Here is a 56945-nt window from a genome sequence, read left to right as displayed (position 1 = left end):
CCTTATTTCTGTTGAAGTACAGCATCTACTTAGCATCAAATAAAACAATCAAACAGTAAATCACACATATATCATGGAACAGATTAATATCAGCCACATTGCAAACCTTAATAACGATTATTTAAGGGGAATTGAATTTTACAAACAGGAGTTAAGTATTATGCAAGGCCGTTTGGAAGAAATTGCTGCAGACAATACCAGCAAAGAAGTATCTCAACAGGTTGAACACTTCCAAAACCAATTTTTAATACATAGCAATTATTTAGACGAAATAAAACATCGTATCAAAAGTGACCTTAAAAGCATTGAATCGCAGTTACACAAAACGCGTGTTTTTGTAAGCGAAGATACAGCCGTTGAATACGATAATGTAAATGAACAATATATAACTGAAGAAAAATTATTCAACGAAATGAGGCATGAGTTTAACCGCTTTGCTGCAAAATGGATGTGATTTTTTTATTATTATTTAGATAAGCACAGGCTAACAACCTGTGCTTGCTTTTCCATTAGTGCACGATATCCCGTTTTGAATATCTTATCAGCATGTTTCAAGTCAAACATATTGTAGTTGCGCAATGGTGCTTCAATAAATATATCACACAATGCTGCATTCAGTGTTACTTGATCTGAAATAGCCAGGTGAAAGCACCTGTCGAGCACGTTTAACCTGTCTAACTGTTTAAACTGGTTATCAACCTTATTTACATTTGCCCCAATAATAATATCACATTTATCCCTGATACATTTTACCGGAAGGTTATTAAGTACTCCACCATCTACAAGATATAATTTACCATGCTTTTTGGGCGCAAATATTAACGGAATAGATGAAGATCCGATTAACACATCGTATAATGGTCCTTTAGAAAATGTTACAGCGGTTCCACTGCAAATGTCAGTAGCAGTAACAAACAATTTAAGATTAAGGCTCTCAAATTTATCTTTTGAAATAGTAGACTTTAATATGAGTTTTAACCCTGGGGCAGTGAACAATCCACCGGAGAATAAAACCATTTTAGCAAGGCTGGCCGAAGAGTGTTCTTTAATTAGATCTAATATTTGCTTTGGAGAATATCCGGCTGCATATAAAGCGCCAATAATTGCACCGGCACTTACTCCCGATATCACATTAGGTTTGATGCCTAATTCATCCAGCCCCTGCAACACACCCAGATGCGCTATCGCCCTGGCTCCGCCGCCCGAAAGTACCAGTCCTATGGTTGGCATAATTATTTTTTTTGTGCTTTCTCTTTTTCCTGCTGTTTTTCTAATTTTTTAAAGTACCCCCTAAATAAAAAATTATGCTTTAGCGCCTCCATATTTTGATTGAAGCCATCGGTTCCTTTTTGTATATTTTCCAACGTCAGGGTAATATTTTTGGCTGCGGCCGAGTCTCTTAATATCGTATTTAATGGCCCTTTGCTATGGGTTAAATCTTGTTTCATATTAGCTGCTATGCTATTTAATTGAATGGTGAGGTTATTAGCGTTGTCGCTGGCCGATTTAATTTTAGCCATTGCACTTTTTAAATTACCGGCAAAGGCGGTATCTGTCAATAAAATACCTGCACCGCCTTTGCCTTCCTTTATTTGTGCTACTATAGTATTTAGACTATTGGTTATTTGCTTAGCATTCGCAGTTGTTTTATTGATGTTGGTTAATGATGATTTCAAACTCGTGCTTATGCCTTTATCATTTAACATTTCCATCATAGCGCTATTATTAATTTGTAAAACGGTGACTTTTAAAGCTTCAGATATAGAGGCTATATTATCATTGGTTTTAGATAAAGTTTGAAGCATTTCATCCGTATTGATCATTTTTTGACTGGCCAGTAGATCACCTTCTTCTACTTTTGAGCTGGCACCCTTCATGGGCAAAATATTTACAATTTTATTGCCCATAAGGCCTTCGGTACCGATAGATGTGATGGCATTTTTATGGATGTAGGAACGAACTTTATTATTAATTAATAAGGTCACCTCAATAGTTGTATCATTGATTAATTTGATGTCTTTTACAGTGCCCGCCTGTATCCCCGAAAACAACACATTGTTACCTTCTACCAATCCGTTTAAGTTAGCGAAGTGTGCTTTGATCACAAAGTTGCTTCCAAACAGGTTGTGGTTTTTACCCATCATATAAAAGGATAATATAAGTACAAACAAACCTGTTAATACAAAAACTCCTAGTTTAATATTATTTTTTTCTTGATTTGCCATAATGTTATTCAAAAAATTGCCTGATGTTTTTATCTGTTGAATGCTCAAACTCCTGGTAAGTGCCTTCTGCGTAACATTTGCCATCAAGCAGTAATGCCACCCTATCGGCAGTGTTTTTAACGCAATTCATATCATGTGTAATTATGATGGAAGATGTATGATACTTTTGCTGTAGTTTTAATATTAAATTATCTATTTCCCTGGCTGTAACCGGGTCAAGCCCTGTAGTGGGCTCATCATATAAAATGATCTCAGGTTTAAGAATCATTGTGCGCGCCAGGGCCACACGTTTGAGCATTCCGCCCGATAACTCTGCAGGCATCATTTCAATGGTATGTGTCAAACCAACATTTTCAAGGGCTTCAATTACTAAATTATCTACTTCCTTTTGCGACAAATCCATACGGTGCCTGCGTAACGAAAATTCAAGATTTTCCCTTACCGTCATAGAGTCATAAAGTGCATTACCCTGAAATAAGAATCCTATTTTTGTACGCATCTTATCAAGAGCCTCATAACTTAAATCAGGAATGTTATCGCCAAATACGAGTATATTCCCACTATCAGGTTTTAATAAGCCTATAATACATTTTATCAACACTGATTTACCCGAACCTGACTTTCCTAATACTACTACATTTTCTTCTTTCCGGATGGTGAGACTGAAATCATTTAGCACCACATTTTTACCAAATTTTTTAAATACGTGGTCAATTATAATAACCGGTGCATTATTGGTTTCATGTTTCGCATCGGTAATGATTTCTTTTGTTTTCATATTAATTAAGGCCAAATAGATCTGTTATTTGAACTGCCAGCAAATCAATAATGAAAATGAGTACAGAAGACAAAACCACAGCAGAGTTTGCAGAATTACCCACTCCACGGGTGCCTTTACTGGAGTTATATCCTTTATAGCAGCCAATTATACCAATTGCAAAGCCAAAGAAAAATGTTTTTACAATAGCAGGTATGACATCATCGAAATTGAGACCGTGAAATACTTGTGTAAAGAATAAGTTGAAACTGGTAACCGCCCGAATATTTACGCCTATATAAGCTCCAAATAATGATACTGCATCACCCATTACAGTTAAAACCGGCAGCATTAAAGTAGTTGCCAACACGCGTGTAGCTACCAGGTATTTAAATGGATTGGTGCCGCTCACCTCCATAGCATCAATTTGTTCGGTTACTTTCATTGAGCCTAATTCTGCACCAATGCTACTGGCTATCTTCCCTGCAAAAATTAAAGCCGTAATTACCGGGCCAATCTCTCTAACTATCGCTATTCCTACCATAACTGGTAGTTGCGATTCCACTCCATAATCCACCAAAGGGGGACGCAACTGCATAGTTAAAACTAATCCCATAATAAAGCCGGTTAGGGCTATTAATGGCAGAGACTTATAGCCAATTGTATAGCATTGGTTTAATAATTCTTTGAACTCGAATCGGGGTTTAATACCCATCGAAAAAAAACGCCCGGTAAACCTTGCTATATTGCCCGTTTCATCAAAAAAATTAATTGTGTCTGGAAGTAATGCCATAGCTAACAAAGAATTTTAATAAAGATAGGGCGACACTTTTTTTATTTTAATGATGCAACTCATCAAGTATTGTGACAAATATCATCTGCATTAATCAGATAGCTGTTGTAACTAATTTTAAATCAAATCGTATACAACTATTGCGAATATTATTAATTAATATTTTATACTTATACGGGATTTCCTGTATTCACCTATCTTAATTTTATCACAATAGGCCTATGGTCACTATATTGCATATTGAGGATAATAAAGATATCAGTGACAACACCGCTGAATTGCTTGAACTGGAGGGTTACAAAGTGATCAGTGTGGATAATGGAACTGATGGGATCTGCCTTGCTAAAAGCCATCGCCCGGATTTGATCATTTGTGATATTGTTATGCGAGGAACTGACGGGTATACCGTTTTTAAAACTTTGCTGCAGGACATGAATATCCAAAACATCCCTTTTATTTTTTCGACAGCGAATGCAGAAAATGCCGATAAAGATAGAGCAAAGCAAATTGGTTATTGCGAGTACCTCATTAAACCGTTTGATGGAAAGGAATTATTAGATTGCGTTAGCCGGGTGCTGGTAAAATATAAGTTAATGTGATCTTTATAGCTCTCTCAACTCCTTTATTTTTTTGAACTTAAATGACAGGTAAATGCGAAACAGCCCCGATAAAATAAATGCTATACCTGTCCAAAATATTAATGCTTTAATTCCATATATAGGGTAAAGTAATATTAGTAGGGCAATTAGAATAATAGTTACAGCAGTTAATGCCAGCCATCTCCAACTTTTGGATCCGTAAGACCGAATTTGCAGCGCGTTGCCCAGGGCTATCATTCCCCGGAAAGCAATCCAGACACTTACAACTAAGGGTAATAATACCATGGTAATCAAGGGATAATTAAACAGGTAACACCCAATGATCAGGTCAATGATACCGGCTCCAAAAAGCCACCCCCATCCTTTGATCAATTTATGATTTTTAATAGAGAAAAGAATTTCAAAGCAGCCAGATGCTATCATACCTATTGCAACTGCCAGGCAAAGGGATAAGAAAGATTGAAACGGGGATATAATGATCCAAATACCTATACCAGTTAGCAATATACCGGCTATCAATATCAACCACCAATGGTTAATAATATTACGAACAACATTGCCGGCTGAAGTTTCCATTATAATAATTTTAGTAAAGTGTCATTGTGCTTTTGCGAAGGTATTACTGCCGGCTTTAGTAGCGCTTCGTTAATATTTTCAATACCCTTTATCAGTGCGTCGGGGTTAAATGAAATACTATCAATACCAGCCTCAACCAATATTCGGGTAAACTCTTTTGAGTCGCTTGGTGCCTGTCCGCATAAGCCAACTTTTTTATGAAGTTGGTTGGCTTTATTGATCATGGTAACAATTAATTGTTTGCTTGCAGCATTTTGCTCATCAAACAAATCGGCTATCATTGCAGAATCACGGTCAATACCCAGGGTTAATTGAGTAAGGTCATTTGAACCTATAGAAAAGCCGTCGAATATTTCTGCAAATTGCTCGGCTAATAATACGTTGCTTGGTATTTCGGCCATAACAAAAATTTGTAACCCATTTGTGCCACGTTTAAGTCCGTATTCTTCCATCAGGCTTACCACTTTTTTACCTTCGGTAACGGTCCGGCAAAATGGAATCATTAATTTCACATTTGTTAATCCCATTTCATTTCGTACCACTTTCATAGCCTCACATTCCAATTTAAAGCCTTCCTGATAGCGCTTGTTGTAATACCTTGATGCACCCCTGAAACCTATCATCGGGTTCTCTTCTTCGGGCTCAAAGTATTTACCGCCTATTAACCCCGCATATTCATTTGTTTTAAAATCGCTCATCCTCACGATAACCTCTTTGGGGTAAAAAGCTGCGGCAATGGTCGCAACGCCCTGCGATAGCTTGTCTATAAAGTATTGTTTTTTATCCGGGTAGTTATGGGTTAGATTTTCAATTTTTACACGGTCAATTTCGTCGGTAACCTGGTCAAATTTTACCAATGCCATAGGGTGTATCTGTACATAGTTATTGATAATAAATTCCAGACGCATTAAACCAACTCCATCATTTGGGAAAAATGATAACTGAAAAGCTTTTTCGGGCTCGCCAATTATCAATTGGGCCTTAATTGTTTTGGGCAAACGCACATTGCTGATTTTGGTAGTTGTTTCTTTCCAGTTTAATTTGCCCCGGTACACATATCCTATTTTACTCTCGGCACAGCTCAATGTAATTTGTTCACCTTCTTTTATAACAGAGGTGGCGTTTTCTGTCCCAACTATGGCAACCACTCCCAGTTCGCGGGCAATAATCGCGGCATGGCTTGTTCTGCCACCTTTATTGGTAACAATACCTGCTACCTTTTTCAAAATTGGATCCCAATCGGGGCTGGTAGCATCTGTGACCAATATGTCGCCTGCATTTAATTTATGGGCTTCTTGGGGAGAGGATAATATTTTGGCAACGCCGCTGGTTATCATGTTGCCCACAGCTTCGCCGATTGTCAGCTCTTCTCCTTTTTCAATTATCTTGCAGGTTTTAACCTGTAAGGTTTTTGCCTGGCTATGCACGGTTTCGGGCCGCGCCTGTATGATATATAATTGGTGGTTAATGCCATCTTTCGCCCACTCAAAGTCCATCGGTTTTTGGTAATGATCTTCAATTATAAGCGCCCATTTTGCTAATTGTTCAATTTCAACATCACTCAAAACAAACCTTTCCCGCATCTCCCAAGGGGTATCTTTATTGATGGTTGCGTTTACATAATCGTCCGAGTCGGCATACACCATCATTATACTTTTGCTGCCCAGGTTTTTTTGAATAATTGCTTTTAAATTCTTTTTTAGTGATGGTTTAAAAACCAAATACTCGTCAGGAGTAACTGCACCCTGAACGATATTTTCACCAAGGCCCCAGGTTCCGGCAAGATGTATCACATCTTTAAACCCTGATTCCGGTTCAATAGTAAAACCAATGCCGGAACACCCGATGTCTGAACGTATCATTTGCTGAACCCCTACAGAAAGGAATACTTTACTATGGTCAAATCCCTTATCCTCGCGATATTTTATAGCGCGGTCTGTATACAACGAGGCAAAGCACTTTATTACAGCATTTATTAAAGCGTGGTGCCCCTGTATGTTCAGATACGATTCGTGCTGCCCGGCAAAGCTGGCTTCCGGCAGGTCCTCGGCAGTGGCGCTGCTACGCACTGCAACTTCCTGTTCCATATTATCAAAAAGATAATCGTAAGCATCAATTACGGCCATCTTTAAATCGGCAGGCATTAAACCATTCATTATATGTGCACGTGCCATTGTGCCTGTTTTAGTAAGGTTGGAAAAATCTTTTCTGTCCAATCCGTCCATCAAGTTTTGCAATTTATCTTCAAGCTTATTAAAGCTGATAAAATATTTATATGCAGTAGAAGTAATGGAAAAGCCATCAGGTATTAGCAATCCCTTATTGGTTAAATGATTATACATTTCGCCTAATGATGCATTTTTACCGCCTACTTCAGCTATATCATTTATACTTATTTCGCTGAATTTTTTTATGAACTTTTCCATTTCCTTGATTTATTAAAATAATAATGCCACCTGTACCAGGTGTACAGGTGGCTTGCTTAGCTTAGTTTACTTTCACTTCTTTTTTTGTCGCTGTTTTTTTATCAGCTTTTTTAAGCTCTATCTTAAGTAACCCGTCCTGGTAATTAGCGGTAATGTTATCTTCCACAACGTTATCCGGCAGGTTAAATGTGCGGGTGAAAGAAGAACTTGAAAATTCCTTCCTTGTATAGTTTTCTTTTTCCTCATTTTTCTCTGCACTGGTTTCGGCACTTATGGTAAGCAGCCCATCTTCTGTAGTGATCTTAAACTCATCCTTTTTAAAGCCCGGAGCTGATACATCCACCTTATACAGGTTTTTAGTTTCACGGATGTTAACTGCCGGTAGTGTTTCGGTGCTAAAAAGTGTTTTGTCAAAAAAACGTTCTGTGTTCCAGAAATCTTCCATCATTGACCTTAATGACGGAAAGCCATTTGATTTTACTAAAGTTGACATAATGATTTGTGTTTAATGATTTAATAAAAGATATATATGACAAATCTGCGATCATAAATTTAGTGTTGCCATGACGCTAATCAATTGGAATAGTGATGTATATCACACCCTGAAATTTTATTAAAGGCTCATAAAAAGATACAGCCGCAATACTCCCTAATATCTAAGCAGGGTGCAACACGCCTGCTTTTCACAAACACACTAAGAATTGATTATTCAAATGCGGCTAAGAACCTACCGGAAAGGTTAATGTAAAAGTAGTGCCTGATTTGGTACTACTTTTAAAGTCTATTGTGCCATTCATCAAATTGGTATAACGCTTTACTATATTTAACCCTAAGCCTGTTCCCTGGATATCATTAGCATTCCCTGCTCTAAAAAATGCTTCAAATAAATGTTCCTGGTCTTGATCAGGAATACCTATTCCATTGTCTTTTATCAGAATATTGAACATGTTTCCATTAATATCAGATATCATTTCAATAATCCCGTTATCACCGGAGTATTTAATTGAATTTGATAAAAGATTAAGCAGGCAATGTTGCAGTAAATTATTATCCGATTTTATCTTATAAGCATTTCCTTTGTGTATGTAGCTAAGATGTTGCCCATGCTTTAACTGCATCTTCATGCCTTCAGCAATGTCCTCGCAAAACGTAACAAGATCAAACTCACTAAATACAGCGTTAACCTTGCCTGATTCTATTTTCTCAACCGATAAAAAATCGTTTATAATAGTAGTCAGGTTATTTACACCGGTTTTTATCTTATCGAGGTGAAAAAAAATCTTGCTCTTTTCCAGCCGGTCAAAATAATACTCTATTAATGACGCCGATAAAAGGATACTGCTCAAAGGCGTACGAAATTCGTGCGAGGCCATTGAAACAAACCGTGTTTTGAGTTTATTGATCTCCTGTTCTTTTGCAAGCGACGTATTTACTTCTTCTTTCGCCTGCTCCAGCGTGTTAACAATGTTTTTTAAAAAGTTTGTTCGTTCCTCAACTATATTTTCCAGGTTATTGTTATGCTGTTTTAATCTCTCCTCGGCATCTTTTTCTTTACTCAGATCATGTATAATGCCGATATAAACAGGTTCATCATCGCAAACGGTTTCGCTTACAGCCAACCGTGCCGGAAAAATGTTGCCGGATTTGGTAAGTCCGTTTACTTCGCGCCCTATACCTATAATGTGTGCTTGCCCGGTCAGCTTGTATTTTTTTAGGTATTTATCATGGTTTTTATTTTCAGGTGGTGGCATCAGCAAACTAATATTTTTGCCATGTAATTCATCTTTAGTATACCCAAATAACGCACATGCCGAAGGATTTACCAACAAGATATTGCCTTTTTGGTCGATAACCAATATGCCATCAATCACATTTTCGAAAATAGATTTCAATAACTGAATATTATTATACATGCTTATAAAGTAATCAGGTAAGTCTTGCTGTTGGCATAGCAAATATTCACCTTCTGTTGTGTGTAATCAATGACGATGGTCACATTTTTTATATTGACAATCAATATTATAAGTGATGGCAATCATTTATTTATCAAGCAGGTAAGTCCAATTTTGAGTATTAACAATCAAAATAAATTCTTATGAAAACAGATTCAAAAATTCAACAAGACGTTATTGATGAGCTTCAGTGGGAGCCCATTCTTAACGCAGCAGAAATTGGAGTAACAGTGCATAATGGTGTTGTTACTTTAAGCGGGTATGTAAGTAATTATGGTAAAAAGTTTGCTGCTGAAAAAGCAACCTGGCGGGTTAAAGGCGTAAAGGCAGTTGCAGAAGAATTGGAAGTAAGACTTGCAAAAAGTGACAAATTAACCGATAGCGAAATAGCCGAGAGTATTGTGCGCACACTTAAATCTCACACATCTATTCCAGATGAAAGAATTAAGATTAAAGTAACTGACGGGTCTGTTACTGTAGAAGGTGAAGTAGATTGGAACTATCAAAAAGAATCTGCAATTAATTCTATCAGGCATCTGAAAGGGGTAAAGTGGATTAACAATTTTATTACGGTTAAACCCCTAATTAACACCACGATAGTAAAAGATAATATACGCAAGGCTCTTGAAAGAAGAGCCGATTTTGAAGCTGCCAAAATTAAAGTAGAAACCATTGGCAATAAAGTTATACTAAATGGTACCGCTAAATCGTGGGTAGAAAGATGTGCCGTTGAAAATGCGGTGTGGGGCTCGCCCGGAGTAACCACGGTAGACGATCAATTAGTTATAGTATAATATTACACTTAAACTTTACGATAATGAAAACCATACTTGTATTGACTGATTTTTCTGAAAATGCAAAACACGCCGCAAAATCAGCCATGGCACTGAGCGAAAATCTTCATGCCAACATTTTATTATTTAACTCATTTGTTATGGCCCCGGCAACACCTTATTATGCCGGTGGACCTATAGTTACAGAAGGTATTATGTGGTATAGCGAAGAGAGCAAAGATCAACTTAAAAAACTGGCAGAATACCTGGAAGCCGGTTATGATGAGTTAGCTGAAGGACAGTTTAAACCTAAAATTACTTGCGCAAACGGGGAAGGTAATTTAGGAAAAGATGTTGAGGATATCATAAAACATAAAGACATTGAGTTGGTAGTAATGGGAGCCAGGTCTGGCGGAACTATAGAACATATTTTGATAGGAAGCGATACCAATTCGGTTATAAACCATACTACCCGCCCCGTTCTTGTCATTCCTCCTCAATCAGACCTTAAAGGGATAAAAAAAGTTGTTTTTGCTACTGACTTTAACGAAGAAGATATAAAAGCACTTGATTATCTGGAAGAATTACAGAACATATTCCACTTTGAGATAGAAGTTGTTCATGTAAGCCTTAACAATGAAGATGATTTAAAAGATTTTGGGCAGGAAGTGGTATTTGCATCGATGATTAACAGTTTAAGAGACGCTAACATCACTCATAAAACTATCAGAGGGAAAGATGTAATAAACAGGCTCAATCGTCTTTGTCACGAAACCAAAGCTGATGTTCTTGCTCTGGTTCATTATAAAGATTCGTTTTTAAGCCGAATTCTCGAAGCGAGCAAAACCAAAGATGCCTTAACTCATCAAAAAACACCACTATTAATAATACCTTCAAAATTAGCATAGCAAATAGCATCAGGGTTAATATTGGATTAAATTATTCCTGATGCTATTTTAATATTTACGACACCGAGTTTTTTGAATTTGAAACATTAATTTTTTTTCAATTGCTCATAAGTTTGAGCCCTGGGTTTATATCGGTAATTTGGTATGAGATAATAAAGTGAAAAAGAGATCAAGCCTTCAACTTCAATAATGTGACTACTATCAATTGAAATGTTGATAGTGAGCATTGAAATAAGATTTAAAATGTAGTTGTTTTGATGTAATTATTAATAACTGCACAAATTATAATATAATCATCTCATGAAAAAAATAAGTGCGGCCTTTGATGGCTTAAAATTCTCAGAAGGTACTTTGGCTTATGCAATTAAAGTTGCCGAAAGTAGTAAGGCGTTATTGTCAGGTGTTTTTTTGGAATCTTTTTTATATCATGGTTATAAGCTATTTGATATGGTTGGGGCCCAGGGTATTTCGGAAGTAAAAATGAGACACTTGCTTGAAAAAGATGAGGCTACAAGGCGGGAATCAACGGCTATTTTTGAACAAGCCTGTAAAAATGCCGATATCGACTACATTACCCATCATGACAAAAGCTTTGCCTTGCAGGAATTGCTTAAGGAAAGTATTTACAGTGACTTGGTATTAATTGGCGCTGATGAAACGCTAAGCCATTTTTCAGAGGAAAATCCTACACAATTTATTCGTGATTTTTTAGCTGAAATGCAAAGCCCGGTTTTAATAGTTCCCCGTGAGTATAAAGAAATAGAAAAAGTAGTGCTTTTATATGATGGTAGGCCTTCATCAGTTTATGCTATCAAGATGTTTAATTATATGATGCCATGGTTAAAAAGTAAGGAAACTGAGGTGATATCAGTTACTGATCCAAAAGATACGCAAGAGTTGCCGGACGGAGAATTGATAAAAGAATTTATTACCTGTCATTACCCGGATGCAAGTTACACCCTACTAAAAGGCGACCCTGAAGAAGAGATCATAACCTATCTTAAAAACATTAATAAAAATGTTTTAGTAGTATCAGGCGCGTACAAACGCGGCCAGGTTTCCAGATGGTTTAAAACCAGCATGGCCGATCTGTTAATGAAAGAGATTGACATGCCTTTGTTTATTGCGCATAATAAATAATAGTTAGCCTATAAGCCGGTTGGTTATTGGTAATTTTAAGGGGTGTAATTAAATAATTAATAATGGCAATTAAATATCCGTTTAACGCTCCCTACACCTTAACAACAGAAGAAGTTATAGCAATAACTCAAACGGATAAAAATGTCGGGCTAAGCCAAGCAGAAGCAAAAAAGCGTACCAAAACATGGGGACTTAATAGTTATGAAGCCCAGCAGCAAAAAAGTGCGTGGGTTATTTTGTTGCAGCAATTTAAAAGTCCCATTGTTTTTTTGTTAGCAGTAGGAGTAATTGTCTCCATATTTTTTAAAGATTTTTTAGATGCAGTTGCAATTGCAGCCGTTATATTAATCAACGCGCTAATTGGTTTTTTAATGGAAATGCAGGCTCGTAGTTCCATGGTTGCGTTGCAAAAAATGGATGTGATTTTGGCTAAGGTAATAAGGGATGGATCAGCAATAGCTATCCCGGCCGAACAATTAACACCCGGTGACGTGGTCCCTTTTGAGGCCGGCGATATTATCCCTGCTGATGGGCGTTTAATAGAAGCACATCAATTACAATGCGACGAATCTTCACTCACCGGCGAATCATTTCCTGCAGACAAACTTTTAGAGAATGTTGCGCATGATACCCCCGTTAGCGACCAACGGAACATGGTATTTAAGGGTACATCAGTTATTAATGGTAACGGAAAGGCAGTTATAACGGGTATTGCCAATCATACACAATTAGGTGTAATAACTTCATTGGTAGATAGCTCGGTCGAAACTGCCACACCGTTAGATAAAAAGCTAAGCGGGCTAAGCAAAAAACTGATATGGATAACCCTCGCTATGACTGCCATATTTTCAATAACCAGCATTATACAAGGTAAAACAGCATTGCTTATTATTGAAACTTCTATTGCTTTGGCGGTTGCTGCTATTCCCGAAGGGTTACCTATAGTAGCAACTGTGGCATTATCATACGGGATGTTATTAATGGGGAGGAGAAATGCTATTGTTAAAAAACTATCTGCAGTAGAAACATTAGGAAGCACCGGGGTTATTTTAACAGATAAAACCGGCACGCTCACTGAAAATAAAATATACGCCGACACGCTTGGTTTCCCTGCCGAAAGTATCAAAGTACATACAGAAAATAATGCTTTAAAATTTCCGCACGGGCCTATTAAAGCAAGCAACGAAAATTTTGAAAAGTTAGTATTAACGGGTGCCTTATGTAATAACGCTAGTAAAGATACTGGCGACCCAGTAGAAATTGCACTTGTTAATTTGGCTAACTCGACCGGGTTAAATACCGGTAGTTTAAATAAGCAATACTTGCGCATAGCCGAACTACCGTTTAACTCCGATATTATGATGATGGGGACGTTGCATAAAACGCCATCAGGCTTTTTTGCGGCCGCAAAAGGATCGGTCGAACATTTGCTTAAGCGATGTACTAAAATGCAATTAGGGCCGATTATTGAGGCGTTAAACCAAGAGGGTAGGGAGGCTATCCTGAAAAAATCAGAAAAAATGGCTGCCAACGGATTGCGTGTGTTAGGTTTTGCTTATAAAGAAGGAGTTCAACTAAATGATGAAAACTATCTGGACGAATTGATCTATACCGGTATAGTTGGTTTTATTGATCCGCCCAGGATGGACATTAAAGGTGCGATATTTTCGTGCAGAAACGCAGGTATAAAAGTAGTAATGATTACCGGCGATCATCCGCAAACGGCGCTTAATATTGCCAAAAAAGTGGGTTTGGTAGATGAGACCGAGAAAGCAGTGATAACTGGTAAAGAACTCTCGACAATAGAGACACTAACAGCCCAATGGAAGGAGAGAATTTTAAACACGGCTGTATTTGCACGCATAACACCTAAACAGAAATTGGATATTGCAGGTATATACCAGGAGGCTGGCAATATTGTGGCTATGACGGGCGATGGGGTAAATGACGCGCCTGCATTGAAAAAGGCCGACGTAAGCATCGCGATGGGAATACGGGGCACACAGGTAGCTAAAGAAACAGCCAGCATTATATTAAAAGACGATTCCTTTACATCAATAGCCGACGCGGTAGCCCACGGCCGGGAGATATTTAAAAATATCCAAAAATTTGTGATTTACCTGGTGTCTTGCAATTTGAGCGAGATATTTATAGTAACGCTGTTAGGTATTATTGCGCCTGCAGCCACTTTATTGCCTCTGCAAATACTTTTTTTAAATATGGTAACTGATATATTCCCGGCGCTGGCGCTTGGGTTGGGTACCGGCGATAAAACAGTAATGCACACGCCCCCGCGCGAGCCTAAAAAGCCAATAATTACCAATAACAACTGGTTGGTTATTGCCCTGTATGCGGCACTCATAACGCTGTGCGTAACTGCTGCAGTTATCTATTGCAATTACCTTAACCTCAGTGATGCACGCTCAATAAATAGTGTGGCGTTTGTTACCCTCACTTTTGCACAACTATTTCACGTATTTAATATGGCATCTTTGCGCAGTGGGATATTGGTAAATGAAATTACCCGCAATAAATTTGTATGGCTGGCATTGGTTATTTGTGCCGGAGCAATATTCGTTGTTTTTTCTGTGCCGAAAATGCGGATGGTATTAGGCCTAACGCCATTACCTGTTAAACTATGGGTTACTGCCATAATAGCAAGTTTATTACCGCTTTGTATTATACAGGCGTATAAAGTGTTAAAGAAAGGTCAGGTAGTTAATCCTTAACTGTTATTGGGCTATTTAAAGGCCGTTCATCGCCAAGTAATAACCCCCATTTTTTATAATTTAGCGAGCTATCAAAAATAATTTTTAGTATGGATAGTACGGGCAGGGCAAGAAACATACCCGAAAGGCCTGCCATGTATCCCGCCGTAATAATACCAACTATTGCTGCAAGCGGGTTGATCTTAACTTGTGAACCAACTATGCGCGGCATTAATATATTATTATCTAAAAACTGAACAACCGTAATTGCAACTAATACGATCAGGATATCAGCCAGGTTTTCTGACGATGATAAGGTTAACAACACCCCTAATATATTACCTATTAATGCTCCCAAATAGGGTATCAAGTTTAAAAAGGCGAAAATAATACCAATAAGCAAAGCATTTTTTATTCCCAATAGCATTAATGAACCGCCTAATAAAACGGTGATATAGGTAATTTGGATCAGCAGGCCTATCAGGTAGCTTTTTACCATTTTTTCTGTCTGCCGTATATTATGCTCAACATTTGGGTGTTCATCAGTTTTAAACCACATCAAAACAAACTTTAAAAACAGGTTTCTGTATAGCATAACCAGGTAAATGTAAATTGGCAACAGCCCCAAAAACACAACAGCGTCCGACAGTGAGCCAACCACACCTTGAAAAATGCCTCCTATAGCGTTAAGCAATTTATTGCTTTGAACATGAATGAACTTTATTTGTTCGGCCGGCGAAAACCCAAATGAATTACTGATCCAACTGCTTAAGTTTTCGAGGTGCAAACCAACAATTCGCTTAATTTCTGCAAAGTCAGCTATCAGGGCCGACACTTGGTTGGAAAATAGCCAAATAAGTAATACTACAATTATTGTAAATAACAGAATCGGTAAAAATATGGATATAGATTCGGGTATGTTTAACTTTCTAAAAAAACGGAACACAGGCATTAACATAATGCTGAAGAAAAATGCCATTAGCAAAGGCATAATTACCATGTTACCAATAACAATTATTGTCCCAAGTAAAAATATCCCAAGTAATTCAATTGATCGTTTAACAGTTACAGGTAGTTTGTTCACTTACATTAATAATATTTAATAAAGTTACCTATTTTCAAACCGTCCGGTTTTTTTAGTTACAGCTATTTTATACACAATAAGTTCAACAGAGATGCCAATATCACTCTCATTTGCTGTAATTCCGTGAGATGGATGATCGGTAGGGTTATTTGCTAAAGGCATAATACGATGAATAATGCCCTGCATAGCCTGTTGCTTTTCATCCACGTCAGTTAATTCTTCAAACCGGCCCCAAACAATAGCGCTTTTCCATTTAAATACATCTTGTATCTCATCTACTTCAAAGCATACTTCCGGGTTTTTACGCATCATGTCTATTTTCTGCCCCTCAGTAGCATGGCTATAAATGTATTTACCGTCATAAACATAATTTATGGGTACTATATAGGTAATACCATCGGCATGGCAAGCTAATCTACCTATTACTTGATGCTTTAATAAGCTTTCAATTTGTGCTTCATTTAATTCACCCAACATAACTTCTCTTTTATATTCAAAAATACCTTTTGGTTTAAGCGAAAAAATGACTTGCATCAGCAATTACTATATCAGTGCTCACCTTTAAGGTGGTATCACAAAGACTTTTCCATTTCGGGAGCATAAGTTCCGCCGCATGCTGCATGATTGCAGGCGGCACGATGTAGTAGTGATTGTTGAGCCGTGATTTTGTTTGTATCGTCGCCTTTCCATATTTCCAGTGCAGGTTGCTGTAGCGCCCTTGAAAAAGAAAATGTTAATGCCCAAGGCAACCGTGCATCAAATAATTGGTGCATGGTATTTAATCTTTCAGTAGCCAATAAAGCAGATTGTCCACCTGATAAAAAGGCTATTCCGGGTACACTTGCTGGAACACAATTAAGCATACACGCAATTGTTGCCCGAGCTATTTCTTCTGTAGTATTTTGTATTGGATTATTGATACCCGGTAATACCATATTTGGTTTAAGTATAATTCCCTCAAAAGCAACCCTGTGCTGATGCAAAGAATTAAATACAGCATGTAAGGCTTCGGTAGTTATCTCCGCACATTTTTTCATTGAATGGTTGCCATCCATAAGTACTTCAGGTTCTACCACTGGCACCAAACCTGCTTCCTGACAAAGAGCTGCATACCGTGCTAATATATCTGCGTTGGTTTTAATACAAGTTGTTGTTGGGATATTTGGGGCTATGTTAATAACAGCTCTCCACTTTGCAAAGCGTGCTCCCAACTTTTCATATATTTCTAAACGTTCACGTAAACCGTCAAGCCCCTCGGTTATTTTCTCTCCGGCAAATCCGGCCATTGGCACCGTGCCGGTATCAACCTTAATACCTGGTATAATACCCTTGTCTATAAGTACATCTATAAACAGATCACCACCTGCTGTACGCTGTTTAATGGTTTCATCAAAAAGTATGGCCCCGCTAATATATTCCTCTAATCCCGGGGTTGTAACTATTAATTCACGATATCTTCTGCGGTATTCTTCTGTTTCCGGGATGCCTTCTGCTTTAAAACGCTTATTACAGGTTGCAGTGCTTTCATCCATAGCCAAAAGACCTTTTTTATCGGCCATTAATTGGCTGGCGATGGTTGATAAGTGTTGATTGGCTTTCATAATATGGAGTTACTATAGATACACATCAAATGTAATACCACTAAAAAAGTAAAAAGTAACCAAGGTCATATTATGCGGTGTTATTCATCACCGGGTAAGTTGCTGTTGTACACTAAGTTTGATTTTAATAATCGAAATTATAAAAATGTAGTAAAAATATTGCTGATGCAGTAAAATATGGCGTTGAATGTTGATCAGCGATTACTATTAATTACGGTACGCATTTGTGTTCAAAGCAAGATGCAGATAGAATATATAATAATATAGTTTTAAAAGATGATAAGTTTTTAAAATTGAGTGAATATGAAAGCATTAAATGACAAAGTTACACTGATAACTGGCGCCGGTTCGGGTATAGGAAAAGCAATTGCCCTCCTTTTTGCTAAACAGGGTGCAAAAGTTGTGTTGGCCGATATCAATCAGCCAAATCTGGAAGCAGTAGAAAAAGAAATTAGCGGGGCCGGAGGTAAAGCATCAATATTTGCAGCAGATATATCACGAGCTGCCGACGTTGACCTTCTATTAGCTTATACAATAAAAACGTTTGGCACCCTTGACATACTAATAAACAATGCCGGGGTTATGGATAGTTTTACACCCGCAGACATGGTTAGTGATGATCTGTGGAAACACATAATAGGTGTCAATTTAGATGGGCCATTTTATACCTGTCGCGGTGCTATCAGGTTATTCCTTAAAAAAGGCGAAGGTCGAATTATTAATATATCATCTATCAGCGGCTTGTTTGGCGGACGCGCGGGTGCTGCCTATACAGCATCTAAACATGGGCTTATCGGGTTAACAAAAAGCATTGGGTATCAATATGCCAATAAAGGTATCCGTTGTAATGCAATAGCGCCTGGCGGGGTGAATACAAACATTATACATGGGATGGAACCAAATCCATTTGGCTATGATCGTATGATTGCCGGCGCTGGTAATATGCCACAGAGTGCACAGCCCGAAGCCATAGCCGAACTTTCGTTATATCTTGCAAATGAACCATCAGGATTTATTAACGGCGCTGTAATGGTAGCCGATGGTGGCTGGACTGCTTATTAAAACTACTTCAAAAATTAAATTTATGCTGTCAGCAAAACAATTAATTGTTATAAGAACTATGTTAATATGTGGCATAGTATCGTCGTTATGGTATGTTTTATTGAATATTTTTGTTCCGCTGCAATGGCCTGCCTATAATTCTGCGTCCCAAACCGTAAGTGAACTTTCGGCAATTGATGCGCCAACCAGAAGTCTTTGGATATGGTTATGCTTTCCTTATACCGTTATGATTATACTTTTTGCCTGGGGCGTGTGGAAGTCGTCAGGCTCAAACCCTAACCTCCATATTGCGGGTGGTTTAATGATAGTTTACGCAACTCTCGGAATTATTTGGCCTTTTGCCCCAATGCACCTTCGTAAAGAATTGGCGGTAGGTGGGGCAACACTTTCTGATACGGTTCATATTGGTTTGGGTGTAGTTACTGAGGTTATTTATTTATTGGCATTGGGTTTTGCTGCTATGGCATTTGGTAGGTGGTTTCGCCTATATTCTATTGTAACTTTTATTGCCCTTTTAATATTTGGGGCTCTCACCTTTATAGATGCACCAGGGGTTGCATCTAATAAACCTACTCCATGGATCGGGGTTTGGGAACGTATAAACATAGGTGTTTTCTTGCTATGGGTAATTGTGCTGGCCGTTATCCTGATGCGAAAAAACAGACTAAGTAATTATTACAATAACGCTAATACTCTATCATTATAAACCTTAAATGAAATTACACTTCATAAAGAAAGCCGGTTATCTAATGATCATATCATTTTTGATTGCCTCCTGCTCAAACAAACAGGAGCATACTAAACCTGTGATTAGCAATATAACCGTGTCTTTATATGCTTCGGCAGTAGTTAAAGCGCAAAATCAATATGTGGTTTACTCAACCGTTCCTGGTATTATAAATCAGATTGTAGTACACCCCGGCGACCTAATAAAAAAAGGCGCCCCGATGTTTATACTCGATAACCGTGAGGCAAGTCTAAATACAGAAACCTCGCGTCAGGTATTAAATTATAATCAATTAAATGCGCAGGCAGGCTCTGACAAACTTCAGGCAGCATTATCTCAGGTACAAATGGCTAAAGACAAGTATAATCTTGATTCTTCGTTTTTTTACAGGCAAAGAAACCTTTGGGATCAAAACATCGGTACCAGGGCTGAGTTTGACCAACGCCTATTAAATTTTAATACGTCTAAAATAAATTATGAGTCGGCAGTTAAAAATTTAAGGTTGTTAAAAGCTCAGCTTAATAATGAAATGGAGATTTCAAAAATAAATTACCGCGTTAATCAAAAAAGGCAAACGGATTATATAGTGAAAAGTGAGATTGACGGGCAGGTGTTTGATGTAGCAAAAAACAAAGGTGAACTGATAACACCGCAAACCGCGTTGGCCACTATTGGCAAACCTGATCTTTATTATGTAGAGATGGAAGTTGATGAAAATGATATAACACAGGTAAGATTAAATCAGCCTGTTGAAATAACAATGGATAGTTATAAAGGTAGAGTATTTGAAGGGAGGGTAAGTAAAATTTATCCTATTATGGATCAACGTTCACGGACATTTAAAGTTGAAGCAACTTTTTTACATCCCCCCAAGCCTCTTTACCCAAATTTATCAGCCGAGGTTAATATCATCGTAATAGTTAAAAAGAAGGTCATACTCATACCGCGTAATTACTTGGATAATAAAGGTCAGGTATGGTTATCAGATGGTGTAAAAAGTAGGGTTACTACCGGTGTGCAGGACTATCATAATATTGAAATATTAAGCGGATTAAGGGCGTCACAAACTATATACAAACCAACCGAATGAAACCTGGCCTGTTGTTAGATATATCCATAACACTTATTAAAGCTCGCTTAAAGCAATCAATTGTGGCCGCGGCCGGCGTAACTTTTGGAATAGCCATGTTTATAGCCCTGATAAGTTTTATGACGGGCTTAAATAAAATGCTGGATGGCTTGGTTATTAATCATACCCCGCACATAAGGTTGTACAAAGCCATTGGCCCGTCAAAGCAGCAGCCTGTTAATTTAGAGGGACAGTTTTCGACCTTTAAAAATTTTATACTATCGATAAAACCAAAGGATAACGGAAAAGAGATATACAATGTGAACCGGATACTACAGATGCTCAGGAAGGACGACAGAATAATAGGCGCGGTACCAAAAGTAAGCACACCGGTTTTTTTTAATAGCGGTACCATCCAGCTATCCGGTATTGTTGATGGCATTGAAGTTAAAGAGGGAGAAAAGTTGTTTCCGATGGGGGGTAATATGATAAAGGGAAAAATAGAGGACCTGGGCATTGTTAGCAACAGCGTGGTAATTGGCAAGGGCCTTGCCGATAAGCTATTACTTGATGTTGCCGATGTGGTACAGGTTACCACTGCAGATGGTGACAGGACCATGCTTAAAATTGTCGGGATTATTCAATACGGTTTGGCACAGGTTGATGATGTACAAAGTTACACATCGGTTGCTACTACCCAAAAACTGTTGGGTAAGCCAACCAACTACGTAACAGATGTACAGATAAAATTAAAGGACATCGAAATTGCACCGTCAGTAGCAAAAGAATACGCCCGGTTATTTGATGTGGATGCAATTGATATACAAAACGCTAATGCGGAGTTTGAAACGGGCACTACCGTAAGAAATACCATTGCCTACAGCGTTAGTGTTACCTTATTGATTGTTGCCGGTTTTGGCATCTACAATATTTTAAACATGCTTATTTACGAAAAAATGGATGCTATTGCTATACTTAAAGCCGTAGGTTTTTCTGGCAAAGATGTTAAACGAATATTTATTCAGTTATCCATGTTATTAGGGGTAATCGGAGGCGTGGTGGGTTTAATACTCGGGTATACTTTATCAGTAATAATAAGCCATATACCATTTGAAACTACCGCTTTGCCAACACTTAAAACATACCCGGTTAATTTTGAGGCGCTGTATTATTTAATAGGGATAAGTTTCGCGCTTACTACAACCTATTTTGCAGGGTTGTTTCCTGCACGTAAGGCGGCAGGTATTGATCCGGTTGTTATAATAAGGGGGAAATAAAATGGGCACAAAAGTTCTTGAAGCAAAAGCTATTAACAAATATTTTTTTGATCCGGTACGTTTCCGGGTGTTAAGCGATATTAATTTTAGCATAGATAAGGGTAGCTTTGTTTCGGTTACAGGCAAATCGGGCTGTGGTAAATCAACACTTTTGTACGTGCTGTCAACAATGGATACCGATTATGACGGGCAGCTTTGGCTGGATGGTAAACCGCTCCATGGCTTAAACAACGCCGATCTGGCTGCAGTGCGAAATGAAAAAATAGGCTTTGTGTTTCAGTTTCATTACCTTATAGATGAGTTTAATGTATTAAAAAACGTAATGCTGCCGGCATTAAAACTGGGTAAATATGCTGAAGATGAAATTGAGCATAGGGCACTTGCGCACTTGCACACGCTGGGTATTGCAGACCAGGCTTTGAAAAGAAGTTCGCAGCTTAGTGGGGGGCAAAAGCAAAGGGTAGCTATTGCCCGTGCATTAATAAACGATCCGCTTATTATTATGGGCGATGAGCCAACCGGCAACCTGGACAAAAGAAACAGCGATGTTGTATTTGATATATTTAAAGAAATTTCCAGCCAAAATAACCAAACCATATTAGTAGTTACCCATGACCCTGATTTTGCCAAACGGGCAGATCGTACAATTGTGATGGAAGACGGTAAGATTGTTGATACCAGCTTTTTTTAAAAAATAACTACACCTTGGCCCGCACGGATGAATCTACTTCGCTCATACCCGATACAAGAAATATATTTCATAAGGGGAAGGAATTTTAAATAGTCAGTTTATAAAATAATATTATGCCATACTTGATAGCATCTATCTAATATGTCTCTTCCTCGATTATTGATAATGTATACAGCAGGTTTATTTTTTGCCCCAGCATTTAAGCGTTCAATATCAACCAATCTTTTAATGCTAATTCTGACCTGTTGTAAGTTCATTTGCTTGAACCTTTTTCGTGCCTCGTATGGATTGAAACTAATAACCTGATCCGCAAAGGGTAATATTTCCAAATGAGAACGGTTATTGTGTTTCGTCACCATCTGTTTTTTTAACTATATACCGTTAGAAATGATCATAGGACTCCACATACGGTTCATATCTTAAAGCTAATCTTTTAAAAGATGCCTCAGTGTAATATATAGGTTTCTTTATTAGAGCTATTTTCGGACTTTGTCATGATAACTTTTCAATTGAGTAAAGATATCCTTTGAAAATATAATTAGCAACCGACCACAAATTTGACAATATAAATCGAAAAAGCCCCTCTAATAATATAGAGAGGCTTTTTTGTGATCCCGCTGGGATTCGAACCCAGGACCCCAACATTAAAAGTGTTATGCTCTACCAGCTGAGCTACGGAATCATCCTTTATTCGTTTCCGTTTAAAGTGGTGCAAATATAGGACTATTCACGTATGCCTGCAAGGGTTATTTCAATTAATTTAATACTTGACAATAATAGCTTCATTGCCAGTTTACTAAACATTCGATAGAATAAAAATTTGTAATCTTGTTAGAGGAATAAAGCTATATTAACTGAAAAAATTATATTTGCTTTACCATTATATGTCAATATATTAACTGCCCGGATGGCGAAATTGGTAAACGTTGCGGTCTCAGAAGCCGTTGAGAATTGTCTCTTGAGAGTTCGAGTCTCTCTTCGGGCACATCGTTGATAGAGGTGGGTATAAGCCTTTGGCTTGCACTCACCTTTTAAATTAATAGCCCGGGTGGCGAAATTGGTAGACGCACCATCTTGAGGGGGTGGCATTCGTAAGGATGTACGAGTTCGAATCTCGTTCCGGGCACACCTTTTAAATGAACTAAAGTTTAAAAAAACTTGCTATTAGTGTAAAAATATTGAACTTTTTTAAAATATAAACTGTTATTAGGATATAGACAGTAGCAATTATCCACCATGTTAAAGGTGTGGAAGTTTTACTTTCAGAACTTAACCTGTTTTTTTCTTTTATATTTATTTTTTGTGTTTGCTTATAAATTCCGTCATAACTAGCACCTGAATCTATTTTTGATTTGATATTATTTTGTCGGGCTAGCAGTTGGCTGTTAGACTTCTGTTGTATGCGATTGATATGGATTTTTACTTTTTGTGATTTATCTAGAATCTGTTCAAAAAGGGTAACATTGTTTTTATACGGTATTAATATTGATTTTTCTTTGGTTGGTATTAAATCAAACTCCATATTAACCGATTCTGAGTAATCCAAATTGTCAATACTTGATTTGACAATTTTTGAACTGTCTATTCGAATGACTTTTAAATTTGTTTGGGTTCTAACACCCTCTGTAGTATTCAAAACTGTTTGTCGATCTATTGTATTAATTTTAGAGGTTTTCTTTTTTAAATGGCAACTCGTGAATAATGCAACTAATATAATTGGTAATAGGTAATTCTTCATTTTATAAATCTTGTTACTGCATAAATTTGCCTTGTTAATCTGATTTTTCTGTATACTCCGTCGCCTTCTCTGCTACCAGCTTTGTTCGTATTCCCTTCTACGGTTGTAACAGTTTTCGTTGTCCAATTTTCAATGAACCCAACGTGAGCAATCCTGTTTTTTTCGGGAAAGAATAAACCAAAGATGTCTGAGGATAATGGGGTCTGATTAGCTTTTCGATCGCGTTTCCAAACAGTGTTTTTTTGAAAGAAAAGGTCAGGACAATATCCACTACGTGGATTTTGAATTTTATTTTGACCTAATGCCCAACATACAAATGCTGCACACCAGGGGGTACCCTTTGAAAGGTTACAATATTTCAGATAAGCTTCTACTGACTTGCCATCATTATTTCCGGTCAATTCTCTTACTCCAATTTGGGATATGTAAGTAATTTGAACTTTTAACCGGATATTGTTTTGCTGAGCAGCACTTGACAAAAAATTAAGAAGCAATAAAGTAGCAAGGAAGTAAGTATTTTTTGCCATGGTAAAAGTTTGTTAAAGTCGGCTGTAAAGTTTTCTTCGAAATAAATTCTGATTGATGGCCAAATAAAACATAAGATATTCCAGGCGATAAATTGAAACACTAACAGGCTTATTATTGCTGTTATGTTGTTTTGTAAAACACCTATGTCGTAAACGCCGGCTGTTGGATCAATCATGCGGAAAATTGGTGCCGATCCAAGGAAGAGTAATATCGCAACAACGATAAATAAGTATTCTCTCTTTTTAATAATCCATTTTTTTAATTTATTCATTTTATTGAATTTGGAATTTGATCTGAAGTTCCTTTAACATATCCTCAGTTTCTTTTAATGCTTTCTCTAATGATTTTATTTTAATGATATATTCCCGCTCACGTACCTGGTTGTTTTTGATGATTTTTACATATTCACTTTCTTTTTTTTGAAGATTTAGAATCTGTTCGGCCTGATTTTTTAGCTGATCTCCCTGCATATTGATTTGCGCGCGAAGGTCTCCGAGCATTGTACTGTATATCTCTGTATTAAAAAGCTGTGTTTCTGCTGTTATTTTTTTTCTATTGATTATGACTGTCACAATAGAACCAAAGCTTACAGAGCAAAGAATAGTTACAATAGTATTTATGGTGTAAGTTTGTAACTGCATAAGTTAGTTTATTATTAACCCTAAAAGGTTAAAGTAAGCATCACGATAACTGAATTTTTTGATGTCACCGCTTTGTTGGGGTACTTCCTTATCACCTGTTATGTCTAACTCTAAAAAGCTGTTCTCTGATAATTCAGGTATTTCAATTTCAAACTGTTTATTAAACAACTCCATCATATCTTTTTCAGACTGATCTGGTGCTTCAGTTTTTCGTTCTTCAATTAATTCAAATTCTGATTTATATTCTTCTATTGCAGTATCAGCTGCGACTTTACATCTATTGATATTGTTAGCCAATTGAAATGGCTGAATACCTGAACAAGCCCGCAAAATTGACCCACAATGGCTAATTGTTTGTAGTTGAATAATGTTAAGTGATAGTTTTACTTTTTTCATATTTTTTATGTTATTTATTTTTTATACAGCCACCCATGTTGCTGCGCCGCCACCATTAGGAGGGGTTAATTTGTAAATTGTTCCATCGGGTGATTTAGCTATAAATGATGTAGATGCTGTTATATTACCAGAAAAAGCGGCATTTTTGTTTTTGTCAAACTTTAGCACGTCAGCAAAGGTAGGAGGTAAGGCTTGACTTGTCGCTTGTTGTAAAGCAAATGAACCATACTCATTTGCAGGGTCAATAAGAATCCTCCACATCCTACTATCTTCTTTACCTATTCCGCTATCACGACTAAAGTAAAGAGGGTGTATGCCTAAGTACGCACCTTGTGTCTCATAACCACTTCTTATAGATATTGAACCTGAAGAACTTCCACCCATATCATAAGAGTACAAGTTTATAGAGCCATTCTCTGTGTTACCGGGAACAAGTATATCAATAGTAGAATCACTACCACCAATATATTTACCTCCAGCAGCACCATAATCCCCTGTAGGTATAAATACTTTAGCTTCTACCTGATTGATAAATTTAGCACGATGCCCATATGGAGTAAATGTTAGTATATCACCAAAAACAGTACTACCATAGTTAGCCATCTGTAATGAAAAATATCCATAGTTAGGCTGATCATTCCTAAATCTCCAGTTATTACTAAAGTGCCATTCTTCATCTTCTACATCTTCACTTTGAGCAAAGGTTAACATGGGGCTTATTCTATCTGCGTTGGTGGTTATATCCGCACCACCTATAACAACCCCTTTATCTGAGGATAAAGACATAGTAGATTGTGCTTCTAAAAATCCACCTACAGCACTTAGATATATTGTTCCAACCGCTTCATATTCGTTACCAGCTGAAATAGTTATAGCATTACCATTGGTATGACCACCAATATATGTACCACCCGCACTTCCTATATTACCTGTAGGTATAAAGTAACTGGAAACAACACGGAATGCTGATATCTGACCCGAGGATGCATCGATTCCTCCTGCTAAGTTAATGTTTGTTCCAAATAATGTGTCTGTTAGTGGATTACCACTTCCTGCCGTTAAAGGTAAATATCCCGAAAGGGCAGATGGCTCTAAATAATCCACCCCCACAAGTGCTTGACTTACCATTCCCGAGCCATTTGCTTTAAGCAAACCGTTGATATTTCCAGCACCACCATTTGCTGCAGGTATAACAGCCATTGATACCAAAGTTTTATTAGCATCTGTAAACACTGGCTGAGAAGCCGTTAACGATGTTATACCTACGCTGCCTGTTACCTGTAGCTTATTAGATGCTGTATTATTTATTGCGCTTCCTATCAACACATTTCCTACGCCTGTACCTGAGGTGATCCATACGATAGCATCCGTACCTGAGCCATATCCTAAGGATGCGGTATTAGCCACGTTTTGATTGTAGGCAAAATAAGCTCTTTGAGTACCTAGTGAACTGCCATCTGCCGCTGCTCCTGTTGCAAGAGCTATGTAAGGAACACCCGCACCCGGCCCGCCGGAACCAACTGTAGCAACTCTAAAACCTCCGTAGTTGTTATTAGCTATAAATTGAGCAACATCGGCAGCTGTTGTACTTATGCGTAATGGCATGGCCGAACCACTGCTTATATGAACAAGTGTTCCGCTTGCAGGTGTGATATGACCAATGCCAATTCTGCCCTGTGTCTCATATATCGGTGCTGCGGTTTGTGTTTGGGTATTTGCTGCAGAATATTTGGTTATGTAGCCAGCTGTTCCTGAACCTGAATTATAATTATTGGTATCGTAACTTATTACCCCGGCTGTGGACTTTACTAAACCAGTGCCTAATAAAGCAGTTTGTTTATTGTTAAAATTTGTCCAATCAGCCGATGATAAATATCCATTTTGGACAGAGGTCGCCGCTTGTGAACTTATAACCCCTGTATTTGTGTTGTAAAAAATTGGTGATGTTGCCGAATTCGTGTTTCTGGCACGGTCAACAGTAAAGTATAAATTAGTTGTCCCTTCTGTCAACGCATCAGTACTTCCAGGTGAAGCAACCAATCTAATATAAGTTGAGCCACTCCATCTGTATTCAAAATTTGTATCTAATGTTATGTAGATTTTTCCGGTTTCTCCGCTTGCGGGTAATGAAGAGAGGTTTACAACTTCAATTACATCATCTACATACGAGGGTAGTTGAGATGACGGTACTTTCCCGGATCCATCAAGGCTGGCATAGCCGTTTGCGCTGCCTTTATTGTTTGCATCTTCAGGTGTATATCCTAAAGCATCTGTAATAATATCTTCGTTTAATCCCGCAAATTTGTCCGTCCACTCAATATCAAAATCATCATCACTTACTTTTGACATGACTTGGCTGGTAGTTCCGCCTATCGGAACACCATTGCCAATTAATGAAACTCCAGAGCCCCACACTCCTGCAGACTTAGGCCCAAATAAAATATAAGTTGTAGTGTTTATATAAAAGTCGCCATTTACGCCTGTGCCAATATTTGAAGGATTAGTTGTCCCGCTTAAAATGCTAAAGCCATTTGTTCCATTGGTGCCATTTGCCCCGGGACTACCCGGTGCACCGGCAGGACCTGTTTGCATTGAAAATACCTGGCTCCAAGTACCTGAACTTTTTTTATAAAATACCCCCGTGCCGGTGTTTATGTAAGTATCGTTGTTATTGCCTGTTAAAGGGCTCGGAACGCCAATGCCATATAAAACAGTTCCGTCAGTAGTGCCGCCTGATACAGGTAAAGTATAAACCACAGTCCATGCTCCCGAAATTTTTTGTGCAAATGTGGCTGTGGACGTATTAATAAATACATCTCCATTTTTACCTGCTGTATTTTGCGGAAGTGTGGTTCCAAAAGAAATATTCGCACCAACTGTTAAACTCGACCCAATAAGCTGCAGCAGACTTGAAAAGGCAAACTGGTAATCGGTGCCATTGTTTACCAATACCGAAACATCACTTGCGTTTACAGCCGATGCTAAAGGTAATTCGGTTATTTTTTTATCGCTCATTAGTTTAAGAATATGTTTAATGGTAAAGCACCATTGTTGTAAAAATCATTTGTAGATGGAGAATTGAAATCGGTTTTATCTACACTACGGATGCGCGGACCAGCCTGCCTTGAACTCCTGTTTTTGCTACTAGCTTGCCATAATGAAAAATCAGCCTGGTTATCCCACAAAAATCTTTCTATTTCATTTGCATGTGCATTAGCTACGCTTCTTTGTTGTTGTACAAGTTTTACAATTTCTTGGGTAGATATAGGAGCACCATTATCAAGGTGTTTTATCACCGGACCGCTGGCCGTGTAATGTATAGCATCGTTTTCAATAAAGCGGGCGAAGGTGAAATAAGCGAGAGTTGGAGCAAGGCCTTCATATAAAACGATATGTCCTGATCGGTCTAAATACTCGCTTCCATTTAGTAAGTCTTTGTAATGTTGAGGGGCATCAATATCTATAGTGCTATCTTCATTTATATGTTTAATAAAGTCGTAGTATAAAGCATGACCCAAAAATGGTTTCAGATCCAGGTCTTGTGCTTTTTTTATAAATACTTTTAAGCGCTCTGGTTTTATATTGATAGATATGTCTTCATATCTCTGAAAAGTAGTTTGATCAATTAAATAAATTTGACTCATAGCAATAGGTTAAAAGTGAATGGATAGTATACTTTGAGTTTTATGCGGATAAAGCACACATTGCTTCTGCCTCGGCTTGTTTAAAGCCATAAGCATAAACCAGTATGGATACTTTGTTATCGGTTGGAATATCAGCCAATAATAATTGGTTTATACTTGACCCTGCTGTTATACCGATATTGTTTTCAGCAATATTTGCTGGTATTGGTACAATATTCCAATTACCGGAAGGATTGATGTTGGTGTAAAAGTTGTTGAATAGATCTGAAAATGTCTCCGATAACTCTATTCTGTCATTGGCCGTATGATCATTAAACTCGCGTATAGCCTCTTTTTTCTCACCACCATTACTTAAGCCGGATGATTTTTCAGAATTGATCAACTCTTTTGGAACAGAAAATCCTTTGATGATCCGCGCTTCAACTGATTTTTCAGTACTCTCGAATAACTTATCATTGTTTTGTATGGCGTAGGGTTGAAATTCAGGCTTTGAGTTTTCGTCTTCATACTCTATAACAATAATTTTTTGTGCGCTTTTTGTTCCCTGGAAAACACCAAGGTCTTTCTCTAATTGTGATGGACTATTCAAATTTAGTTCATTACCCGGCCCGTTATTGTCAGCTTCTTCACGCCTTGATTGCATAAACAACATGGTTGAGGGTAGAAAGCCGGTAGTTACTTCACGGTTATTGAAAATTTTAATACCCGCCTCTGTTTCAAAATCTTCCCAAACTGAATCGGCCTCAATTAACGGATAATCATCTACATCAGGGTTAAAATAATAAAGCTGCCCTTTATAATTATCCCAACCACCGGAATCAATTACTTGTTGTTCAATGGTTGCAGGATCGGGATCATATTTATCCAGGAAGACGATCTTACTGCGCATAATATTCTTCCAGGTCTTTCGTCCCCAGTCCGAATAAATAGCATACTTGTTTTTGGTATCAGCACAATCGATATCACCCATTCTGATATCTTCAAACTTTACATAGTTTACTGATGATATTTTGAAGTTTGCATTGTAATTTACATGGATACCAAATCCTGTAAACAACGCTTTATCAGTTGCTATTGCTTTTAACAATTTAGCCAGTGTTAAGCCCTTATTATTAATAATAGTTTTACCTAATTCTTTCTCTTCAAAGCCATTGCCGCTAATGAATTTTGCCCTTTTATTCCAGCAATCTTTTGCAGTAGGCGAACTTGCTACAAGTTCAAGCATACGTTGCGGGTAGGCATTGTCCACATCATAATTAAGTATGCCATAGGTTTGATTGGGCCTAACCAAAATTCGTGGTTCAATTTGAGGTAAATAGGTTTTCATTTATAATAGTTAGTGTGTAACGGGCTGGCTATTCGTGCGGTGCTGAATGTGTTTTTTTGGTGGCTATTCGTTTCCTTTTCGCTTTGATCAGTTTGTCCTTTGTTGGCAGTTTTTCAAAAAGCGATTCGATATGCGGAAACTTTTCCAGGTACCATTTAGCTTCCTCGTCGCTTAAATTATCGTTGTCATGAATAGCTGGCGATCCCGGAGCAAACTGATGCTTGCCTGGTTTTAAAATATATTGTTTCATGTTAAACGGGATAGATAAGTAGTGAGCAATTGCTCACTACCGCGTGGTGTATTAGACAACCAAAGCCTCCAATGCTGCTATAGTGCTTGCATAAGTAGCGCTTCCGCTTACCGGCGGAATAGATACTGCACGTGGCGGATACGGTTCTTTTAATTTTTCCGGGTTAGATAGTTTTAATTTATAACCGCCATCCATAGCTTCGTCCGCTGCATTTCGTTCAGCTTCGGTTAATATCAGGCCGTTTACAGCTCCGAATAATTCTACTGCAGAATCGCCCGATTTATAGTTGTTTACCGCTATTGCTTTTACGCGGCCGTAACCCATAGCCATTAGTTGCTCTTTTATATCTGAGGATATACCGGCAACATTAAAATCTATCTCTTCGGTATAACGTGGGCCTACCGCTGTTTTTGCCAGTTTGGAGATAGTATTGAAACTGTTATTAGTACCGGTAAATTTATAAACCTTCGCACTGCCTACCGCGGTTAGGTCGGTCACGATCAATGGATTGGTTGGGTCATAGGTTAGGGTAATATCGTCTTCGTTAAAAGCGTATATCACATCTTCAATTCCTGATGAAATTGGCTCGTCTGTGCCTATGGCAAAGCCCGCATTAATTTTATTGTAAATTGACATATTTAATTAAGTTAGTTTAAGTGGATAATTAGGCTGATAAGTAGAATATCTCGTTAGCAAATTTGAAGTTTACGGCCGCCTTCATGCGCGCTTTCATACGCACTACGTTGTCGTTGGTGTAAGGCTTCAAGTAAACAGTAGATAGTTCGGATGCATCGCCTAACAGATCTACTCCCAGGAATAAGTTTGATGAACGTGCGCCTAAAATTGTATTGGCTTGCCAATGGTTCATTAATTGTAACGGTAGGCCAAGGTAATCCATCTTTTTACTGTCGGTAAAGGCATTTAACACATTTACCGCTTTGTTTGCCTGGGCTTGTGCGTAGGCATAACCCACGTGGAAAGGTATCTGCAGGTTAAAATCTTCCTGGCTGCGGTCTGCGGGGTCCAATTGCGCATAAACGCTGGTTAGCACATCTAATACATTACTTGCGTTAATATAGCTAACAGTTGCGGCAGATGATGTGCCTGAAAAAGTTGCAGCCTTGCGGGTATTGATCTCATTGTAGTTACGAACCAGTTTAAAAGTGGTTGAGCTTAATACTTGTATAAAGTAGGATTGGCCTTGTACATCTATACCCGCACCACCATTTGTAGTGTCTTTACTTGTGCCGGTTACAGCTGTAACAGTTACCACATCGCCGTCTGATAGGGTAGTGGTGCTGCTTACCGTTACCACCCCTGCTACGCTGATAGCAGTTGCAGCCATTGAAGTAGCGGGCTTGCCTAAGCCAACTTTATAAACGCCTGATGCGGCAGAGATAGTTGGTAGTAAACCCGGGAAAGCGGCTGTAAATGCAGCTTCTTTAGTAGACGCTTTTCCCAACCAGTACAAGCGCTCGTTGGCTATTTGTATTTTGGTTAGGTAGCGTTGAACCATAAAGTCTGATAAGTCAACCGTGCCTTCATAGTCCATAAATGCGCCGGGTTTTAAGCTTTGCGCTTCCCATGATTGTACCAGTTTATCCCATTGTTCCTGTTTCATAAACTCATACACAACCGGGTCAAGGTAGCTTTCGTTTTGTGAGGCAGTAGTACCCTGATCGGCAAAGGTGCCTGATGGGTCCTGCAATACAACGTCATCATCAACATCAAGTATTACCTTGCGCGATTTTACGTCGTTAATAACGGTGAGCAACCCTCGTTTAACCGAGTCGGCCTCCAGCAGGGTGCTGGCCATAAACCCAGCCAGCGCTTCGCCTGCATAGGTATTGTTTGTAAATGTAAATTGAGCCATTTATTTTAATTAGTGAATTAGTGATTAGTGAGTGGTGAATTGTGAGTGGTGAATAAAGGGGTTAAGGAGCTCTGCCTATTACTTTTCCCTATTTGCCAACCGCTTTCTTTACGGCGTTTTGTGCCAATGTGGTTTGTGGCGCAAAGAACGGCGTCGGTTCTGTTTTGGCTTTGTTGCTCCGTTTTGATCCTTCGGGAGTAAAGGTTGATTTGATCTCGTTCTTAACTTCTTCCCTTGATTGCTTTAAGCGTTGGTTAGCTTCTTCTAATGCGGCCCTGGCCTCGTTTAATAAAGCATTTTGCGCGTGTAGTTTGGCTTTTACTTCCTGTAACTTGTTTTGTACAGCGGTTGATTTATTGGCAACTTTAAACTTGCTTTCCGGTATTTCTTCTTCGTCATCTTCGGCTTCTGATGGGGTAACTTTTTGAACCTGTCCGCTTTTTATATCCAGCTTTTTACCATCAGCAGTAATATAACTATCTGTCACTGCAGAGGTGGACATATCTTCATCATGGTATACTTCGGCGCCTTCTTCTATTTCGCCGGCGTGGTGCAGGGTGCCTTTGTCGGTAATGGTTTGTTTGTTTACCACTTTTTTAAAAAAGTTCATGATCTTATCTAATACCGACGTGGTTTTTTCAATGAGGTCTTTGTTTTCGATGTTCATATTGCTGTTTATGTTTAAGATTTTGTTAATACATTTTTGGTATAATGCCGGTGCGGTATTGGTATAGCGTTTAATTACCGCGCTATTGCTGATGGTAGCCGTATAATCTTCTATCTCATCAATGAAACCCAGGTCGAGCGCCTGCTCGGCAGTGAGCCAGGTTACAGCATTGATAAGGCTATTAATATTTACCGGGCTTAAACCGGTTTTATCCATGTATATCTGAGCCAGGCGAGATTGTACCACATTCAACATCTGTACATCTTTTAATAACTCGTCCGAGTTTCCGCCGCTGCCAACCATCGGTTTATGAATCATCAGCAAGGCGTATTTTGACATGACTATACTTTGCCCGCCCATAGCCACTATGGATGCTGCCGAAGCCGCTAAGGCGTCAATGTAGGTAGTAACTTTACCGGGATATTTTTTTAGCAGATCATAAATAGCAATTGCATCAAACGCGCTGCCGCCTGCCGAGCTTATGTGTACCTCTACATCCTGCCCGTTTGCTGCTTCCAGTTGCCATTGTATGTAGGATGAGGATAATGTGCCCGAACCTATACATTCGGTATCAGTATCATATAAATAGATCTTGTAGCTCATAGTTTTAATATTGACCGGAGTAAGCCAAGGAGTATTGGGCAACCGGGAGAATTAATAAGGTTAAATGGTGTTGGCTTATCAGCCGGGGTTATACAAATATCGGGACAATTTCCTGAAGTGGTGGTGACAGTAGTTTGTCAGTAATGATTTTGTGCTTTGTGTTCTTTGTGCCTCCTTAGTGCCCTCTGCGTTTAAACTTTAACACAGAGACACAGAGAAAGCACAAAGGAACGCAGAGCATCTGTTATCTATACAAATATCTGAACGATTTACCAGCCTTTTGGTGACACAGTATTGTCAATAATGTTTTTTATGCTGATTGGCATATATCAAAGGTCGGAATAATTGTTTTAACAGTTGCTGACTCAACTGTGTCAGCATCACTAAAACTGTTTAATGCCCGCCAAATGGTACGTTGGTCCTTTTCAAACTTTACTTCGGCCTCCAATACTGCCTGCCTTTTATTAAGGCCGCGAGTTTGCATTTGCGCCTGCACCCACAAGTATATCTCGCGGTAGATAAACAGCTTAGTATTTATAAAACCCGCTTTATACAATTCAGAAAATATGCCCTCGTCAAAAAGTGCGTTTACAATATTTATGTTCATAGTTTAAAAATATATAACTAAGTATGTTGTCATGCTGAGAATAACTAATCACTGATCTCCAATCACTGATCTCTATACTACAAATTCACCCGATTAATCGTCTGCGCCATAATATTTTGTTGGGTATTAATATCCTTCACATCCACATAAACAGGGGGGAAGTTATTGATCATCTGGTAAGCAATGGTATTGGCCAGGTCCTTTTGGTCATTCATGGGTTGATTGTAGTACCTATTGGAGTTACCGCCATCAGTAAATATACCGCCAATAGCGTAGCCCCGGCCGGGATTGGTTACCGAAAAATCGCGGCCACCATAAGCCACATTAATAGCACTTACCAGGTTACGTGCCCAGGGATTGCGCATAGCTTCAGACACTACAACGGCTTCGCCCGAGCGCAGGTAAGCATTGGTATCATCCATACGGCTATAACCTGATAGGAGTGAACCCCGCCCATCAGATCGGAACTGGCCACCCCGCGCAAAGCCCGGTTTTTGCTTGGCAATTTCGGCTATAGACATAGCACCCTGCCCCGCCATAAAAACCGCTTGAATAATACCCAAAGCCTGGCCCACAAACGGGATACCTGCATAGGCTTTAAATGATTCCATTACCGCGCGTTTGGTGCTGATAATGGTATCGGCAATGGAGGTTGCTTTTTTAGCTAAAAAAGCCGCTTTATAAATGGCTGAATCTTTCTTGCTGTTTTTTAAAGCCGCATCAATAAACCTGTCGCCGGCGTGGATTTTGGCATTAGCTAAAGCATCTTCCCGGTCGGCCTTCCGTTTGGCGTAAAACTCCTCAATTTTGTCAATTTCTTCTTGCGTGGCTTGGGTCTTTTTAACCGCCGGATCATTCCTGGGATCCAAAGCCTTTAATGCAATAAGGTCCTGTTGCTTTTGTTCTTCGGTTCTATTGGTATCAATATTAATATTTAAATCGGGTGCCTTAGCTTCTTCCAAATCTACACCACCACGAGGTTTGCCATCTGGTATAGTTTGTTTTTTGGGTTTGCCAACATAACCACCATTGGAGACACCTAATGTTCCTGCTCCACTTTTCTGTAAATCTTTAGTAATTGAATCAGCCAGAGCTTTATTTTGCTTGTCTAACTGTAACGAGTCATTGCTTAAATTTTTAAGTAGGTTTTTAGTTGTATTTACCTTTTGCTGTATATTTTGCAATCTTCGTTCGGCATAATCTTCCTGTACATTTACTCCCGAAATTAAAGCCGCAGGTGTAGGAGCTTGCTTAGCTACTTTATCATATTCTTTTTTAGCAGCAGCTAATTGCTTTTCATAGTATTTGAGTGTGCCCGTTAATTTTGCAGACTTATCCTCATTGCCTAATTTTTGTTCCTGGTTTTTCACCATCACATTTTCAGCGGCCCTAGCCCTTGATGTCGCTAATATTGATTCGGTAAGCTTATCATAGCTACTGGTAGCTTTCCCATTTAGAATGGCTTCTTTGGTTTGCTTTCCAAAATAATCAGGATACTGATTTTGTAATTCGGTTACTATTTTTTTCCTATCAGCAAGTTTTAAGTTATGATTCTGCGATGCGTCATAGAGCAGCTTTAAATGGGTCAGTTCTTGCTGTGCATCTTGCGTACCTTTCAATCGTGCGCCATTTACGGCCTCCATTACAATTTTATGGTCACGTAAAGTTTGATTAAATGTAGATACATGTTTATCACCCTTTATAACTTCGCCTACCCATTTAATAATTTCAGGTGCAAAGGCAATCAAAATGGATAATCCTGCTGTGAATGTTGCTTCTAATGCACCAAAGCTAATTTTAAGTTTATTAATACCTTCTTTTAGTTTGTCAAATATGTCAATAGACTCAAAAATTCCCTCTTTTACTCTTTTAATTGTTGATTCAACATTTTGATTTTGTTCACTGGTTTTTTTTAATGACTCAGTTAGTTTTACTATATCACCATCCAGTTTTGATATCGGGTTGGACAAGTTGTTTATTGACGTACGCAATCCATCAAAAGCATTTTTATATTGGTTAAGCTGCTGCTGTCCACTAGCATTTATTTCTATATCTATAGAAATTTTATTATTGTCTGCCATTTTGTATATTTATTATTGATTAATTATTAAATTTTTAGACCTATGATGATCTTAAAAAGTGAAACTTTTTCAAGTGATGTAGACTTGGTAGTTTTTGTGAATGAGAACGATATTTTACGAGAAAATATCCTTACGATAACCCGTACACCAAGTAAGACTGACTGGGTTTCTATAACTCTTTACTACTACGAAGAAGGTATTTATGTAAAACGGGAAAAAGAAATTAAAATTGAGATCAAAGAAAAAAAGGATACCTGGTTTTAATTTTTTTGAATTTGCGAAAAATATTAGCATTTTTATTTTTTAAAAACTTAAACTTTATCATAATGAAATCTAACTATTTATTATTCGCATGCTTATTTTGCAGTGTTATTTATAGCTGCCAAAATCCGGGGCAAACCTCAAATGAGGCAACCGTTAAAGACACCCGCCCTAAAGACCAGATCTATTTTTTAAACAAAGTAAAAGCAGATAGAGAAACCCATTTGTTTACAAATAACGCTACCGTTAGGGATAGTGTTAAGGCCGCTTTTAACAAATATGCTGTAGATAGTTTAAAAAAAATCCAGTCATGGGAAATGATGGTGGATGAGGTAAACGATAATATAAGCTCCACCTCATCTGTTGCAGAAGTAACTTTTGATAAATATAATACTCCATTATATAATTTAAAATTAATAACCTCGGCAAAAGTTGATAATCCTGGAGATACTATTGCGTATGAGGACAGAACCGATTATACTTATACATTACCTAAAAATCCCACTGACGATTTTTTAAAAAAGCAACTCGCAATCATAAAAACATTAACTTACGGTGATACAGTGATAGTTTCAGGTTCGTTAACACATATCAAGGATGGAAAAATAGATTTTACTTCACTTTTTGACGAGAGTTGGAACCTTGATATATTAATAACTGATATAAAGAAAAAGGGGCAAAAGTAGTTGTCACTAGCCCAATTTTACCAATTCCACTTTGGTAGGCTGGCCCTTGCGCCAGCTATCAATTTTATTAATGTAATAGTAGGCGCTATCCTGCTCCAGGTAAATGGGTATCAACAAGTCAAGCTCCAAAATATCGCGCGGGTTAAGTAAAATATAACGTATTACTTTTTTGGTTTCGGTTAGTATTTCTTCCAGCTCCGGGTAGTACTTTTTTCGCAGGTCATCAAAAAGCAAACTGCCTTTGCCATAACCATTGGGCAAATCGGGCGCATCCTCTTTATAAAAATAAGGGGTACTGACGATGTCATTTACTACCACATTGTTTGTGCCATCGGTAAAAGTGATGGTCTTATTCAATGGCCGCAGATCTAACTTTTGGTCAATCAATATCCTGGGCTCAACGCTTATGTTAAAATCTGTACCACCATCCGTGTTATCCACCATTTTAATTTGCGCAATGCTACGGTTGTAAAAGGGGCGGTTATGCGTAGGGCTAAAAATACTTTCAAACAAAGTGCTGCTGGCGGGCAGTGTTTGGTCCTTAATGTTGAGTTGCGACCAGCCAAATTTCGGCGGCAACACATTCTCATCAGTTTTATACTGCATGTAATTTACCTGTGCATAATTGCCTAACTGAAAGGTAATTTGCTTGCCCTGGTCAACACATTTGCTGGTCCAGTTTTTGGCTATAGGGATATTATTTACGATATCCCTAAACGAGTTGAAGGAAATAGTTTTGCCTGTATTATCCGTCTGGCAAATTATACCGAAGCGCTGTAAGGTGTCTTTTAAAAGGTCCTTTTGTGATATGTCCGGAAATATGCGCTCGCATTGTACCTTTTGGCCAAACTGCATATCAGTCATTTTGTTGATCACTGAAAATGTGGCACCTTTTTCCAAAGTTAAAAAACCGCCCGGCCTACCCTCAAATTGATAATATACTTTTAAGCTTTCGCCCGGTTGCAGGGTAATATCCGCGCTAATGTTTTGCTTTGGAGCAATAATGGCATTACCATCACCGCGTGCCGCATAATCGTAGGTTTGCTGGGCTATTATACCCACATAATTTCCGCTGGTGTTAAATAAGCGTATTTGGATGGTCACTTTGGTTGACCTACCCGGATTTCGGCTGGGATCCCTGGAGATAAAATGTAGGTTGTATGCAAATGCCGCGCTAACATTTACTATTTCATCGGCGTAGTAAATATCCGATTGCCCGTGCCTGGTATTGTCAGGATCATCAAATGTGCTAAAGCTGATAGCGCCGGTTAAATTGACATTTTCATAAGGATAATCTCGTGTGGTATTTTGCCCAAGCTGTGCAGTAAGGCTTTTGTAGTTGGGCCTGTTTTGATGTTCAGTGCCGTGCTCAAATGTGCTGTTGCTGAACTGGCATATCAACAATGGATAAAGTGGGTCAGCAAATAACGACCCGGTGCCCTTATACCCGGTTGATTTTAATAACAAGTCAATAGCTGTTTTAATAAAAAAGCCCGGACGCATATACCTCACATCAATAATGGCCGCATTGTCGGTATTATCAATTAAACCATAATCAACTATGGGCCATATCCAGCCATCTGTTTTGGTTTGCGAATGGGCGACATTGTTCAGGTCCCATTTATGCTCAAAAGGCTGCCAAACCATGTCTTTACCCCATGGACTGTTTTTATCGCCCATGTCGTATATCTTGCCGTCAATCAGGTCAAAAAAATCCACATTGCCCGATAGGATAGTTAGGCTGGCACTATCGTTATCAACGCTGTTTAGCTCGGCTATGCCATAGGGAATTATCTCTAAACCATCTTGTATAACTTTCGCGTCGTATTTGGTATAAGGCAGGGTTGACGCAAAGGCCACATTATCCGGGAAACCCAATATTTGCCTGTTACGCTGAGTTAGTGGTATTTTAAACTGGTTGGAAGTATGGCCCTGCTGATTGCGTACATCGGCTAGGTTATTTATCTGGAAGGATAAGGCAATTGGGCTGTCCTCACTTAAATCAACCAATTGGTCGTTAATGTATAATTGTAGCTGGTCCATTACTGTGTTTGAATATTTATTGCAGGCAGGTTAAAGGTGATGCTAAATGGTGCGTATCCATTCAGGGTTTCATACTCGGCAAAGGTGGCGGTATTAAGTACCACCGTTTGCCACTTAACTGGGTTTTTGTTCACCAGCATTTGTACTTTAGGTGAATATTTGATGGATTGTAATCCTTTAATATCGGCTACAGAAAGGTCCTCGGCCATTACCCTCATTTTTTGACCGGCACTTTTACTGATCACTTCTTCAATGCTATCCTGGTTTTCCCAATCAAATACATAGTTTTTAATAATGGTAGCGTTTTGTACATCTAAAGAAACATCCTGATTGTAAGTAAAGCGATAATAATTCCATGAGCCGGTTAAGCCTATCCACCGCAGGTAAACCGAGTTATGATCTAAATTTTTATCAACCCGTACTATTTGGTCGGCTATAACTTGTACTTCAGTAATGTCAACTATAGTTGTATCGGCGATATTTACGTAGGCCTCGTTTTCCAGGCCATCCGCTGCTACTACATTAATATCATACACAGCACCAACATCAACAGTGCCGGTATATATTAAGCTTTCGCCCGGTGTAGCCGGTACAGTTTTGCTAAATACTACGCTATCATTTTTTTTGATGATCAATGTAAGTTTAGGGTCTGCGGCTGGTGATGCGTCATAGCAATAAGCTTCTACCAAAAAGTTATTGCCCGCAGGCATGTTTAGTGTGCCGGTTTCGTCAACATAAATATCTTTAACCGTTACGCCATTGTTTTTTATCTGCAGATTTGAATCAACATAAGGGCTACCTGTTTGCGTTATGGAATAATTAAAGGTGGATGGCTCGCCGCCATATTGGCAATAAATGCCGGTGGTAAAGTAATATACATCGTCATCAAAATTATGATCTATCAAAAAGCGATTTAAGCCAATACGCTGTGCCAAAGCTGTGTTTACTGATGGCGCATCCTCAATAATGAGTTTTGAACTATCCTGGTTCAATAAAAATGAACCATCTTCATTTATCAAGTAAACCGGGGATAGCCCTCCAACGGAATCTTTATTAATATCCAGTAGACTAATTTTGGCATACAATTCCAATCCCGCCAGATCCTCTCCATAAATAAAACTCAGGTCAAACGGGTAATCGTTGGAGTATACAGGCTCGGCAAAATCAGTTATCCATTTTGCTAAGGGGGTGCCATTAGCTATCGTTTTAAAAGGTACGTAAGCGGCTAAATTTCCTCCGTGTTTATCGCCTAATTGTTTGGCTGCATAAACGATGTAATATGGCTCGGCAATGGTTACCCAATCCGTTTGGTGGTCGGTTGTGCCATTGCTCCAGGCTTCGGCATATTCAATTTGATAGCTGGCGCTCAGGTTGGTATCCCTGTAATTTATTTGGGTGTAGTTGCTATCATCCTTGGCGCGCAAAAGGCTTTGTAAGAAGTTGGATAGATCGGCTTTTACCAAACCCGTATTATCGGGCCTATTGGTTGATGTAATGTTGTTTTGCTGTCCGGTAATAGGGTCCTGGTAAGTAATGCGGGTAAGTACTTTATAGTATTGTTTTAGCTGGTTGATGTTGATGTATCCGCTGGCGTCGCTGACGTATGGCGTATCAATCACCAGTGTATTGCCTGTATAACTTTTAACTGTATACGCCCCTTTATAAGGCGCTGCATTAATGTACACAGTTTTATCTTTTATGCTGTCGGTAAATGAAGTGTCTACCGCAACTTTTGCATTGTTGGTAGCGCTATCCAATGTTACTGCGGTCACCGCAAAATCTTTACGCTGATAGGTAAATACAATAGGGTTAAAGGCGGCGTTCCAACGGCTTTTGTTATTGCCAATAGCTACTGTAGGGTCACTAATTAATGTTCTTGATATTACCGGTATGGTAACGGGCATGTTTGCGGCGCACCCTGTCGGATTATCATCAATTACATAAACGGTTTTCAATCCGCCTGATAAAGCTGAAAAAGTTTGTGAAGATTGAAAGGTAACATTATTCAAACTATATTGAATAGGATAACTTGAACTGGCAACGACAGTTATCTGTGCATCATTTGCTCCCGGAGCTGATTCGGGCGCATCAATATTTATACGGTTTATAGTTAAATTGCAAATGTTTACAGGTGCCGATGGGTTTGGGTCGCCCACGTTGGTTACCGTGAAGGTTACATAATACTCAACCTCGGTATTACCCATTTCATATGTTCTTCTTCTACTGATCAGCCCACTGTATATCAGCATAGATTGGCCTGGAACTGCCTGTTGTAAATTGGTTATGGTGCCCGATACGTTTTGCTGATAGTCAACAATGGCATTATTGCCATTGGCGGGCTGCCCGGTTGTTGAATCCAGAATTGATAAGTGCATATCTGCATAAACCGCTTCAACTCCCGGCTCGGGATACTCGGTATATATGTTTGCAGGGTATATTGAGCCTATTAGTGCCATTATTTAAGTTTTTTTTAATTGATGATTGACTTAGCCGAAGTTTTCAAAGTAGATGGTGGATAGATTGAGTGTTAAACTTACACCCGTGGTGTTTACATCATACTTGTTGTAAACAGGTACGCACTTGGCGTTTCCGCCGGGTTTAATTTTAAAATAACGGCCATCTCCTTCGCGGTATTTGGCGGCTTTCACCATAAACTCATTAGCTAAATGCAATGCCTGGGTTATATAGGTTTCATTGTCTGCTGTGTACTGGTCAAAATCTGTTTTGAATAAAAACTCCAGTATCACCGTAAAGGCATTATCTACCGAGCCATTAACATGCGGTGCTACGGTTATGGCCTGCAGTGGCTGCATAAACACGCAGGGGAAAACAGCATCATCAGCCAGTAAATTTAATTCGTTAGTAGTGCCGTATATAAATGTGGGTGTACCCGTTAGGGTTTGCACAACGGCTTCAATTTGGTTGCGTATGGGCATAGGTTTTAATTTTTATCGTTGAGCCTGAAGCAGATCGGAATATCGTTTTTGATACTCGGCTTCGGTTTTATTAAGCAGGAGTTTGGTAAGTACCCTATCGTACGGAAGGTTTAGTATTTCTTCCCATTTGGTTACATCGCCACCGGCTAAAGCATTGACGGTATTAATATATTTAAATCGTTCAAACGCCTGTATTCCTGCCTTATTCTCCAAAGCTGAAGCAGGCGCTGAAAGTAATTTGTTTTCCGCCTCGATAAGTGCGGATAGCATGAAAAAAAATGGCGGGCTATGGGCAGTGCCTCCGTCACTTTTAGTTTTTTCACTTCGGCATAAAACTCCTCTACCTGGTACTCATTGTATTTTTTGCCCGTAACTCTGCAGAAGAAATACTGCCCCAATACCTGGCAGCAGGCCTTTAGTGAGGGTTTAAATGTTTCCTGCCAATCATCTTCGCCATGTTTTTCAATATGTTCTTTTATCTCTTCGGCAATAATTTCCCTTGCCGCCATAAATGCCCCCGCAGGTTCAACCGACAGGTTATTGATGACATTAACCGTTACCGGCCTCTCTAAATAGAAAGTCACTTTTTGAGGGATATCATCACGATTATACAAAAGTGCAATTTGCTGGGATAGCAGTAGGATGTACTCGCTGAAAATTTGAAACTCGGTAACATCGCAAACGGTATTCAGCTCACTAACAGGAATGCCTGATAATATGCTTATAGCTTCCAGGTCGGTCAGGTATGGCTTTTCCTGCATATCCATCAGTTGCCCTAAAGTAAGCTCATTAAGCAGGGTAGGCATTTTAACCAAAAGCCGGCCTTCGGTTGTTTTTAATTTTTTCTCGATCATTTGAATAAATTGGAGTTTGGTATTATTATATTTTTTTGCTGGTAGGGCAGGCGCGATTTAATGATTTTTGATCTGTTGGTTTTTAGCTTATTCAACGCTACGTAGCGTAAGGGATCGATCAAATGGTTCCAGCTATCAACAGGTTCGTTCAATGCTTTGCCTGATCTATCCGTTTTCCATTTGTATATGCCCATCTCTTTACGCAGGTTAATGCTGTTACGGGTAATGTTAATTTTATAGCGTTTAAGTATATCTATTGAGTGTTTTACACTATCCGCACCTTTATTGGCCCCGGTAATATTCCAGCCTTTTCTTCTAAGCTCTTCTATGGATTTTGGCTCTGCAGAATCTGCTATGATATTCGTCTTCTTGCTCACGTTAAGGCCGGTTAACCGCTTGCTTATATCCGCGTTGGTTAAGCCCGTTTCGTAAATTAATTCGTTAATCCACAATTCGCCGTCCTGTTTATATACTTCCAGGCAACCGGTTTCATCATTAGTAAAACCAAAATCTAAACCAATGGCTATCAGGCGTGCATCAGTCGGAATTTCATTGCAGAGGTTCCAGTTGTTAAATATCGTTCCGGTTAATTTGCCCGTTAAACCGCGGGCGTATACCTTCCAAAGTTCATAATCATCGTTCTTCAGTGCTTCAACTTTGGTTCGTATGTTTTCATCTGCAAACGGGTTGTGCCTATGGTCGGAAATGATCAGTTCCATGTTAAGCTTTCCAATAAGCTTTTCATGAACCCAGAATTCTGTATTAGGGTTGTAGTCGATGAATATCTTTTCCTTGGTACGCAGCGCCAATTCTGCATAGACATTCCATGTAATGCCGTTGGCCTCATTTATAAAAAGATAGTCTCTTTTGCCGGACTTCGCATCTTGTTCATCGCTGTAGCTTTTAAATTCTATCAAAGTGCCGTTATGGAACTCAAATATCCTGTCGCTTTTATTAAAGCTTTTAACTGCCGCCTGCAATTGTATCGAACTGTTGTAAATGGCCAGCGCATCGCGCAGCGCACCCGCCCTTAAGTTGGGTATATCCTGCCCAACTATGGTTATTACCTGTTTTTCTTTTTGGCAAGCCAGGCAAAACAATACCTGTTCAATAGCATAAGTTTTGCCCGAACTGGTGCCGCCCTGGTTAATAACTATATGCGCGGTTGAGGCGTAGTTACGCTTAAACAATATGGTAGCTTCACAATTATTGGTCATAGTTAGAGTATTAAAGAGTAACCTCTTTTTCATCATTGGCAGGCGAGGGGCCACTTTCAACTATTGTAACTTTTAAAGTTTTTATAATTGGTGTAGTGTGTTTGGTGTCGGACTTATCCGCCCACCCCAAATTCTTTAAAGCAAAAACTGCCCCGCCAAACGTACTCTGATGTAGTTTCTTTTCATATATCGCTTCAATACGCAGCCGGGCCCTTTTTAGGTTTGCGGCAAACTTGCCTTTGCTTTCATATCGCTCAAATTGCTCGCGACTGTGAAAACCCAGGTGCAGGGCTAAACCGGTAAGGGTTGCAGGTTTTGACTCAGCAGTTTTAATGGTGCCTGTCTTCTGTGCCGGGCGTTTTTTAACTTCAAGTTGTTTAAAAAAAGCGTCCACAAGTTTATCCAATTCATCAGCTGATGAAAATTTTGGTAAGGCATTTTTCATGATTGTGTTATGTATGCCGAATGGCATAATTTATATTCAAATATCGTCATAATTATTCGTAATTGCAACTTTTTGCTAAAATTTATAGTAAGTTATTGAATAGTAATTGCTAAGTCAAATAACGGGTTTATTACCCACTTCTTTTGCTGCCGATAGCCAATATGGCGGCTTTTTTGCGTACCTTTGTGCAAATTTTAAAGATTTGATGAAGGTATTTATTGCAGGGCTTCCTTTAGAAGTAGATGAGGCCGAATTAACAGCTGTTTTTGGTGATTTTGGGCCCGTAAAATCACTCAGGATCATTAAAGATCGTGAAACAAAAGAGAGTAAAGGTTTTGGGTTTGTTGAAATGGTTAATGAAGATGAAGCCAAAGAAGCAATCAGGTGTATGAATGGCGCAAGCTATTATGGCCGCCGTATAACGGTTAACGTAGCCGAGGATAAAGGTCCTGGTTTTAATGGCGGCGGTAACAAAGGCGGTTTTAGACGTAACTAACATTATATTATTCTTGTTATTTGTAAGCCGGTTTATCCGGCTTTTTTTTGCGTTATTCTCTGGTTATGATTTAAATGCTATTTGGCATAATTATTACCAGTCAATAGTTTCTGCAACCTCATTTTCCACCAGTTGGGTCAGTATGGTTTTTACTACTGCTTCACGGGCCCACTGCTGCTCAATTAATGATGCATCTTCACGGTACCATCTTATGGGCTCGTTTATCTCTATTTGTGTTTTGTAGATAAAGCCTTTTTTAGGATGGATCTTGGTGCCTTCATAACTGTTCAGCTTTTCGTTCCTTATAATTTTTGCAAACTGTTTTGCCGGGATGTCCAGCTGCAGGCATTCTTCCAACGAGTTCTTAAAGTCCTGCTTGTCTTCCAGCCATAGGGTTAGGGTGCCATCGTTCATTTCGTGGTCGGCTACGCTGATGCGGCTGTAATCATAGTCTACCGAAATGATCATCCACCATAGTTTGTCTTTTAGTTTTTGTGCGATCTTTATCATATGCTTAGTATTTAGTGTTGTGATCAAATTTAGGGTACCAGCCCGGTATGTACTTTTGTATCTGGGCAATATAAGCCTGGTGTTTTTTACAGGCTTGCTTGTAAGCCAGGTACCGTAGTTGGGTTGTGGAATCATCGGTGCTTTGGCGGCTCTTGTCAATATCCTTATTTAAGGCAGAATAGACTATATACATATTGTTGGATTTAGGTAATCAATATTTTTCTGTAGACATTGTTCTGTATACTTCTGTAATTCTTTATTAAAAATAATTTGGTTTTTAATATTTTTATAGTAGTTTCGTATAAAGAACAGAACAAATATAAAGAAATATCTTTATTTAAGTCAAGATAATTCTGTAAAATGTTAATAACTTTATGGAAACACCTGTAAATCCCGGCAAAATAAAAACCATTCGTCCAGAGACGTTGGCGTTTATCATATTATATAACCAATTGAAGGGCCGTGCCTTTACCGGCAACGCCCAGTTAGCCGAAGTTTTAGGCTTTAATTCGGCCAGCTCTATTACCGAAATTATTAAGAGTCGCCAAAACATCGATCCTGAAAAATTTAAACTGTTTAAAGAGCATTACCGCCAGTTTATTGATGAACCTGCTTTAAAACCTTATGATACAACTGAAATTATTTCAAAGGTTGGCGAGGGTATACCTATGTATGAAATTCCGGCTACAGCATCGGGCGTTGAGGTTTATAATGATATTAATGATATGCAGGCGGTAGGCCGCATGAATTTTCCGGGTATTGAAGATTGCGATTTTGCTTTGCCTGTTTGGGGACACTCCATGTACCCCTATTTAGAAAATGGCTGCTGGGTGGCTTTAAAGGTTATTAATGATAAAAAAATACTACCCGGCGAAGTTTACTATATTGAATGGGGCGATTACCGGATGTATAAAAGGTTGTTGGCCAGTGATAATCCTGATGAGGTTATTGCCCACTCTGATAATACTACCGAAATGGTTGGCGACAGGCTTAAATACGCGCCGTTTGTTATTAAGATTGCTGATATTAAAAAACTTTGCCTGGTTAAGGATATACACAAAAAGCATAATCATTAATATTCTATTTGTTTTGTGCGTAGTTTGTTTATTATTGTATCCAAATGTCTGACGAAGCACTTGTAAAACGTTTAAAGGTTATTGTTAAAGAACATGGTGGTCAATTGGCCTTAGCGGGCGCTATTGGTGTAGACCAGGGATTTATCAGTAAGGTTATTAACCGCAAACAGGAGGTAAGTTATTACCTTATTCGTAAGTTGTGTTTTCAGCTCAAATACTCGCCCGAGTGGTTGATACTGGGTACGGGTGATAAGAAAATTAACAAACCTGAAACCGCTAAGCTGATCACCGAAATTCAAATGATGCGTACCGAACTGGATATTTTACATGCCCGTATGCGTGCTTTTGAGTTGGAGATCAAAGAATTAAAAGAAGCTCCAAGCGCTAAACAGGCGGGTTAACCGTTATCATACAAATAACCTCCATATATGTACTGCATTAAAAGGTTAACCATCATTCTGTTTGTTATATCTGCATTTGTTGCCAAGGCGCAGGATAATTCTTTAGTGGGTACAGGCAGTACATTGGCTTATCCCTTTATTACCAAAATTATTGAGGATTATAGCCGCACCAATCATGTTAATGTTAATTATCAGTCTATTGGTTCGGCAGAGGGTTTAGCACAGTTAAAAAGTAACACCATTGATTTTGGCGTGTCCGATATCCCAGGCGCCAACTCCAGTTCTGTTTTATATATTCCCATTGCTAAATGCCCCGTTGCTATTGCTTATAATTTGCCGGGTGTAAAGGCTACATTAAAACTAAGTAATACCGTTTTAGCCGACATATTTTTAAAAAAAATAACCAGGTGGAACGACGCTAAACTAATCGCGTTAAATCCAGATGTTAAGCTGCCATCAATGCCTATTCAAATTGTTGACAGGGCTGAAGGCAGCGGTACAGCATACATTTTTAACAGCTATTTAAGTAGCGTAAGCCCAACCTGGAAAACCGGCAGCATCAAAGCCAAACTAACCAGTAAAACCAACCAGGGTAATGCCGGTTGGGTTAAGTTAACTCCCGGTACTATCGCGTTTGTAGGTTTGGCTTATGCTAAACAGTACCAATTGCCTTATGCAGCTATACAAAGTAAAGCAGGCAATTACATAAAAGCAGGCGATGCTAATTATCCTATACAGGGTTTAACCTGGGCAGTAGTATATAAAGAACAAAGTTATGCTAGCCGCGGTATTGACCGGGCCAAACAATTAGTAAAACTATTGCATTATATGATCAGTAACGGACAAAAGGCCGTGCAGCCTTTGGGTTATTTTCCGCTTTCGCCCCAAAATGTTAAAGAAGCTCAAAAAACTTTAGGCCTTGTAACCTACAATGACAAAACCTTACAAATATAATTTCAAATTATTAAAAACCTGCTGACATAGGGTTGTCACCACCCCGTGGTTTCTTTGTATCAACAAACATTTAAAACCACAACGTTATGTCGATAATTGAAATTTTATTAAGAGAAACTGAGCAGGAAGCTCAAACTACCCGCAAATTTTTAAGCATCGTGCCAAACGATAAATATGATTGGAAACCGCATCCAAAAAGTATGAGCCTAAAACAACTGGCAACGCATATTGCTGAACTACCATCATGGATAAGTATAGGCCTTACCACCGAGGAGCTTGATTTTGCAGCAAACCCGTATAATCCAGTAGATATTGCTAATACAACTGAACTGGTAGCTTACTTTGAAAAATGTTATGCCCAGGGCCATGCCGATTTGAAAGCTACCAACGAGGAGACATTGCAGCAGCCATGGGTATTACGCAATGGCGACCAAATTTTGTTAAACCAAAATAAGTACGATACCGTGCGCGTATCTATAAGCCAAACTACACACCACCGTGCGCAGTTGGGGGTATATTTACGCTTGTTGAATATCCCTATTCCCGGAAGTTACGGCCCAAGTGCGGATGAATTAGGAATGTAATTGAGATATGAGATTTTAGACGTGAGACATGAGATAAAATAAAACTATCTCACATCTCATGTCTCACATCTCACGTCTAATCTATATCCACTTCAACCTATCCCTAAACCAAAAAGCTACGTTAACCAATGCTATCAAAGCAGGCACTTCAACCAACGGCCCTATTACCCCTACAAAGGCCTCGCCGCTGTTAATGCCAAATACACCAATAGCCACGGCTATCGCCAGTTCAAAGTTATTGCCTGTTGCTGTAAAGGCTATGGAGGTACTGCGACTATAATCGGCACCAAACCATTTGCCAATAAAAAAGCTTAGCAAAAACATCACAGTAAAATAAATAATCAATGGAATAGCTATCAGTAATACATCAAAAGGTATACTCACTATCATGTTTCCCTTCAGGCTAAACATTACCACAATGGTAAATAGTAAAGCTATTAAGGTAATGGGCGATATAAACGGCACGTATTTTTGCTGAAACCACTCTTCGCCCTTAAGGCTAATCAAAGCGTACCTGCTGATAATACCCGCCGCAAAAGGAATACCCAGGTAAATACCTACACTTTGCGCAATTTCGCCAATGGTGATATTTACCGCCAATCCCTCAAACCCAAATAGCGGAGGCAGCACCGTAATAAACACATAAGCATAAACACTGTATAGCAGTACCTGGAAAATGCTGTTTAAGGCTATTAACCCGGCGGCATATTCGCGGTTACCTTCGGCAAGTTCATTCCATACTACTACCATGGCAATACATCGCGCTAGTCCTATCAATATCAGCCCAACCATATAAGCAGGATGGTCCTGTAAAAATAGAAGAGCCAATACGAACATAATGATGGGGCCTATGATCCAGTTAAGCACTAATGACGCGGTAAGCACTTTTACATCTTTAAATACTTCGCCCATTTTTTCGTACCTCACTTTAGCCAATGGCGGGTACATCATTAGTATTAATCCAATAGCCAAAGGAATATTGGTAGTACCGCTGGAGTATGAATTAATTAAACCCGCAGACGAGGGGATAAAATACCCAATGCCTATTCCAACGGCCATCGCCAAAAATATCCATAAGGTAAGGTAGCTATCTAAAAAGGAAAGCTTTTTGCGTTGTGCAGGTGCGCAGTTATTGGCCGTCATTTTATATATTCTTTTCTATAAAGTCTTTCGAGTAGTCTTTTATCATGTCACGCACCCGCCTAAACTCGTTCATGATCTCCTCAGGCGTACCTGTGGCTTTAGCCGGATCAGGGAAATTAAAATGAAAGCGTTGCGCCGTAGTAGGGAAGTAGGGGCAATTTTCCTTAGCATTATCGCAAACCGTTATTACATAGTCAAAAGGGATGTTGATGTATTCATCCACATTGTTTGATGTATGATGGCTGATGTTTACGCCATCCTCCGCCATTACCTGTATAGCTTTTGGGTTAACGCCATGGGTTTCAATACCGGCGCTATAAACCACGGCTCGGTTACCTGCAAAATATTGTAAATATCCTTCGGCTATCTGGCTGCGGCAACTATTGCCGGTGCAAAGCACTAAAATTTGTTTCATTGTCTGAGTATATATAAAGTTAGCAATTAGCAGCATCCTCCACCGGGTGTACAGCAAGAATCAGCAACTGCCAGGTTTTTTAATTCAACCTTAGGCTTATCCGCAGTAGTACCGCATTTTCCGCCTCTGCCAATGGCTTTACACTGTACTGCATCAGGTTGCAGGTCAACAAGTAAATTTTCACCCTGAACTGTAATGGAATTGGGCAGCATTTGACGCGTATCAAAAGTTGAATTGCCAAACTCAATTTTTACCATCGCGTCCCCATCTAACGGCAAAGCCTTTTCTACAACGTCGATAATGGACAAAGCTTTGTTCACTTTCATGGCACGTTCTTGCTGCTCGTTTTGCGGTTCATACAACTGTACAATAATCTCTGTCCAATTATTTACAACACCGCCGCAATCTACTGACGTAATAGGTGCTTGTTTAATTTCGGTGATATGGTATGAAGCATCAACCCATTTATCTTCGGCGTATTGGAATTGAAGGGTTAATTCAGGGTTACTAACCAGCGTTTCTTTAAATGATCTCCAATTAAGTGTTTCCATGTTATTTGAATTTTATCGTAATATTACGATGATTTAAACTAAAAAAATATTAGCAGCACTTACCCGGATCAGTATATGATCCGAAGAAGTTTCCTAACTCGTTATTTAATAATTGCCATGCTTTAGGGTTGATGCAATAGCATACACTAACACCTTCAATGGTGCCTTGTATCAATCCGGCATTTTTAAGTTCTTTTAAGTGTTGTGATATAGTGGCCTGCGCCAAACCCAGTTCATCCACCAAATCCCCACAAATACAGGCGTTAGCTTTTATAATTTGCTGCAAAATGGCAATACGCGCAGGGTGGGCCAATGCTTTAAGCATTTGCGCCAGCTGGTTTTGCTCGGCAGTAAATATTTCCGTTTTGGTAATGCCCATATCTATCGCAATATTACGATTGACTATTTAATTATCCAAATATTTGCTGATTAATTTTTAAGATGGGAGAGATATCTATATGCCCAATACCTGCTTTAGCTTCACATAGCCGGTTTTGCTTACCGGTATTTTTGCTCCTGATTTAAGTATAGCCAAGTGGCTGTCTTTCTCATAAGGGTCAATACGGGTAATTTCGGGTACGCTTACTATGTATGAGCGATGCACGCGCACAAACTGACGGGGGTCAAGCGTTTGTTCAAAAAAGCTCATGGTCTTGTTTTTCAGGTACGATCCTTCCTGGGTAAATACACTTACGTAATCATCATCAGCCTGTAGGTATTGCACATCAGCTACAGGAATAATTTTCACTTTTGTGCCGGTTTTAACTACAATACGCTCATGCTGGGCGGGCGATAGGGCGGCTGTTTCTAATAACTGCTCGGTTTCTTTTGGTGTAGCCGAGGTGGCAGGCGCTTGCGCCAGATATTTTTCAATAGCTTTATTAAAACGCTCTTTACTAAATGGTTTTAACAGGTAATCAACCGCGTGGGCCTCAAATGCTTTTATGGCATATTCATCAAATGCCGTTGCAAAAATTACCGCAGGTTTATTATCAACCAGTTCAAGCATTTCAAAGCCATTAATTTTTGGCATTTGCACATCCAGGAAAATAATATCAGGCTGATATTGCTGTATAGCCTTTAAACCTTCAAAACCGTCATTACATTCCTGCAAAACTTCTATCCGGTCGCTAAATTGCTGAATGTACTCTTGTACAACCATGCGCGCTAAAGGCTCATCATCAATAATTAATGCTCGTTTCATAGCTGCGGTATTTTAATTATGGTTGTAAATATATTATCATTTGCATGAGTTTCCATCAAATCATTACGGGCAAATAGCAAATAAAGGCGGCGCTGTACCCCGCTTAAGCCAAAACCTGTTCCCTGCCGTGGGCGTGACGTTTGCGGGTCATAAGGGTTTTGTACCATTATTTGCAGGTAATTGTCCTCTATTTCGCCACGTATACTCACCACAACGTCTTCGGTAGTATCATACAAACCAAATTTAATGGCATTCTCAACCAATGGCTGCAACATCATTGATGGTAAAACTGCTTCGCCACAATTTCCATCACAGCTTATTTCTGTTTTTAAGCGATGGCCAAAACGTACTTTCTCAATATCCAGGTACAGGTTAAGGTGTTCCAGTTCCTCATTTAAAGTAACCTGCTGCTGATCTTCTTTCCGTAACGTACCGCGTAAAAAATCTGATAGCTGGTGTATCATTTTACGGGCCTCATCAGGCTTAAAGCCTATCAATGCATTAATGGAGTTTAAACTATTAAACAAAAAATGCGGCTGTAGTTGCTGGCGCAGGTTATAAAGTTCCGCATCGCGGGCCAGTTTTTCGGCTTCGCCTTTGCGTCGTTCATTTTCTTTTTGATCCAGTTGCCCATAAAATATCATACTTATCATGGCCATCCAGCCAATAGCCATAAAGTTGGTAAACAACCTAATGATCATTGATTGAGATAAAAAGCTGGTATATCCTGTTTCTGAAAGAAAATAAGGTAATATCCAGCGCGAACCAGCCATGCTAATGGCTGCCAAAGCAGCGCACCATATTAAAATATTAATATAGCTGCCTTTGCCGGGCTGATAGTAGCGCAGGTTATTATTTATTAACCAACAAGCAGCAGCCAATAATATAGAGCTTACCACACCATCAACCACGGCAGAGTACCACGGAAATCCAAAACTGTGGATAATGTAGGTTTGCAGAGCGGCCCAGACCACTCCGCAAGCTACAAATGCCCAGCGCAATTTTGAAAATGTAAATGAGGTTATGGCCAATTTGAGTTGGTTATAATAACTGTTAAATGTTTAATTAATAGCTACGTACATCTACGCCCGCAAAAAACGACATCCCTTTTAGTATTAAAACTTTATTACTGTCAAGTGGGGCCGTTGTTCTGATCCTTTTATCGTCAACACTTGCAAAAACAGCAGCCAGGTCAGATACCACTTTCCAGTTTGCAGGCACTATAATTTTAATGCCTCCAAATACCTGGGTAATATCTATTATTGTAGGCCCGCTTATATCTGCTTGTGTAAAATCAAGTTCAACTCCTCCAAATACGTTTACCACTTCGCCGCCTTTAAAATCTTTGGAAAGGATAGTTTTTTTAACACCACCAAAAATTGATAGCGCTAATGGCTCGTCCTCAACATTATGGTTATACTTAGGCGCTTCCTGATCAACAGGAGGTGGTGTAGCCGTTGGGTTTACTGTATAGTCAACTATAGGGTCGTGTGTCTGCGGGTTTATGTTAAATCCGCTTTCATTCCATTTATCCTTATTAAATAGCTTACCTGCATTTTTCTTATTACGCTTTAATATTAGCCATATGCCAAAGCAAATTATTATTACCGGCCATACCAGATCCTCAAAACCAGGTATAATATCATCCAACAAAAAAGCCGTACCAATAATTATTAATATGATGCTGGCTACGTTGCGGAAATTGTTTTTAGCCCCTATAAAAAAGCCCACTGCAATGATGGCCATGGGGAAACTGAATAACCAGTGTGGGAAAAGGAACAGGTTAAATTGTTTAAATAGTAGCAGAACACCCACTACTAATATGATTACCCCGGCTATGCTTTTGCCATTGCGGGGTTTGTTTGTATATTTTATATCGTCACTCATCGTCTTAGTTTTAATCAATACCCAAATGTAAGGCAACAATATAGGTAACCCCAAACAAAACTGGCGATTAATTTAAAGAACTCGGTAAACGACGGTATTTTGGCGGTGAAAAAGTTTACACCTCCGGCTCTTGCTGGCTAAGGCAATGAAAACTGCCCAATCCCCATATAATATCAGTCGAATCAATACCAACAACCTTACGCTCGGGGAAGCACCCTTGCAATATCTCTAAAGCCTTATCATCATTTTTACAGCGATAGGTAGGCACCACCACTGCCGCGTTGCCGATATAGAAATTAGCGTAGGATGCCGGCAGGCGCTGGTCCTCGTGTATCACTGCATCAGGCATAGGCAATTCAATAATATCCAGTTGTTTGCCATTAAGCAGGCGCATGGTTTTTAGCTGTTGCAGGTTTTCTTGCAGGATGTGGTAGTTTTCGTCATTCTTATTTTCCTCAACAACGGTAACAACGGTATCTTCAGTAACAAAACGCGTAATGTCGTCAATGTGCCCATCGGTATCATCACCCACAATGCCATCGCCCAGCCATAAAACCTGCTCGGTGCCGTAGTAGTTGTGCAAATATTCTTCTATTTGTTTTTGATTTAAATGCGGATTGCGGTTTTTATTTAACAGACAGGCTGTAGTAGTTAAAACAGTACCCTTGCCATTAAAATCAACCGAGCCGCCCTCCATAACAATACCCGGATGAAAAACCGGTATACCGTAATGTTTACCAATTTTGGTGGGAATTACATCGTCCAGGTCAAAAGGAGGGTATTTACCACCCCAGGCATTATAACCCCAGTCGACTATTATTTTTTGTTGAGTTTCGTTATTGATCAAAAAAGCCGGGCCATGATCACGGCACCACGCATCATTAGTTTCAAACTCAAAAAATTCAACCTTATGCAAATCAACATCCACCAATTGCAATTGCTGTTTGACAAAAGCCGCCATCTGCTCGTCTTTCACGTTAATCCGCACGATCTCGCCTTCAGTCAACGCCTTTATAAATTCGCAATATTTGGGGTAAACCGTAACTATCTTTCCCGGCCAGGATTCTTCCTTATGCGGCCAGCTTAGCCAGGTGGCTTTATGCGGATGCCATTCGGCAGGAAAAAAAAATCCCTGAGATGCAGGGGAGTTATTAAAATTCGCCATACTTTAGTCGTTATCTAATAAACGCTTAGTAATCGGCTGATACGAATCGATTCTCCTGTCGCGTAAAAACGGCCAGTGACTGCGGTAATAGTCTGATTTATCCAGATCAAGTTCCTGTACAATAACTTCTTCATCATGATGCGAGGTTTGGTGTATAACAGCACCAAATGGATTGGCAAAGAATGATCCGCCCCAAAATTTAACCCCGGCTTCTTCGCCTACGCGGTTTACACTTACTACGTACACGCCATTGGCTACCGCGTGCGAGCGTTGTATGGTTTGCCATGCGTTGTATTGTTCGGTATTGGTAGCTTCATCCTGCGTAGTGGCCCAGCCAATAGCGGTAGGGTAGAATAGAATTTCGGCGCCCATTAATGCGGTTATGCGAGCAGCCTCAGGATACCATTGATCCCAGCAAATTAATATGCCTATAGTAGCATACTTTGTTTTAAAAACCTTATAACCCAAATCTCCGGGAGTAAAGTAGAATTTCTCATAAAAACCCGGATCATCCGGTATATGCATTTTGCGGTATTTGCCTAAGTAACTGCCGTCAGCATCTAAAACGGCGGTAGTATTATGATATACACCTTGCGCACGTTTTTCAAATAACGATGCGATGATCACTACGTTTAACTCTGCGGCTACTTTTGATAGCTCGTCTGTTGAGGGGCCGGGTATAGCTTCGGCCAGTTTAAAGTTGTCGTAGTTTTCTTCATCACAAAAATATAGTGATGTAAAAAGTTCCTGTAAGCAAATAATTTGCGCGCCTTTTTGCGCGGCTTCGCGCACTTTAACAATTGCTTTTTGCAAATTTTGCTGCTTATCAGCCGTGCAACTCATTTGCACTATACCCACTTTTGCTTTACTCATTTACCTGAAAATTTATGCAAAAATACAGTTTTTAACTATTAAGGAATAGCCCTTATTGGTTTATTACAATTTACTGTTTAACATTATTTAACTAACTGTACATATTTAGCAAATAAACTAATCTTACCTTTTTATTAGATTTGCAGCCGATTTGGTGGGTTACCAATAATTTTATGCCAAAAAAGCATGACAGATAAAAATAATGAACAACCTGATGAGTTTGATCCGAGTGGTACATTTCCCTACGAAAACTTAGATCAGGATGATAACGGTATCCCCAGGAAAACAATTAAAAGCAGGTTGTGGAGCCTTACCAAGCTTGTTTTAAAAATTACTGTTACAGTTTTACTGCTGCGATATGTTTTAAGTAAAATAAACTTAGATGAAGTAAAAATATTAATAGCCCATTCAAATCCGTGGTGGATGGTAGCTGCATTAATTACTTATTTTATTTCTATTGTAATCTCATCTTTCCGCTTATTAAGTTTTTTCAAATCAATCGATCTACATATTGGATGGAA

The 56945-nt window shown here is 39.0% G+C and carries 60 protein-coding genes and 3 tRNA genes (1 of these 63 running past the window's edge); 21 read left to right on the top strand and 42 right to left on the bottom strand.

The genetic code is table 11. From position 1 onward, the window contains the following. Window positions 1-73 precede the first annotated feature (73 nt). Complete coding sequence (locus tag ACYVJ6_RS11395; RefSeq protein ID WP_460694187.1) at window positions 74-454, top strand: hypothetical protein; 381 nt, start codon at window positions 74-76, stop codon at window positions 452-454. 11 nt (window positions 455-465) lie between these two features. Here ACYVJ6_RS11395 and ACYVJ6_RS11390 read toward each other — a convergent pair whose 3' ends face one another. Genes ACYVJ6_RS11390 through ACYVJ6_RS11375 form a run of 4 tightly spaced genes read right to left on the bottom strand, consistent with a single transcriptional unit; the run spans window position 466 to window position 3775 of the window. After that, a complete protein-coding gene (locus tag ACYVJ6_RS11390) occupies window positions 466-1230 on the bottom strand; it encodes a patatin-like phospholipase family protein (protein WP_460694186.1) in 765 nt (254 codons plus the stop codon). A 2-nt stretch (window positions 1231-1232) separates the two neighbouring features. After that, a complete protein-coding gene (locus ACYVJ6_RS11385; RefSeq protein ID WP_460694185.1) occupies window positions 1233-2225 on the bottom strand; it encodes an MlaD family protein in 993 nt (330 codons plus the stop codon). Between the two features lie 4 nt (window positions 2226-2229). After that, complete coding sequence (locus ACYVJ6_RS11380; RefSeq protein ID WP_460694184.1) at window positions 2230-3003, bottom strand: ABC transporter ATP-binding protein; 774 nt, start codon at window positions 3001-3003, stop codon at window positions 2230-2232. 1 nt (window position 3004) lies between these two features. Continuing rightward, window positions 3005-3775, bottom strand: a complete 771-nt coding sequence (locus tag ACYVJ6_RS11375; protein ID WP_460694183.1) for an MlaE family ABC transporter permease — start codon at window positions 3773-3775, stop codon at window positions 3005-3007. Between the two features lie 221 nt (window positions 3776-3996). Here ACYVJ6_RS11375 and ACYVJ6_RS11370 point away from each other — a divergent pair, with 221 nt between their 5' ends. Beyond that, complete coding sequence (locus ACYVJ6_RS11370) at window positions 3997-4374, top strand: response regulator (RefSeq protein WP_460694182.1); 378 nt, start codon at window positions 3997-3999, stop codon at window positions 4372-4374. Between the two features lie 3 nt (window positions 4375-4377). Here the strand turns inward: ACYVJ6_RS11370 and ACYVJ6_RS11365 are convergent, their stop codons facing one another. The 4 genes from ACYVJ6_RS11365 to ACYVJ6_RS11350 all read right to left on the bottom strand — a co-directional run bounded on the left by ACYVJ6_RS11365 (window position 4378) and on the right by ACYVJ6_RS11350 (window position 9268). Beyond that, a complete protein-coding gene (locus tag ACYVJ6_RS11365) occupies window positions 4378-4950 on the bottom strand; it encodes an HdeD family acid-resistance protein (protein ID WP_460694181.1) in 573 nt (190 codons plus the stop codon). After that, a complete protein-coding gene (ppsA, locus tag ACYVJ6_RS11360; RefSeq protein ID WP_460694180.1) occupies window positions 4950-7376 on the bottom strand; it encodes a phosphoenolpyruvate synthase in 2427 nt (808 codons plus the stop codon). Before ppsA ends, ACYVJ6_RS11365 begins: the two co-directional genes overlap by 1 nt. A 61-nt stretch (window positions 7377-7437) precedes the next feature. Then, entirely contained in the window at window positions 7438-7869 is a 432-nt protein-coding gene (locus ACYVJ6_RS11355) for an Hsp20/alpha crystallin family protein (protein WP_460694179.1), read from the bottom strand. A 226-nt stretch (window positions 7870-8095) separates the two neighbouring features. Then, a complete protein-coding gene (locus ACYVJ6_RS11350; protein WP_460694178.1) occupies window positions 8096-9268 on the bottom strand; it encodes a PAS domain-containing sensor histidine kinase in 1173 nt (390 codons plus the stop codon). 203 nt (window positions 9269-9471) lie between these two features. Between ACYVJ6_RS11350 and ACYVJ6_RS11345 the strand changes: the two genes are divergently transcribed. The 4 genes from ACYVJ6_RS11345 (at window position 9472) to ACYVJ6_RS11330 (ending at window position 14878) form a co-directional block, all read left to right on the top strand. Continuing rightward, window positions 9472-10122, top strand: coding sequence for a BON domain-containing protein (locus tag ACYVJ6_RS11345; protein WP_460694177.1), 651 nt, complete (start codon window positions 9472-9474; stop codon window positions 10120-10122). A 23-nt stretch (window positions 10123-10145) separates the two neighbouring features. Beyond that, the gene (locus ACYVJ6_RS11340) at window positions 10146-11009 is read left to right on the top strand and encodes a universal stress protein (RefSeq protein ID WP_460694176.1); all 864 of its coding nucleotides are present in this window, start codon (window positions 10146-10148) and stop codon (window positions 11007-11009) included. A gap of 300 nt (window positions 11010-11309) precedes the next feature. Further along, complete coding sequence (locus ACYVJ6_RS11335) at window positions 11310-12149, top strand: universal stress protein (RefSeq protein ID WP_460694175.1); 840 nt, start codon at window positions 11310-11312, stop codon at window positions 12147-12149. Between the two features lie 62 nt (window positions 12150-12211). Further along, the gene (locus tag ACYVJ6_RS11330) at window positions 12212-14878 is read left to right on the top strand and encodes a cation-translocating P-type ATPase (protein ID WP_460694174.1); all 2667 of its coding nucleotides are present in this window, start codon (window positions 12212-12214) and stop codon (window positions 14876-14878) included. Here the strand turns inward: ACYVJ6_RS11330 and ACYVJ6_RS11325 are convergent. From ACYVJ6_RS11325 to ACYVJ6_RS11315, 3 genes are read right to left on the bottom strand one after another with little or no spacing between them, the layout of a single operon-like run. Then, window positions 14868-15941: an AI-2E family transporter gene (locus tag ACYVJ6_RS11325; RefSeq protein ID WP_460694173.1), complete on the bottom strand. Its 1074-nt coding sequence runs from the start codon at window positions 15939-15941 to the stop codon at window positions 14868-14870. The two genes, ACYVJ6_RS11330 and ACYVJ6_RS11325, sit on opposite strands and share 11 nt — an antisense overlap. Window positions 15942-15965: 24 nt before the next feature. Beyond that, window positions 15966-16475, bottom strand: a complete 510-nt coding sequence (locus ACYVJ6_RS11320) for a pyridoxamine 5'-phosphate oxidase family protein (protein ID WP_460694172.1) — start codon at window positions 16473-16475, stop codon at window positions 15966-15968. A 38-nt stretch (window positions 16476-16513) separates the two neighbouring features. Next, entirely contained in the window at window positions 16514-17542 is a 1029-nt protein-coding gene (locus tag ACYVJ6_RS11315; RefSeq protein WP_460694171.1) for a class I fructose-bisphosphate aldolase, read from the bottom strand. A gap of 303 nt (window positions 17543-17845) precedes the next feature. On the opposite strand from ACYVJ6_RS11315, the gene ACYVJ6_RS11310 reads away from it, so the two are divergent. The 5 genes from ACYVJ6_RS11310 to ACYVJ6_RS11290 are packed head-to-tail and all read left to right on the top strand — an operon-like array spanning window position 17846 to window position 22368. Continuing rightward, on the top strand, window positions 17846-18604 hold the full coding sequence (locus ACYVJ6_RS11310) for an SDR family oxidoreductase (protein ID WP_460694170.1): 759 nt from the start codon (window positions 17846-17848) through the stop codon (window positions 18602-18604). A 22-nt stretch (window positions 18605-18626) separates the two neighbouring features. Beyond that, on the top strand, window positions 18627-19310 hold the full coding sequence (locus ACYVJ6_RS11305; RefSeq protein WP_460694169.1) for a DUF998 domain-containing protein: 684 nt from the start codon (window positions 18627-18629) through the stop codon (window positions 19308-19310). Window positions 19311-19317: 7 nt separating this feature from the next. Further along, window positions 19318-20421 (top strand): efflux RND transporter periplasmic adaptor subunit, encoded by a 1104-nt coding sequence (locus ACYVJ6_RS11300; protein WP_460694168.1) that lies wholly within the window; start codon window positions 19318-19320, stop codon window positions 20419-20421. Beyond that, window positions 20418-21677: an ABC transporter permease gene (locus ACYVJ6_RS11295; protein WP_460694167.1), complete on the top strand. Its 1260-nt coding sequence runs from the start codon at window positions 20418-20420 to the stop codon at window positions 21675-21677. Before ACYVJ6_RS11300 ends, ACYVJ6_RS11295 begins: the two co-directional genes overlap by 4 nt. 1 nt (window position 21678) lies before the next feature. Beyond that, window positions 21679-22368: an ABC transporter ATP-binding protein gene (locus tag ACYVJ6_RS11290; protein WP_460694166.1), complete on the top strand. Its 690-nt coding sequence runs from the start codon at window positions 21679-21681 to the stop codon at window positions 22366-22368. A 609-nt stretch (window positions 22369-22977) separates the two neighbouring features. Here the strand turns inward: ACYVJ6_RS11290 and ACYVJ6_RS11285 are convergent. Beyond that, a tRNA-Lys gene (locus ACYVJ6_RS11285) sits at window positions 22978-23050 on the bottom strand. A 219-nt stretch (window positions 23051-23269) separates the two neighbouring features. Between ACYVJ6_RS11285 and ACYVJ6_RS11280 the strand changes: the two genes are divergently transcribed. Both ACYVJ6_RS11280 and ACYVJ6_RS11275 read left to right on the top strand, forming a co-directional pair. Continuing rightward, window positions 23270-23353 (top strand) — tRNA-Leu (locus ACYVJ6_RS11280). Window positions 23354-23410: 57 nt separating this feature from the next. Then, a tRNA-Leu gene (locus ACYVJ6_RS11275) sits at window positions 23411-23494 on the top strand. A 15-nt stretch (window positions 23495-23509) separates the two neighbouring features. Here ACYVJ6_RS11275 and ACYVJ6_RS11270 read toward each other — a convergent pair. The 13 genes from ACYVJ6_RS11270 to ACYVJ6_RS11210 all read right to left on the bottom strand — a co-directional run bounded on the left by ACYVJ6_RS11270 (window position 23510) and on the right by ACYVJ6_RS11210 (window position 36723). Further along, on the bottom strand, window positions 23510-24106 hold the full coding sequence (locus ACYVJ6_RS11270) for a hypothetical protein (protein WP_460694165.1): 597 nt from the start codon (window positions 24104-24106) through the stop codon (window positions 23510-23512). Further along, the gene (locus ACYVJ6_RS11265; RefSeq protein ID WP_460694164.1) at window positions 24103-24633 is read right to left on the bottom strand and encodes a CHAP domain-containing protein; all 531 of its coding nucleotides are present in this window, start codon (window positions 24631-24633) and stop codon (window positions 24103-24105) included. Before ACYVJ6_RS11265 ends, ACYVJ6_RS11270 begins: the two co-directional genes overlap by 4 nt. A 273-nt stretch (window positions 24634-24906) precedes the next feature. Beyond that, window positions 24907-25275 (bottom strand): hypothetical protein, encoded by a 369-nt coding sequence (locus tag ACYVJ6_RS11260; RefSeq protein WP_460694163.1) that lies wholly within the window; start codon window positions 25273-25275, stop codon window positions 24907-24909. Window positions 25276-25278: 3 nt separating this feature from the next. After that, window positions 25279-25671: a hypothetical protein gene (locus ACYVJ6_RS11255; RefSeq protein WP_460694162.1), complete on the bottom strand. Its 393-nt coding sequence runs from the start codon at window positions 25669-25671 to the stop codon at window positions 25279-25281. 21 nt (window positions 25672-25692) lie between these two features. Further along, window positions 25693-28686 carry a beta strand repeat-containing protein gene (locus ACYVJ6_RS11250; RefSeq protein ID WP_460694161.1) on the bottom strand — a complete coding sequence of 998 codons (2994 nt, stop codon included), beginning with the start codon at window positions 28684-28686 and terminating at the stop codon, window positions 25693-25695. Continuing rightward, window positions 28686-29315 (bottom strand): DUF6712 family protein, encoded by a 630-nt coding sequence (locus ACYVJ6_RS11245; protein WP_460694160.1) that lies wholly within the window; start codon window positions 29313-29315, stop codon window positions 28686-28688. The genes ACYVJ6_RS11250 and ACYVJ6_RS11245 overlap by 1 nt, the downstream gene beginning before the upstream one ends. Before the next feature lie 40 nt (window positions 29316-29355). Further along, complete coding sequence (locus ACYVJ6_RS11240; protein ID WP_460694159.1) at window positions 29356-30642, bottom strand: hypothetical protein; 1287 nt, start codon at window positions 30640-30642, stop codon at window positions 29356-29358. A 28-nt stretch (window positions 30643-30670) separates the two neighbouring features. Next, window positions 30671-30892 (bottom strand): hypothetical protein, encoded by a 222-nt coding sequence (locus tag ACYVJ6_RS11235; RefSeq protein ID WP_460694158.1) that lies wholly within the window; start codon window positions 30890-30892, stop codon window positions 30671-30673. Between the two features lie 51 nt (window positions 30893-30943). Next, the gene (locus ACYVJ6_RS11230) at window positions 30944-31528 is read right to left on the bottom strand and encodes a hypothetical protein (RefSeq protein ID WP_460694157.1); all 585 of its coding nucleotides are present in this window, start codon (window positions 31526-31528) and stop codon (window positions 30944-30946) included. Between the two features lie 28 nt (window positions 31529-31556). Then, entirely contained in the window at window positions 31557-32765 is a 1209-nt protein-coding gene (locus ACYVJ6_RS11225; RefSeq protein ID WP_460694156.1) for a hypothetical protein, read from the bottom strand. A gap of 88 nt (window positions 32766-32853) precedes the next feature. Next, window positions 32854-34035: a head maturation protease, ClpP-related gene (locus ACYVJ6_RS11220; protein WP_460694155.1), complete on the bottom strand. Its 1182-nt coding sequence runs from the start codon at window positions 34033-34035 to the stop codon at window positions 32854-32856. A gap of 310 nt (window positions 34036-34345) precedes the next feature. Next, window positions 34346-34642 carry a hypothetical protein gene (locus ACYVJ6_RS11215; protein WP_460694154.1) on the bottom strand — a complete coding sequence of 99 codons (297 nt, stop codon included), beginning with the start codon at window positions 34640-34642 and terminating at the stop codon, window positions 34346-34348. A 77-nt stretch (window positions 34643-34719) separates the two neighbouring features. Next, entirely contained in the window at window positions 34720-36723 is a 2004-nt protein-coding gene (locus ACYVJ6_RS11210; RefSeq protein ID WP_460694153.1) for a hypothetical protein, read from the bottom strand. A gap of 42 nt (window positions 36724-36765) precedes the next feature. Between ACYVJ6_RS11210 and ACYVJ6_RS11205 the strand changes: the two genes are divergently transcribed. Beyond that, the gene (locus ACYVJ6_RS11205; protein WP_460694152.1) at window positions 36766-36987 is read left to right on the top strand and encodes a hypothetical protein; all 222 of its coding nucleotides are present in this window, start codon (window positions 36766-36768) and stop codon (window positions 36985-36987) included. A gap of 62 nt (window positions 36988-37049) precedes the next feature. After that, entirely contained in the window at window positions 37050-37670 is a 621-nt protein-coding gene (locus tag ACYVJ6_RS11200; protein WP_460694151.1) for a hypothetical protein, read from the top strand. A gap of 6 nt (window positions 37671-37676) precedes the next feature. Here ACYVJ6_RS11200 and ACYVJ6_RS11195 read toward each other — a convergent pair whose 3' ends face one another. The 6 genes from ACYVJ6_RS11195 to ACYVJ6_RS11170 all read right to left on the bottom strand — a co-directional run bounded on the left by ACYVJ6_RS11195 (window position 37677) and on the right by ACYVJ6_RS11170 (window position 45165). Continuing rightward, entirely contained in the window at window positions 37677-39713 is a 2037-nt protein-coding gene (locus tag ACYVJ6_RS11195) for a hypothetical protein (protein WP_460694150.1), read from the bottom strand. Next, a complete protein-coding gene (locus ACYVJ6_RS11190) occupies window positions 39713-42169 on the bottom strand; it encodes a hypothetical protein (RefSeq protein WP_460694149.1) in 2457 nt (818 codons plus the stop codon). The genes ACYVJ6_RS11195 and ACYVJ6_RS11190 overlap by 1 nt, the downstream gene beginning before the upstream one ends. Before the next feature lie 30 nt (window positions 42170-42199). Then, complete coding sequence (locus ACYVJ6_RS11185; RefSeq protein ID WP_460694148.1) at window positions 42200-42649, bottom strand: hypothetical protein; 450 nt, start codon at window positions 42647-42649, stop codon at window positions 42200-42202. 146 nt (window positions 42650-42795) lie between these two features. Continuing rightward, complete coding sequence (locus ACYVJ6_RS11180) at window positions 42796-43503, bottom strand: hypothetical protein (protein WP_460694147.1); 708 nt, start codon at window positions 43501-43503, stop codon at window positions 42796-42798. Continuing rightward, the gene (locus ACYVJ6_RS11175; protein WP_460694146.1) at window positions 43500-44720 is read right to left on the bottom strand and encodes a PBSX family phage terminase large subunit; all 1221 of its coding nucleotides are present in this window, start codon (window positions 44718-44720) and stop codon (window positions 43500-43502) included. The genes ACYVJ6_RS11180 and ACYVJ6_RS11175 overlap by 4 nt, the downstream gene beginning before the upstream one ends. A 10-nt stretch (window positions 44721-44730) precedes the next feature. Then, complete coding sequence (locus ACYVJ6_RS11170) at window positions 44731-45165, bottom strand: terminase small subunit (RefSeq protein WP_460694145.1); 435 nt, start codon at window positions 45163-45165, stop codon at window positions 44731-44733. A gap of 106 nt (window positions 45166-45271) precedes the next feature. Here ACYVJ6_RS11170 and ACYVJ6_RS11165 point away from each other — a divergent pair, with 106 nt between their 5' ends. Further along, complete coding sequence (locus ACYVJ6_RS11165; RefSeq protein ID WP_460694144.1) at window positions 45272-45661, top strand: RNA recognition motif domain-containing protein; 390 nt, start codon at window positions 45272-45274, stop codon at window positions 45659-45661. Window positions 45662-45754: 93 nt separating this feature from the next. Here the strand turns inward: ACYVJ6_RS11165 and ACYVJ6_RS11160 are convergent, their stop codons facing one another. Both ACYVJ6_RS11160 and ACYVJ6_RS11155 read right to left on the bottom strand, forming a co-directional pair. After that, window positions 45755-46171 carry a hypothetical protein gene (locus ACYVJ6_RS11160; protein WP_460694143.1) on the bottom strand — a complete coding sequence of 139 codons (417 nt, stop codon included), beginning with the start codon at window positions 46169-46171 and terminating at the stop codon, window positions 45755-45757. A 4-nt stretch (window positions 46172-46175) separates the two neighbouring features. Next, the gene (locus ACYVJ6_RS11155; RefSeq protein WP_460694142.1) at window positions 46176-46364 is read right to left on the bottom strand and encodes a hypothetical protein; all 189 of its coding nucleotides are present in this window, start codon (window positions 46362-46364) and stop codon (window positions 46176-46178) included. Between the two features lie 181 nt (window positions 46365-46545). On the opposite strand from ACYVJ6_RS11155, the gene ACYVJ6_RS11150 reads away from it, so the two are divergent. The 4 genes from ACYVJ6_RS11150 to ACYVJ6_RS11135 all read left to right on the top strand — a co-directional run bounded on the left by ACYVJ6_RS11150 (window position 46546) and on the right by ACYVJ6_RS11135 (window position 49186). After that, window positions 46546-47247, top strand: coding sequence for a S24 family peptidase (locus tag ACYVJ6_RS11150; RefSeq protein ID WP_460694141.1), 702 nt, complete (start codon window positions 46546-46548; stop codon window positions 47245-47247). 44 nt (window positions 47248-47291) lie between these two features. Then, window positions 47292-47648 carry a hypothetical protein gene (locus ACYVJ6_RS11145; protein WP_460694140.1) on the top strand — a complete coding sequence of 119 codons (357 nt, stop codon included), beginning with the start codon at window positions 47292-47294 and terminating at the stop codon, window positions 47646-47648. Window positions 47649-47675: 27 nt separating this feature from the next. Then, window positions 47676-48602, top strand: coding sequence for a phosphate ABC transporter substrate-binding protein PstS (locus tag ACYVJ6_RS11140; RefSeq protein WP_460694139.1), 927 nt, complete (start codon window positions 47676-47678; stop codon window positions 48600-48602). An 86-nt stretch (window positions 48603-48688) separates the two neighbouring features. Then, window positions 48689-49186, top strand: coding sequence for a DinB family protein (locus ACYVJ6_RS11135; RefSeq protein WP_460694138.1), 498 nt, complete (start codon window positions 48689-48691; stop codon window positions 49184-49186). 81 nt (window positions 49187-49267) lie between these two features. Here the strand turns inward: ACYVJ6_RS11135 and arsB are convergent, their stop codons facing one another. The 9 genes from arsB to ACYVJ6_RS11090 all read right to left on the bottom strand — a co-directional run bounded on the left by arsB (window position 49268) and on the right by ACYVJ6_RS11090 (window position 56424). After that, window positions 49268-50329 carry an ACR3 family arsenite efflux transporter gene (gene arsB, locus ACYVJ6_RS11130; RefSeq protein ID WP_460694137.1) on the bottom strand — a complete coding sequence of 354 codons (1062 nt, stop codon included), beginning with the start codon at window positions 50327-50329 and terminating at the stop codon, window positions 49268-49270. Window position 50330: 1 nt separating this feature from the next. Next, on the bottom strand, window positions 50331-50744 hold the full coding sequence (locus tag ACYVJ6_RS11125) for an arsenate reductase ArsC (protein ID WP_460694136.1): 414 nt from the start codon (window positions 50742-50744) through the stop codon (window positions 50331-50333). 26 nt (window positions 50745-50770) lie between these two features. Continuing rightward, the gene (locus tag ACYVJ6_RS11120; protein ID WP_460694135.1) at window positions 50771-51295 is read right to left on the bottom strand and encodes a DUF6428 family protein; all 525 of its coding nucleotides are present in this window, start codon (window positions 51293-51295) and stop codon (window positions 50771-50773) included. A 49-nt stretch (window positions 51296-51344) separates the two neighbouring features. Beyond that, window positions 51345-51674 carry an ArsR/SmtB family transcription factor gene (locus tag ACYVJ6_RS11115; protein WP_460694134.1) on the bottom strand — a complete coding sequence of 110 codons (330 nt, stop codon included), beginning with the start codon at window positions 51672-51674 and terminating at the stop codon, window positions 51345-51347. Window positions 51675-51749: 75 nt separating this feature from the next. Next, window positions 51750-52499 carry a LytR/AlgR family response regulator transcription factor gene (locus ACYVJ6_RS11110; RefSeq protein ID WP_460694133.1) on the bottom strand — a complete coding sequence of 250 codons (750 nt, stop codon included), beginning with the start codon at window positions 52497-52499 and terminating at the stop codon, window positions 51750-51752. After that, the gene (locus ACYVJ6_RS11105) at window positions 52496-53530 is read right to left on the bottom strand and encodes a sensor histidine kinase (RefSeq protein ID WP_460694132.1); all 1035 of its coding nucleotides are present in this window, start codon (window positions 53528-53530) and stop codon (window positions 52496-52498) included. Before ACYVJ6_RS11105 ends, ACYVJ6_RS11110 begins: the two co-directional genes overlap by 4 nt. Before the next feature lie 34 nt (window positions 53531-53564). Beyond that, window positions 53565-54386, bottom strand: coding sequence for a LiaF transmembrane domain-containing protein (locus ACYVJ6_RS11100; RefSeq protein ID WP_460694131.1), 822 nt, complete (start codon window positions 54384-54386; stop codon window positions 53565-53567). Between the two features lie 115 nt (window positions 54387-54501). Beyond that, a complete protein-coding gene (locus ACYVJ6_RS11095) occupies window positions 54502-55551 on the bottom strand; it encodes an agmatine deiminase family protein (RefSeq protein WP_460694130.1) in 1050 nt (349 codons plus the stop codon). A gap of 3 nt (window positions 55552-55554) precedes the next feature. After that, entirely contained in the window at window positions 55555-56424 is an 870-nt protein-coding gene (locus tag ACYVJ6_RS11090; protein ID WP_460694129.1) for a carbon-nitrogen hydrolase, read from the bottom strand. A 186-nt stretch (window positions 56425-56610) separates the two neighbouring features. Here ACYVJ6_RS11090 and ACYVJ6_RS11085 point away from each other — a divergent pair, with 186 nt between their 5' ends. After that, a protein-coding gene (locus tag ACYVJ6_RS11085) for a lysylphosphatidylglycerol synthase transmembrane domain-containing protein (protein ID WP_460694128.1) crosses the window boundary here: on the top strand, window positions 56611-56945 show its 5' portion. Its footprint extends 631 nt past the window's final position; 335 of the gene's 966 nt are visible here — the first part of the coding sequence; the start codon lies at window positions 56611-56613; its stop codon lies beyond the right edge, outside the window.

This window comes from Mucilaginibacter puniceus (genome assembly GCF_054783175.1).
Note: the sequence above shows the minus strand (reverse complement) of the source record. Positions and strands in the feature narration are given on the sequence as shown.

Bases quoted from the DNA above. Each gene is read 5' to 3' on its own strand.
- ACYVJ6_RS11395 (WP_460694187.1), top strand. From the start codon at position 74: ATGGAACAGATTAATATCAGCCACATTGCAAACCTTAATAACGATTAT.
- ACYVJ6_RS11390 (WP_460694186.1), bottom strand. From the start codon at position 1,230: ATGCCAACCATAGGACTGGTACTTTCGGGCGGCGGAGCCAGGGCGATA.
- ACYVJ6_RS11385 (WP_460694185.1), bottom strand. From the start codon at position 2,225: ATGGCAAATCAAGAAAAAAATAATATTAAACTAGGAGTTTTTGTATTA.
- ACYVJ6_RS11380 (WP_460694184.1), bottom strand. From the start codon at position 3,003: ATGAAAACAAAAGAAATCATTACCGATGCGAAACATGAAACCAATAAT.
- ACYVJ6_RS11375 (WP_460694183.1), bottom strand. From the start codon at position 3,775: ATGGCATTACTTCCAGACACAATTAATTTTTTTGATGAAACGGGCAAT.
- ACYVJ6_RS11370 (WP_460694182.1), top strand. From the start codon at position 3,997: ATGGTCACTATATTGCATATTGAGGATAATAAAGATATCAGTGACAAC.
- ACYVJ6_RS11365 (WP_460694181.1), bottom strand. From the start codon at position 4,950: ATGGAAACTTCAGCCGGCAATGTTGTTCGTAATATTATTAACCATTGG.
- ppsA (WP_460694180.1), bottom strand. From the start codon at position 7,376: ATGGAAAAGTTCATAAAAAAATTCAGCGAAATAAGTATAAATGATATA.
- ACYVJ6_RS11355 (WP_460694179.1), bottom strand. From the start codon at position 7,869: ATGTCAACTTTAGTAAAATCAAATGGCTTTCCGTCATTAAGGTCAATG.
- ACYVJ6_RS11345 (WP_460694177.1), top strand. From the start codon at position 9,472: ATGAAAACAGATTCAAAAATTCAACAAGACGTTATTGATGAGCTTCAG.
- ACYVJ6_RS11340 (WP_460694176.1), top strand. From the start codon at position 10,146: ATGAAAACCATACTTGTATTGACTGATTTTTCTGAAAATGCAAAACAC.
- ACYVJ6_RS11335 (WP_460694175.1), top strand. From the start codon at position 11,310: ATGAAAAAAATAAGTGCGGCCTTTGATGGCTTAAAATTCTCAGAAGGT.
- ACYVJ6_RS11330 (WP_460694174.1), top strand. From the start codon at position 12,212: ATGGCAATTAAATATCCGTTTAACGCTCCCTACACCTTAACAACAGAA.
- ACYVJ6_RS11320 (WP_460694172.1), bottom strand. From the start codon at position 16,475: ATGCAAGTCATTTTTTCGCTTAAACCAAAAGGTATTTTTGAATATAAA.
- ACYVJ6_RS11315 (WP_460694171.1), bottom strand. From the start codon at position 17,542: ATGAAAGCCAATCAACACTTATCAACCATCGCCAGCCAATTAATGGCC.
- ACYVJ6_RS11310 (WP_460694170.1), top strand. From the start codon at position 17,846: ATGAAAGCATTAAATGACAAAGTTACACTGATAACTGGCGCCGGTTCG.
- ACYVJ6_RS11305 (WP_460694169.1), top strand. From the start codon at position 18,627: ATGCTGTCAGCAAAACAATTAATTGTTATAAGAACTATGTTAATATGT.
- ACYVJ6_RS11300 (WP_460694168.1), top strand. From the start codon at position 19,318: ATGAAATTACACTTCATAAAGAAAGCCGGTTATCTAATGATCATATCA.
- ACYVJ6_RS11295 (WP_460694167.1), top strand. From the start codon at position 20,418: ATGAAACCTGGCCTGTTGTTAGATATATCCATAACACTTATTAAAGCT.
- ACYVJ6_RS11290 (WP_460694166.1), top strand. From the start codon at position 21,679: ATGGGCACAAAAGTTCTTGAAGCAAAAGCTATTAACAAATATTTTTTT.
- ACYVJ6_RS11270 (WP_460694165.1), bottom strand. From the start codon at position 24,106: ATGAAGAATTACCTATTACCAATTATATTAGTTGCATTATTCACGAGT.
- ACYVJ6_RS11265 (WP_460694164.1), bottom strand. From the start codon at position 24,633: ATGGCAAAAAATACTTACTTCCTTGCTACTTTATTGCTTCTTAATTTT.
- ACYVJ6_RS11260 (WP_460694163.1), bottom strand. From the start codon at position 25,275: ATGCAGTTACAAACTTACACCATAAATACTATTGTAACTATTCTTTGC.
- ACYVJ6_RS11255 (WP_460694162.1), bottom strand. From the start codon at position 25,671: ATGAAAAAAGTAAAACTATCACTTAACATTATTCAACTACAAACAATT.
- ACYVJ6_RS11250 (WP_460694161.1), bottom strand. From the start codon at position 28,686: ATGAGCGATAAAAAAATAACCGAATTACCTTTAGCATCGGCTGTAAAC.
- ACYVJ6_RS11245 (WP_460694160.1), bottom strand. From the start codon at position 29,315: ATGAGTCAAATTTATTTAATTGATCAAACTACTTTTCAGAGATATGAA.
- ACYVJ6_RS11240 (WP_460694159.1), bottom strand. From the start codon at position 30,642: ATGAAAACCTATTTACCTCAAATTGAACCACGAATTTTGGTTAGGCCC.
- ACYVJ6_RS11235 (WP_460694158.1), bottom strand. From the start codon at position 30,892: ATGAAACAATATATTTTAAAACCAGGCAAGCATCAGTTTGCTCCGGGA.
- ACYVJ6_RS11230 (WP_460694157.1), bottom strand. From the start codon at position 31,528: ATGTCAATTTACAATAAAATTAATGCGGGCTTTGCCATAGGCACAGAC.
- ACYVJ6_RS11225 (WP_460694156.1), bottom strand. From the start codon at position 32,765: ATGGCTCAATTTACATTTACAAACAATACCTATGCAGGCGAAGCGCTG.
- ACYVJ6_RS11220 (WP_460694155.1), bottom strand. From the start codon at position 34,035: ATGAGCTACAAGATCTATTTATATGATACTGATACCGAATGTATAGGT.
- ACYVJ6_RS11215 (WP_460694154.1), bottom strand. From the start codon at position 34,642: ATGAACATAAATATTGTAAACGCACTTTTTGACGAGGGCATATTTTCT.
- ACYVJ6_RS11210 (WP_460694153.1), bottom strand. From the start codon at position 36,723: ATGGCAGACAATAATAAAATTTCTATAGATATAGAAATAAATGCTAGT.
- ACYVJ6_RS11205 (WP_460694152.1), top strand. From the start codon at position 36,766: ATGATGATCTTAAAAAGTGAAACTTTTTCAAGTGATGTAGACTTGGTA.
- ACYVJ6_RS11200 (WP_460694151.1), top strand. From the start codon at position 37,050: ATGAAATCTAACTATTTATTATTCGCATGCTTATTTTGCAGTGTTATT.
- ACYVJ6_RS11195 (WP_460694150.1), bottom strand. From the start codon at position 39,713: ATGGACCAGCTACAATTATACATTAACGACCAATTGGTTGATTTAAGT.
- ACYVJ6_RS11190 (WP_460694149.1), bottom strand. From the start codon at position 42,169: ATGGCACTAATAGGCTCAATATACCCTGCAAACATATATACCGAGTAT.
- ACYVJ6_RS11185 (WP_460694148.1), bottom strand. From the start codon at position 42,649: ATGCCCATACGCAACCAAATTGAAGCCGTTGTGCAAACCCTAACGGGT.
- ACYVJ6_RS11180 (WP_460694147.1), bottom strand. From the start codon at position 43,503: ATGATCGAGAAAAAATTAAAAACAACCGAAGGCCGGCTTTTGGTTAAA.
- ACYVJ6_RS11175 (WP_460694146.1), bottom strand. From the start codon at position 44,720: ATGACCAATAATTGTGAAGCTACCATATTGTTTAAGCGTAACTACGCC.
- ACYVJ6_RS11170 (WP_460694145.1), bottom strand. From the start codon at position 45,165: ATGAAAAATGCCTTACCAAAATTTTCATCAGCTGATGAATTGGATAAA.
- ACYVJ6_RS11160 (WP_460694143.1), bottom strand. From the start codon at position 46,171: ATGATAAAGATCGCACAAAAACTAAAAGACAAACTATGGTGGATGATC.
- ACYVJ6_RS11155 (WP_460694142.1), bottom strand. From the start codon at position 46,364: ATGTATATAGTCTATTCTGCCTTAAATAAGGATATTGACAAGAGCCGC.
- ACYVJ6_RS11150 (WP_460694141.1), top strand. From the start codon at position 46,546: ATGGAAACACCTGTAAATCCCGGCAAAATAAAAACCATTCGTCCAGAG.
- ACYVJ6_RS11145 (WP_460694140.1), top strand. From the start codon at position 47,292: ATGTCTGACGAAGCACTTGTAAAACGTTTAAAGGTTATTGTTAAAGAA.
- ACYVJ6_RS11140 (WP_460694139.1), top strand. From the start codon at position 47,676: ATGTACTGCATTAAAAGGTTAACCATCATTCTGTTTGTTATATCTGCA.
- ACYVJ6_RS11135 (WP_460694138.1), top strand. From the start codon at position 48,689: ATGTCGATAATTGAAATTTTATTAAGAGAAACTGAGCAGGAAGCTCAA.
- arsB (WP_460694137.1), bottom strand. From the start codon at position 50,329: ATGACGGCCAATAACTGCGCACCTGCACAACGCAAAAAGCTTTCCTTT.
- ACYVJ6_RS11125 (WP_460694136.1), bottom strand. From the start codon at position 50,744: ATGAAACAAATTTTAGTGCTTTGCACCGGCAATAGTTGCCGCAGCCAG.
- ACYVJ6_RS11120 (WP_460694135.1), bottom strand. From the start codon at position 51,295: ATGGAAACACTTAATTGGAGATCATTTAAAGAAACGCTGGTTAGTAAC.
- ACYVJ6_RS11115 (WP_460694134.1), bottom strand. From the start codon at position 51,674: ATGGGCATTACCAAAACGGAAATATTTACTGCCGAGCAAAACCAGCTG.
- ACYVJ6_RS11110 (WP_460694133.1), bottom strand. From the start codon at position 52,499: ATGAAACGAGCATTAATTATTGATGATGAGCCTTTAGCGCGCATGGTT.
- ACYVJ6_RS11100 (WP_460694131.1), bottom strand. From the start codon at position 54,386: ATGAGTGACGATATAAAATATACAAACAAACCCCGCAATGGCAAAAGC.
- ACYVJ6_RS11095 (WP_460694130.1), bottom strand. From the start codon at position 55,551: ATGGCGAATTTTAATAACTCCCCTGCATCTCAGGGATTTTTTTTTCCT.
- ACYVJ6_RS11090 (WP_460694129.1), bottom strand. From the start codon at position 56,424: ATGAGTAAAGCAAAAGTGGGTATAGTGCAAATGAGTTGCACGGCTGAT.